This window comes from Herbaspirillum sp. BH-1 (assembly GCF_002870055.1).
Classification (GTDB): Bacteria; Pseudomonadota; Gammaproteobacteria; order Burkholderiales; family Burkholderiaceae_D; genus Herbaspirillum; species Herbaspirillum frisingense.
The window spans coordinates 1-55,993 of record NZ_PKOI01000022.1 but is presented as its reverse complement, the minus strand read 5'-3'; the positions used below and the strand labels follow the sequence as shown (position 1 = coordinate 55,993).

Annotated in this window: 54 protein-coding genes and 1 riboswitch (1 of these 55 cut by a window edge); of the genes, 26 read left to right on the top strand and 28 right to left on the bottom strand. The window is 63.6% G+C overall.

Annotated elements, in window-relative coordinates; genetic code table 11:
- Positions 1-181, top strand: partial view of a pantoate--beta-alanine ligase gene (panC, locus tag HBH1_RS21630; protein WP_102664318.1) — the 3' portion only. Its footprint begins 659 nt before the window's first position; only the last 181 of its 840 coding nucleotides appear in the window; the start codon falls outside the window, past its left edge; it ends in the stop codon at positions 179-181.
- Between the two features lie 3 nt (positions 182-184).
- Complete coding sequence (locus HBH1_RS21625) at positions 185-1,072, top strand: cobalamin-binding protein (RefSeq protein WP_102664317.1); 888 nt, start codon at positions 185-187, stop codon at positions 1,070-1,072.
- Between the two features lie 46 nt (positions 1,073-1,118).
- Here HBH1_RS21625 and HBH1_RS21620 read toward each other — a convergent pair whose 3' ends face one another.
- The 4 genes from HBH1_RS21620 to HBH1_RS21605 form a co-directional block, all read right to left on the bottom strand.
- The gene (locus HBH1_RS21620; protein ID WP_102664316.1) at positions 1,119-1,730 is read right to left on the bottom strand and encodes a porin family protein; all 612 of its coding nucleotides are present in this window, start codon (positions 1,728-1,730) and stop codon (positions 1,119-1,121) included.
- 248 nt (positions 1,731-1,978) lie between these two features.
- A complete protein-coding gene (locus HBH1_RS21615; protein WP_102664315.1) occupies positions 1,979-2,761 on the bottom strand; it encodes an ABC transporter ATP-binding protein in 783 nt (260 codons plus the stop codon).
- On the bottom strand, positions 2,758-3,741 hold the full coding sequence (locus tag HBH1_RS21610; RefSeq protein ID WP_199181635.1) for a FecCD family ABC transporter permease: 984 nt from the start codon (positions 3,739-3,741) through the stop codon (positions 2,758-2,760). Before HBH1_RS21610 ends, HBH1_RS21615 begins: the two co-directional genes overlap by 4 nt.
- A 40-nt stretch (positions 3,742-3,781) precedes the next feature.
- The gene (locus HBH1_RS21605; RefSeq protein WP_102664314.1) at positions 3,782-5,776 is read right to left on the bottom strand and encodes a TonB-dependent receptor family protein; all 1,995 of its coding nucleotides are present in this window, start codon (positions 5,774-5,776) and stop codon (positions 3,782-3,784) included.
- Positions 5,777-5,856: 80 nt separating this feature from the next.
- Positions 5,857-6,176: riboswitch (cobalamin riboswitch) on the bottom strand.
- Between the two features lie 541 nt (positions 6,177-6,717).
- Between HBH1_RS21605 and HBH1_RS21600 the strand changes: the two genes are divergently transcribed.
- The gene (locus tag HBH1_RS21600; RefSeq protein ID WP_102664313.1) at positions 6,718-7,473 is read left to right on the top strand and encodes a protein phosphatase CheZ; all 756 of its coding nucleotides are present in this window, start codon (positions 6,718-6,720) and stop codon (positions 7,471-7,473) included.
- Positions 7,473-9,374 (top strand): chemotaxis protein CheA, encoded by a 1,902-nt coding sequence (locus HBH1_RS21595; RefSeq protein ID WP_102664312.1) that lies wholly within the window; start codon positions 7,473-7,475, stop codon positions 9,372-9,374. Before HBH1_RS21600 ends, HBH1_RS21595 begins: the two co-directional genes overlap by 1 nt.
- Positions 9,375-9,458: 84 nt before the next feature.
- Here the strand turns inward: HBH1_RS21595 and HBH1_RS21590 are convergent, their stop codons facing one another.
- Positions 9,459-10,400, bottom strand: coding sequence for a CysB family HTH-type transcriptional regulator (locus tag HBH1_RS21590; RefSeq protein ID WP_006465657.1), 942 nt, complete (start codon positions 10,398-10,400; stop codon positions 9,459-9,461).
- 186 nt (positions 10,401-10,586) lie between these two features.
- Here HBH1_RS21590 and HBH1_RS21585 point away from each other — a divergent pair, with 186 nt between their 5' ends.
- From HBH1_RS21585 to HBH1_RS21550, 8 genes are all read left to right on the top strand, one after another.
- Entirely contained in the window at positions 10,587-11,360 is a 774-nt protein-coding gene (locus tag HBH1_RS21585) for a sulfite exporter TauE/SafE family protein (protein ID WP_102664311.1), read from the top strand.
- Positions 11,361-11,427: 67 nt separating this feature from the next.
- On the top strand, positions 11,428-13,125 hold the full coding sequence (locus HBH1_RS21580; protein WP_102664310.1) for a nitrite/sulfite reductase: 1,698 nt from the start codon (positions 11,428-11,430) through the stop codon (positions 13,123-13,125).
- Positions 13,118-13,645, top strand: coding sequence for a DUF934 domain-containing protein (locus HBH1_RS21575; RefSeq protein ID WP_102664309.1), 528 nt, complete (start codon positions 13,118-13,120; stop codon positions 13,643-13,645). Before HBH1_RS21580 ends, HBH1_RS21575 begins: the two co-directional genes overlap by 8 nt.
- Positions 13,646-13,675: 30 nt before the next feature.
- A complete protein-coding gene (locus HBH1_RS21570) occupies positions 13,676-14,407 on the top strand; it encodes a phosphoadenylyl-sulfate reductase (protein WP_102664308.1) in 732 nt (243 codons plus the stop codon).
- Positions 14,408-14,478: 71 nt separating this feature from the next.
- Positions 14,479-15,414 carry a sulfate adenylyltransferase subunit CysD gene (gene cysD, locus HBH1_RS21565; RefSeq protein WP_006465662.1) on the top strand — a complete coding sequence of 312 codons (936 nt, stop codon included), beginning with the start codon at positions 14,479-14,481 and terminating at the stop codon, positions 15,412-15,414.
- Positions 15,414-16,745 carry a sulfate adenylyltransferase subunit 1 gene (locus HBH1_RS21560; protein WP_102664307.1) on the top strand — a complete coding sequence of 444 codons (1,332 nt, stop codon included), beginning with the start codon at positions 15,414-15,416 and terminating at the stop codon, positions 16,743-16,745. The genes cysD and HBH1_RS21560 overlap by 1 nt, the downstream gene beginning before the upstream one ends.
- Before the next feature lie 38 nt (positions 16,746-16,783).
- Positions 16,784-17,545 carry a uroporphyrinogen-III C-methyltransferase gene (gene cobA, locus HBH1_RS21555; RefSeq protein WP_102664306.1) on the top strand — a complete coding sequence of 254 codons (762 nt, stop codon included), beginning with the start codon at positions 16,784-16,786 and terminating at the stop codon, positions 17,543-17,545.
- Between the two features lie 7 nt (positions 17,546-17,552).
- Positions 17,553-17,924: a tRNA-binding protein gene (locus HBH1_RS21550; protein ID WP_102664305.1), complete on the top strand. Its 372-nt coding sequence runs from the start codon at positions 17,553-17,555 to the stop codon at positions 17,922-17,924.
- A gap of 93 nt (positions 17,925-18,017) precedes the next feature.
- On the opposite strand, the gene HBH1_RS21545 is transcribed toward HBH1_RS21550, so the two are convergent.
- Genes HBH1_RS21545 through lptF form a run of 3 tightly spaced genes read right to left on the bottom strand, consistent with a single transcriptional unit; the run spans position 18,018 to position 20,700 of the window.
- On the bottom strand, positions 18,018-18,389 hold the full coding sequence (locus tag HBH1_RS21545) for a sirohydrochlorin chelatase (protein ID WP_102664304.1): 372 nt from the start codon (positions 18,387-18,389) through the stop codon (positions 18,018-18,020).
- A 48-nt stretch (positions 18,390-18,437) separates the two neighbouring features.
- Complete coding sequence (gene lptG, locus HBH1_RS21540; RefSeq protein ID WP_102664303.1) at positions 18,438-19,568, bottom strand: LPS export ABC transporter permease LptG; 1,131 nt, start codon at positions 19,566-19,568, stop codon at positions 18,438-18,440.
- Between the two features lies 1 nt (position 19,569).
- Entirely contained in the window at positions 19,570-20,700 is a 1,131-nt protein-coding gene (gene lptF / locus HBH1_RS21535; RefSeq protein WP_102664302.1) for an LPS export ABC transporter permease LptF, read from the bottom strand.
- Positions 20,701-20,854: 154 nt separating this feature from the next.
- On the opposite strand from lptF, the gene HBH1_RS21530 reads away from it, so the two are divergent.
- The 7 genes from HBH1_RS21530 (at position 20,855) to xth (ending at position 27,645) form a co-directional block, all read left to right on the top strand.
- Complete coding sequence (locus HBH1_RS21530) at positions 20,855-22,375, top strand: leucyl aminopeptidase (protein ID WP_102664301.1); 1,521 nt, start codon at positions 20,855-20,857, stop codon at positions 22,373-22,375.
- A 268-nt stretch (positions 22,376-22,643) separates the two neighbouring features.
- Complete coding sequence (locus HBH1_RS21525) at positions 22,644-23,768, top strand: alkene reductase (protein WP_102664300.1); 1,125 nt, start codon at positions 22,644-22,646, stop codon at positions 23,766-23,768.
- Positions 23,769-24,015: 247 nt separating this feature from the next.
- Complete coding sequence (locus HBH1_RS21520) at positions 24,016-24,783, top strand: MipA/OmpV family protein (protein WP_102664299.1); 768 nt, start codon at positions 24,016-24,018, stop codon at positions 24,781-24,783.
- A 468-nt stretch (positions 24,784-25,251) separates the two neighbouring features.
- Complete coding sequence (locus HBH1_RS21515; RefSeq protein WP_102664298.1) at positions 25,252-25,824, top strand: FxDxF family PEP-CTERM protein; 573 nt, start codon at positions 25,252-25,254, stop codon at positions 25,822-25,824.
- Between the two features lie 257 nt (positions 25,825-26,081).
- Positions 26,082-26,369, top strand: a complete 288-nt coding sequence (locus HBH1_RS21510) for a type II toxin-antitoxin system RelE/ParE family toxin (RefSeq protein WP_102664297.1) — start codon at positions 26,082-26,084, stop codon at positions 26,367-26,369.
- Positions 26,370-26,381: 12 nt separating this feature from the next.
- Positions 26,382-26,693: a HigA family addiction module antitoxin gene (locus HBH1_RS21505; protein WP_102664296.1), complete on the top strand. Its 312-nt coding sequence runs from the start codon at positions 26,382-26,384 to the stop codon at positions 26,691-26,693.
- Positions 26,694-26,877: 184 nt separating this feature from the next.
- Positions 26,878-27,645, top strand: coding sequence for an exodeoxyribonuclease III (gene xth / locus HBH1_RS21500; protein WP_102664295.1), 768 nt, complete (start codon positions 26,878-26,880; stop codon positions 27,643-27,645).
- A gap of 38 nt (positions 27,646-27,683) precedes the next feature.
- Here the strand turns inward: xth and HBH1_RS21495 are convergent, their stop codons facing one another.
- The 6 genes from HBH1_RS21495 to prpB all read right to left on the bottom strand — a co-directional run bounded on the left by HBH1_RS21495 (position 27,684) and on the right by prpB (position 33,560).
- Positions 27,684-27,956 carry a hypothetical protein gene (locus HBH1_RS21495; RefSeq protein WP_102664331.1) on the bottom strand — a complete coding sequence of 91 codons (273 nt, stop codon included), beginning with the start codon at positions 27,954-27,956 and terminating at the stop codon, positions 27,684-27,686.
- The gene (locus tag HBH1_RS21490; protein ID WP_006712791.1) at positions 27,956-28,459 is read right to left on the bottom strand and encodes an arsinothricin resistance N-acetyltransferase ArsN1 family B; all 504 of its coding nucleotides are present in this window, start codon (positions 28,457-28,459) and stop codon (positions 27,956-27,958) included. The genes HBH1_RS21495 and HBH1_RS21490 overlap by 1 nt, the downstream gene beginning before the upstream one ends.
- Positions 28,460-28,565: 106 nt before the next feature.
- On the bottom strand, positions 28,566-30,452 hold the full coding sequence (locus HBH1_RS21485; RefSeq protein WP_102664294.1) for a propionate--CoA ligase: 1,887 nt from the start codon (positions 30,450-30,452) through the stop codon (positions 28,566-28,568).
- A gap of 346 nt (positions 30,453-30,798) precedes the next feature.
- On the bottom strand, positions 30,799-31,227 hold the full coding sequence (locus tag HBH1_RS21480) for a hypothetical protein (protein ID WP_006712794.1): 429 nt from the start codon (positions 31,225-31,227) through the stop codon (positions 30,799-30,801).
- A gap of 238 nt (positions 31,228-31,465) precedes the next feature.
- A complete protein-coding gene (prpC, locus tag HBH1_RS21475) occupies positions 31,466-32,620 on the bottom strand; it encodes a bifunctional 2-methylcitrate synthase/citrate synthase (protein ID WP_102664293.1) in 1,155 nt (384 codons plus the stop codon).
- A 49-nt stretch (positions 32,621-32,669) separates the two neighbouring features.
- Positions 32,670-33,560: a methylisocitrate lyase gene (prpB, locus tag HBH1_RS21470; protein WP_006712799.1), complete on the bottom strand. Its 891-nt coding sequence runs from the start codon at positions 33,558-33,560 to the stop codon at positions 32,670-32,672.
- Between the two features lie 341 nt (positions 33,561-33,901).
- On the opposite strand from prpB, the gene prpR reads away from it, so the two are divergent.
- Entirely contained in the window at positions 33,902-35,560 is a 1,659-nt protein-coding gene (gene prpR, locus HBH1_RS21465) for a propionate catabolism operon regulatory protein PrpR (protein WP_102664292.1), read from the top strand.
- Positions 35,561-35,814: 254 nt separating this feature from the next.
- Positions 35,815-37,098 carry an MFS transporter gene (locus tag HBH1_RS21460; RefSeq protein WP_102664291.1) on the top strand — a complete coding sequence of 428 codons (1,284 nt, stop codon included), beginning with the start codon at positions 35,815-35,817 and terminating at the stop codon, positions 37,096-37,098.
- 205 nt (positions 37,099-37,303) lie between these two features.
- Here the strand turns inward: HBH1_RS21460 and ntrC are convergent, their stop codons facing one another.
- The 3 genes from ntrC to glnA all read right to left on the bottom strand — a co-directional run bounded on the left by ntrC (position 37,304) and on the right by glnA (position 41,594).
- Positions 37,304-38,803, bottom strand: a complete 1,500-nt coding sequence (gene ntrC / locus HBH1_RS21455; protein WP_102664290.1) for a nitrogen regulation protein NR(I) — start codon at positions 38,801-38,803, stop codon at positions 37,304-37,306.
- A 136-nt stretch (positions 38,804-38,939) separates the two neighbouring features.
- Positions 38,940-40,013, bottom strand: coding sequence for a nitrogen regulation protein NR(II) (gene glnL, locus HBH1_RS21450; protein ID WP_006712806.1), 1,074 nt, complete (start codon positions 40,011-40,013; stop codon positions 38,940-38,942).
- Positions 40,014-40,178: 165 nt separating this feature from the next.
- Positions 40,179-41,594, bottom strand: coding sequence for a type I glutamate--ammonia ligase (gene glnA, locus HBH1_RS21445; RefSeq protein WP_006712808.1), 1,416 nt, complete (start codon positions 41,592-41,594; stop codon positions 40,179-40,181).
- 488 nt (positions 41,595-42,082) lie between these two features.
- Between glnA and HBH1_RS21440 the strand changes: the two genes are divergently transcribed.
- Positions 42,083-42,544, top strand: coding sequence for a rhodanese-like domain-containing protein (locus HBH1_RS21440; RefSeq protein ID WP_102664289.1), 462 nt, complete (start codon positions 42,083-42,085; stop codon positions 42,542-42,544).
- A gap of 20 nt (positions 42,545-42,564) precedes the next feature.
- Here the strand turns inward: HBH1_RS21440 and HBH1_RS21435 are convergent, their stop codons facing one another.
- Positions 42,565-43,269: an Hpt domain-containing response regulator gene (locus HBH1_RS21435; protein WP_102664288.1), complete on the bottom strand. Its 705-nt coding sequence runs from the start codon at positions 43,267-43,269 to the stop codon at positions 42,565-42,567.
- A gap of 23 nt (positions 43,270-43,292) precedes the next feature.
- Entirely contained in the window at positions 43,293-44,015 is a 723-nt protein-coding gene (locus tag HBH1_RS21430) for a response regulator transcription factor (RefSeq protein WP_102664287.1), read from the bottom strand.
- A gap of 479 nt (positions 44,016-44,494) precedes the next feature.
- On the opposite strand from HBH1_RS21430, the gene HBH1_RS21425 reads away from it, so the two are divergent.
- The 3 genes from HBH1_RS21425 to HBH1_RS25510 all read left to right on the top strand — a co-directional run bounded on the left by HBH1_RS21425 (position 44,495) and on the right by HBH1_RS25510 (position 48,080).
- Positions 44,495-46,009, top strand: coding sequence for a DUF1800 domain-containing protein (locus HBH1_RS21425; RefSeq protein WP_102664286.1), 1,515 nt, complete (start codon positions 44,495-44,497; stop codon positions 46,007-46,009).
- A gap of 19 nt (positions 46,010-46,028) precedes the next feature.
- The gene (locus tag HBH1_RS21420; protein WP_102664285.1) at positions 46,029-47,348 is read left to right on the top strand and encodes a DUF1501 domain-containing protein; all 1,320 of its coding nucleotides are present in this window, start codon (positions 46,029-46,031) and stop codon (positions 47,346-47,348) included.
- 300 nt (positions 47,349-47,648) lie between these two features.
- On the top strand, positions 47,649-48,080 hold the full coding sequence (locus tag HBH1_RS25510) for a hypothetical protein (protein WP_233207670.1): 432 nt from the start codon (positions 47,649-47,651) through the stop codon (positions 48,078-48,080).
- Between the two features lie 226 nt (positions 48,081-48,306).
- Here HBH1_RS25510 and iscX read toward each other — a convergent pair whose 3' ends face one another.
- The 9 genes from iscX to iscR form a co-directional block, all read right to left on the bottom strand.
- Complete coding sequence (gene iscX, locus HBH1_RS21410) at positions 48,307-48,501, bottom strand: Fe-S cluster assembly protein IscX (RefSeq protein ID WP_077236448.1); 195 nt, start codon at positions 48,499-48,501, stop codon at positions 48,307-48,309.
- Positions 48,502-48,535: 34 nt separating this feature from the next.
- Positions 48,536-48,874, bottom strand: a complete 339-nt coding sequence (fdx, locus tag HBH1_RS21405; RefSeq protein WP_006712821.1) for an ISC system 2Fe-2S type ferredoxin — start codon at positions 48,872-48,874, stop codon at positions 48,536-48,538.
- 44 nt (positions 48,875-48,918) lie between these two features.
- Positions 48,919-50,784 carry a Fe-S protein assembly chaperone HscA gene (gene hscA, locus HBH1_RS21400; RefSeq protein WP_102664284.1) on the bottom strand — a complete coding sequence of 622 codons (1,866 nt, stop codon included), beginning with the start codon at positions 50,782-50,784 and terminating at the stop codon, positions 48,919-48,921.
- Between the two features lie 25 nt (positions 50,785-50,809).
- On the bottom strand, positions 50,810-51,436 hold the full coding sequence (locus HBH1_RS21395; protein ID WP_102664283.1) for a LysE family translocator: 627 nt from the start codon (positions 51,434-51,436) through the stop codon (positions 50,810-50,812).
- 16 nt (positions 51,437-51,452) lie between these two features.
- On the bottom strand, positions 51,453-51,968 hold the full coding sequence (gene hscB / locus HBH1_RS21390) for a Fe-S protein assembly co-chaperone HscB (RefSeq protein ID WP_102664282.1): 516 nt from the start codon (positions 51,966-51,968) through the stop codon (positions 51,453-51,455).
- A gap of 190 nt (positions 51,969-52,158) precedes the next feature.
- Positions 52,159-52,482, bottom strand: a complete 324-nt coding sequence (iscA, locus tag HBH1_RS21385) for an iron-sulfur cluster assembly protein IscA (protein WP_006712826.1) — start codon at positions 52,480-52,482, stop codon at positions 52,159-52,161.
- Positions 52,483-52,542: 60 nt separating this feature from the next.
- Complete coding sequence (gene iscU, locus HBH1_RS21380) at positions 52,543-52,941, bottom strand: Fe-S cluster assembly scaffold IscU (RefSeq protein ID WP_006712827.1); 399 nt, start codon at positions 52,939-52,941, stop codon at positions 52,543-52,545.
- 82 nt (positions 52,942-53,023) lie between these two features.
- Entirely contained in the window at positions 53,024-54,277 is a 1,254-nt protein-coding gene (locus tag HBH1_RS21375) for an IscS subfamily cysteine desulfurase (RefSeq protein ID WP_006712829.1), read from the bottom strand.
- A 16-nt stretch (positions 54,278-54,293) separates the two neighbouring features.
- Positions 54,294-54,788: a Fe-S cluster assembly transcriptional regulator IscR gene (gene iscR / locus HBH1_RS21370; protein WP_077236444.1), complete on the bottom strand. Its 495-nt coding sequence runs from the start codon at positions 54,786-54,788 to the stop codon at positions 54,294-54,296.
- Between the two features lie 340 nt (positions 54,789-55,128).
- Between iscR and HBH1_RS21365 the strand changes: the two genes are divergently transcribed.
- Complete coding sequence (locus HBH1_RS21365) at positions 55,129-55,899, top strand: FadR/GntR family transcriptional regulator (protein ID WP_006712834.1); 771 nt, start codon at positions 55,129-55,131, stop codon at positions 55,897-55,899.
- Positions 55,900-55,993 lie beyond the last annotated feature (94 nt).

Genomic DNA, 55,993 nt, shown 5'->3' with positions numbered 1-55,993 from the left:
GGAGCAACTGGCCATGGAACGCCTGGCCGGTCGCGGCTGGCAGCCTGACTACGTGGCCGTGCGCAAGCGCATCGACCTGCAACCGCCGACCGCTGCCGACATGGAACAGGGTACGCCGCTGGTGGTGTTGTCGGCCGCCAAGCTGGGCGCGACCCGTCTGATCGACAACCTCGAAGTCTGACGCATGCGGACGGCCGCGCCATTCGGACTGGCCGTCCTGGCCCTGCTCAGCAGCGCTGCCGCCCATGCGGCGATTACCGTGCAGGACGACCTGGGCCAGAGCGTGACCCTGGCGCAACCGGCGCAGCGCATCGTCAGCCTGGCACCGCACGTGACCGAACTGCTTTACGCGGCCGGTGCCGGCGCCAGACTGGTTGGCGTGAGCAACCATAGCGACTACCCCCCGCCAGCGACCAGCCTGCCCACCCTGGGCGGCTACAACGCGCTCGACATGGAGCGCATCCTCAGCCTGAAACCGGACCTGATCGTGGCCTGGCACAGCGGCAACAAGCCGCTCCAGATTGCGCGCCTGCGCAGCTTCGGCATCCCCGTCTATGAGAGCCAGCCGGCCGACTTCGGCATGGTGGCAAGCTCTCTGGAAAAGCTGGGTCACCTGGCGGGCAGCGATACCACCGCACAAGCCGCTGGGTCTGCCTTCCGCATCCGCTGGCAACAACTGGCCACGCACTACCAGGGCCGTGCGCCGGTGAGCGTGTTCTACCAGATCTGGAGCCAGCCGTTGATGACGCTCAACGGCCAGCACATGGCCTCGGCAGTGCTGCGCCTGTGCGGTGGCCGCAATCTCTTCGCCGACCTGCCGCAACTGGCGCCCACCATCAGCGTGGAAGCCGTGCTGGCAGCCGATCCCCAGGTCATCCTCACCCCCGGTGACGCTCGCGACCAACCGCTGGAACGCTGGAAGCAGTTCCCGCGCCTGCGCGCAGTGCGCGACGGACAGCTTTACACGATCAATGCGGACTGGATGAACCGGGCCGGGCCGAGAGTGCTGGAGGCCGCCGAAGAGGTCTGCGGGAAGCTGGAGCAGGCGCGCCGGATGACGCCTGCACCATAAAAAACATCCCTCGCCAGGAGGGATGTCGAGGATCAGGGAGTGATCTTCAGAAGCGGTATTTCAGGCCGGCTGCGAAAAAGTTCACGTCGGCATTGGAGTGGCCGGCCAGACCTTCATAACGGGTGTAGCCAGCGTTGATGCTGACGATCTCGCTGAGATCGTGTTCATAGCCCAGACCCAGCAGGTAACCGGTCCCCGACTTGGACGCCCGCTCGCTGACGCTGCCGGAAAATCCAAAACCACTATACTCATAGCGAACATCTTCGGTGAACTTGGCCTGGGTGATCCCCCCTTTGAAATAGACGCCCGGCAGGACGTTGGAGAATTTGTAGGCGGCCGTCAGATCGAAGCCGCTCACGCGTCCCTTGGCACTGTCTCGCGAGAAGCGGTCCGTCTTTTCCAAACTGGTTGCGCCGATGCGGAAGTAGCCCATCTCGACAGAGAAATTGGGCGTGAACTGATACCCGCCCCCAAAACGAATCATGCCAGCATCGTTTTTCTCGATGGTGCCTGGCGAATGCTCGACATCAATATCGTAGTGCGCTGCGCCGCCTTCTAGACCGACATAAAAGCCTGGCCCGGACTTCACGGCCTGTGCCGCCACGGTGGCACAGGCGACCGACAGCAAGCCGGCGGCCATTAGGTGCATTTTCTTCATCTGTTCCTCTTGTCATGATGTGAAAGAAACTTCCGGGCAGACTGGATGGACTGGCCGGGCGCGGCTACCGGAAACACGAAGTAGGTGGACCGGATAGCGGGCAGCGATGATAGAAGTGGGGCAATGCAGGGAAAAGCGCGAAGAAAAATGGCGACCAAAATCTCGCAGTTTCACGACATCACAATCGTTAGATCTTGAGATTGAAGTGAATGTTGTGACGTGGATGTAGCGCGCAAGCCACGTGGTTTTCAGGCGGTTGGCAAGGGCAGGAACTGCAGCATCCCGTCTGTCGCAACCTGCACGAAGCGGCAACCAAAGGCTGCCTCCAGCGCTGCAGGCCGGCATATCTCTTGTGCAGGCCCCGCCCAGCGCTGCCCCTCGGCCAGCAATAGCACATGGGTAGCAAAACGGCTGGCAAGGTTGATATCGTGGCAGCTTGCCACCACGCCCTTGCCCCCTGCGGCGAGGGTGCGCAGCAGGGTCATGAGCTGCAGTTGCGCGGCGACGTCCTGGTGCGAGGTCGGCTCATCCAGCAGATACAGGTCGGTGTCCTGCGCCAGCAAGGTCGCCAGTCCGACGCGCTGGCGCTCGCCACCGGAGAGCGTCAGCAGGTCCGCCGCAGCCAGCGACGACAGACCCACGCGCTCCAGCGCCTCCAGCGCCAGGGCCTCATCCTGCGTGCTGGGCTGCCAGCCGCCGTGATGCACGAAACGTCCGGCCAGCACCGCCTCGATCACCGGCATGGAAAAGGCGTCGTGCTGCTGTTGCAGCAGCAGGCCGCGATGGCGCGCCATCTCCGCCGGCGACAGGCCTTGCAGGGGCTGCCCCAGCAGTTGCCACTGCCCGGCATGGGTCGGCTGCAAGCCGGCGGCGGCGTGCAGCAATGTGCTCTTGCCGATGCCGTTGCGGCCCAGCACGCACCAGAATTCCCCGGGTCGCACCTGCCAGTCCAAACCTTCCAGCAGGATACGGGAGCCCACCTGCAGCGACACCTGCTGCGCCTGCAGTATGAAAGAAGCTGGCGCGCTCATGAACGCCCCCGCGCCTGCAACCACAGGAAGCAAGGTACCCCGATCAGCGCCGTGATCACGCCCACCGGCAACTGCACCGGGGCGACCACGGTGCGCGCCAGCAGGTCGGCCAGGGTCAGCGCCGCGCCGCCGCCCAGCATGGCACCGGGCAACAGCAGTCGCTGGTCGTTGCCGATCAACAGGCGCAGGCCATGCGGCACCACCAGTCCGACAAACCCGATGGTGCCGGCCATGGCCACCGCCATGGCGGTACAGGCCGCTGCCGTGCACAGCACCATCACCCGCAACCGCAGCACCGGTACGCCCAGCAACTGGGCAAAGGCATCGCCTCGCGCCAGCAGGTTCAACGCCGGTGCATAGCGCAAGGCCCACAGCAAGGCCAGTATCAATACCGCTGCCGTCACCGGCAGCAAGCGGGCATCGTCAAGATCGCCGATCAGCCAGAACACCATGCCTCGCAATTGCGCGTCAGGGGCCACCGACAAGGCCAGGGAAATCAGCGCACCGAAGCCAGCCGCCAGCATCACGCCGGTCAGCAATAGGCGCTGGCTGGACAGCAGCGGCGAAATGGCCAGATGCCGCAGCGACTGGCGCACCAGGCCGAACAACAGCAGCATGGCCACGGCCGCGCCCAGCAGCGCCCCCGGGGCGGTCGCCAACTGTACCGGCCAGCCCAGATGCAGCGCCGCCAACATGGCCAGCAGAGCACCCGCCGCCGAACCACCGGAGAGGCCCAATACATAAGGGTCAGCCAGAGGATTGCGCAACAGCACCTGCATCAATGCGCCCGACAAGGCCAGTGCCGCGCCCACCGCAAAGGCCGTGAGCGCGCGCGGCACGCGCAGGGACAGCAGCAGCGAGACCGTATCGGCCGAGGCCGAGGGACGCAGGCAACCCGTGCTGCCGCACAAGGCCGCTGCCGTCAGCGAAAGCAGGGACAGCAGCAGCAAGGTGCACAGCACGGGGAGGAAACGTCGCATCGGCGGCTAGGATCAGGAAGGAAAATTCATGCAGTCCGCATCAGAAGTCATAGCGGGCCGTGAATTTTACCGCCCGGCCGTCTTCCGGGTAGATGCCCGAGACCGAACCGCCACTGCAGTCATAGGCCTGGGAGTAATACTTGCGGTCGGCCAGGTTGGTTCCGGTCAGGGCAAATTCCCAGGCGCTCACGCGCAGGGCGTAGCGGGCGTCGAAGGTGGTGAAGGAAGGCATCTTGGCGCAGGTGTTGGCGAAATCGTTGCCCATGCGCTGGCGGTCCACCCAGCGCGCACCGACATCGGCGCTGTGCTGGCCGGACTTCCAGTTGAGCCGGGTGGTGAAGGTATTGGCCGGCACCAGCGCCAGTTGCTTGCCGCTGTTGGCCCCCTCCTCGAAGCGGGCGTCGATGTGCTGGTAAGTGGCGTTCACGCCCAGGGTTTCGGTCAGTTGCAGCCGCCCCTCCACTTCCACGCCCTGATGGCGGGTCGGCGCCAGGTTGCTGTTGGCACCGAAGCCGCCATTGGCGGTGGGATCGTAATAGAGCTCGTCACGCAGACGGTGGCGGAACCAGCGCAGCGTCAGTTGCTGCCCGGTCTTGCCCAGGGTGGCCCCCAGCTCCAGGTCGTGCGACACCTGGGGCTTGAGCACGGCACCGGTGGGCAGCGCGGTGTAGCCGTTTTCGTCCGGCGTGGCCAGGCGATAGCTCTGGCCGGTCTTGGCAAAGGCGCGCAGCAGCGGCAGCGGCGCATAGCTGGCCTGCAGGTCCCAGGCATTGACGGCGCTGTTGCGGTCGTACAAGCCGGAGTCGCTCTGCTGGTTGAACACTTCGCGCCGTACACCTGCGGCCAGGCGGGCATTGCGGGCGAATTCGATTTCGTCGCGCAGGTAGAGCGCCTTGGAGCGCTGGGCGGCGTCGCTGTTGCCATAGCTGGCGTTGTTATAGGCCGTCCATTCGCTCAGGTCGATGCCGGCGATGGCTTCGTTCTTCCACGCCCCCTGGTCGATCACATGACGCAGGCGCGGCGAAAATTGTGTGCCACGGATATTGACCTGGGCGCTCGAGGCGCTGCTGACATAGCTGGAGCGGGAAATCTTTTCGCGGTGGGCCAGCTCGGCGGCGACATCGAAGGCGCCGAAGCGGCGTTCCAGGAAGGCCGTCACGCTGTCGTTGTCGTAGGAGCCGCGATCCAGCGGCTTGCTGGTCTGGCGGGCATTGGCCTCGTACTGTGCCTGGGTCAGGCTGCCGGGCAGGCCGAAGTCGGCACGCGACAGGGTGGCGCGCAGGCCGAAGCGCCAGTCGCTGGCGAACCACTGCACGGTGGAGCTGAGGTTTTCCTGGCTGGACTGGGCGTTGTCGCGCCAGTTGTCGCTGCGCGACTTGGCATAGCTGGCGTCGATGGAGAAGTTGTCCCAGCCGCGCGAGACCAGCGCCCGTCCGCCGCGCAGCCCCTGGCTGCCGACCTCGCCCACCACGGTGCCGTGGCCGCTGTTGGCCTGCGGCCGGCGCGTGATGATCTGGATGGTACCGCCGGTGGCGCCGCTGCCATACAGCACGCTGCTGCCGCCACGCACGATCTCGATGCGTTCGATGTTTTCGATGGGGATGGAGGACAGCAGCGGCGTGCTCAGTTCGTTTTCGGAAATGCGCACGCCATCCAGCAGCACCACCATGTTCTGGTCGCCATTGGTGCCGAAACCGCGCAGGTCCAGCGGGAAGTCCCTGGGCCCGGCCAGACTCTGGCGGCCATACACCCCACCCAGCTTGCGGATGGCTTCATTGGCATTGTCGATGCCGGCTTCTCGGATCTGCTCGGCAGTGATGACGGTGGCCGCCACCGGCGGGAAGGTCGGGTCATTGGGAAAACGCGAGGCCGACACCACCACCGGCGCGAGTGCGGCCGCCGGGTCGGTGGCCGGGGTGCCGCTCGCGGCCAGGGATGTCTGCGCCAGGGCCGACAGGATCAGGGTGCTGCCCAGGCTGAGCGCAAAAAGGGGACGCTGGCCGCCGTGGCTGGCCGGGGAAATGACGTTATGCATGGAAAAGAGACTCGGTGAAGTGGTCCGGCCTGCTTCCCCGCGGGCCGGAATCAACGGAAGCCGCACCGGCATCGCCACGCGCAGTTTCCTCCCGTTCTGGCCGGTCTCCGGGCTGCAGGCACGACCATCGGCCTTCCCATGCAGCGCCGTGTACGTCAGCCGGCCAGCGCTGGCCGATTGAACCGGACACGGAACCTGCACAGTGGCATGGGGGATGGTGTTGCCGGCAACACGCGACGTCTCGTCACGGTGTCACTGTATCGCCGGCGCCTGGTTACCGTTGCGGGGGCAGCACACCTTGACCAGCCCCGCCCGCATGCTGCGAACCGAACTGGTGCGTGTTTCCCGTTTAACTGCCGGCAAGAACGCGCCGGCGGGCACCAAAACGGCGCCATTGTAGGCGTGCCGGGCGGGCATCACAAGTCGCGACAGGCCGGCGCCCGCCAAATACAAGGCAAAAAGCGGCCAAATGCAAGACCACGGGCCATCCTGATGTAAATCAGCACAAGCCCGGCATGCGTATTGCTTTCAAGAAAAAGCCAGATAGAATTCGAACTTATATCGAAAAAATTCGATTTTTTACGAATTTATTTCGGAGAGACGCCCCGAGCCGGCTTGCCACAAGGGGCGAAAAAACGAAACAAATGGGGGGATTTCACTCGCTGTTTGGCCGATGAGATGGCTGTACCCGGCCCTATACTCGGCGCCATGGCATCGTCGACCCGCTGACCGTCTGGTCCGCTGGCCTCACCTGTCATCCCTGAATCGTTGTCGTGGTCTGCGAGCCTTCAGACTCCGCCCTTGCCTGCCGATATCTATTGGATATCCCGGATGGGACGGTTGCTGTGCCTCCCGGAACGACGCATTTGATCCGCCTACGGGCAACTTTGCATAGCAGTGCGCCGCCGAGCGCACCACATTTGTTGGGAGAATCAGTAATCATGAGCGACGACGTTGATCTGGAAGCATTGTTTGACGAAATTTCCTCACAGACCTTACCGGGCATGACCGCCGGCGAGGCTGGCGCGGCCGACGGTGCCGCTGGTGGGGCAGCCGGCGCGGGCGACGATGCCCAGCAGGCGCAGGAAGATCAGAGCGACAAGCCCATGTATGAACGCCTGGGCGGCATCGTCCGTCTGCTGCATGATTCGATGCGCGAACTGGGCTACGACCGCTCCCTGACCGACGTGGCCGAGCAGATCGGCGACGCCCAGAACCGCCTGGAACACATCGCCACCCTGACCGAGCAGGCCGCCAACAAGGTGCTCAATGCGCTGGACTCCGGCATGCCCGCGCAGGACCGACTGCAGGAGCAGGCCAAGGACATCAACGACCGCTGGGCCAAGCTCTATGCCGGCCAGCTGAACATCGAAGAATTCAAGAAACTGGCGGGCGACTCGCAGAAGTTCTCGACCTCGGTGATCGAATCGACCGAAGCGGAAAAGGCCCGCATGCTGGAAATCATGATGGCCCAGGACTTCCAGGACATCACCGGCCAGCTGATCAAGAAGATCGTGGGCATCACTGCCACCGCCGAACGCGAACTGGCGCAATTGCTGCGCGACAATGCGCCGGCTGAAGTGCGCGCCCAGATCGAGGCAGAAAAGCCGGTTACCCTGATGAACGGCCCCGCCTCGCCGGGTACCGCCATGGGCCAGACCGATGTGGACGACTTACTCGACAGCCTGGGGTTCTAATGGATGACGAAATGCTCAAGGATTTTGTCGTTGAAGCGTTGGAGCTGGCGACCAACGTGGAAGAGCATCTGCTGACGCTCGAACGACATCCTGATGACCTTGAAATCCTCAATGCGGTCTTCCGCGCCTTCCACACCATCAAGGGCGGCGCCGGGTTCGTGAACCTGCCGGCCATGGTGTCGGCCTGCCACCTGACCGAAAACCTGTTCGACGCCCTGCGTACCGGCAAGGCGCCGGTGACGCCGCTGGCGATCGAAGCAGCGCTGCAGGCCAGCGGCTTCGTGGCCGACCAGTTGAACGAACTGTCCAATGGCGCCGCGCCCGACAGCCTGGCATCGATGCCGGCCGAACTGAAGGACATCCTGACCCAGGCCATCGAAGGCAAGAGTGATGCGGCTCCGGCCGCCGCCCCTGCTGCAGCGGCACCGGTTGCGGCCGCGCCGGTGGCTGCGGCAGCCGCCAGCGCCCCGGCGGCCAGCGTCGATGGCAGCGCCAGCGTGATGAAGAATGGCGAGCTGGACTGGCCCGCGCTGTACCGGGCCCTGGTGCCAGGCGCCGCAGTGGCCGCACCTGCGGCTGAGGCTGCGACCGACACCGCGCCGGCAGCAGCCCCTGTGGCTGCAGCGGCAGCTCCGGCCGCCACCCCGGCTGCCGATGGCGAACCGAAGGCTGCAGCACCCGCCCAGCACAACCGTCGTGCCAGTGACTCGGGCGGCGGCGCCAAGGAAGAAAGCATCCGTATCGATGCCGGCAAGCTCGACGCCCTGCTGGAAGTGGCCGGCGAATCGGTGCAAGCCGCCAACCAGGCCGCCGTGCTGCTGGAAAAGCTGCAACAGTTCAAGTTCGAAGGCACGGCCGCCGCGCTGATGTCGACCCTGGCCGAAACCCTGGGCCGCGCCTCGCGTTATTCCAGCGAACTGCAACGTGCCACCCTGTCCACCCGCATGCAGCCGGTGGGCCGACTGTTCCAGAAATTCCCGCGACTGGTGCGCGAACTGGCCAAGGACCTGGGCAAGGACGTGGACCTGGTCATCACCGGTGCCGATACCGAAGTCGACCGCGTGGTGGTGGACAGCCTCTACGACCCGCTGGTGCACATGCTGCGCAACTCGCTGGACCACGGCATCGAAGTGGACCGCGCCGCCGCCGGCAAGTCCAACAAGGCGACCATCTCGCTGCACGCCTGGCAGGCCGGCAGCAGCGTCATGATCGAAGTGTTCGACGACGGCAAGGGCATGGACCCGGACATGCTGCGCAACAAGGCGCTGGCCAAGGGCCTGATCACCGAACACCAGGCGCTGACCTCGGACGAGGCGCTGCAACTGGTGTTCCTGCCCGGTTTCTCGACCAAGGAAGTGGCCTCCAGCGTCTCCGGACGCGGCGTGGGCATGGACGTGGTCAAGACCGCCGTGGAAAAGCATCGCGGCACCATCCGCATCGACTCCACCATCGGCAAGGGGACCAAGTTCTCGATCCGCCTGCCGATCGAACTGTCGATCATCCCGACCATGCTGGTGCGCTGCGCCGGCGCCCCACTGGCCCTGCCGATGGCGGTGGTCGAACGCGTGGTGGAACTGCCGGAGACCTTCGACGAGGTCGGCGGTGCGCCGGTGCTGCGCGACCAGGGCCGTCCGCTGCCGGTCAATTCGCTGGCCGGGGTCCTGGGCTACGAGCCGGGCAATGAGCGCGTGGGCATCGTCATGGCGGTACCGCATCCCTACATCCTGGGGGTGGAATCGGTGGAAGGCACGGCCGACCTGGTGATCAAGCCGCTGACCGCGATCCACACGGCCGGCATCACCGGTACGGCCCGCTCGGCCGAGGGCGAACTGGTGCTGGTGGTGGGCCTGTCCTTCCTGCTGGACGGCTGCCGCGACATGGAGCGCACTGCCGTGGCATAAGCCGCACTGCAGTACGGACAAGGCAAAACGGCCGGATCGTCATCGATCCGGCCGTTTTGTCTTGTCCTCAACCCCTTGGCGGGCTCAGAGCTCGTACATGTCCTTCTCTCCCTCCATCACCTGGGCGATCAGCTTGCGGTTCAGGGTCGGTGCCAGCAATTCGATGAAGGTATAGACATAGCCGCGCAGGTAGGCGCCCTGCTTCAAGGCCACGCGCGAGACATTGGTACCGAACAGGTGGCCCGCCGGAATCGCCCGCAGGCCCCGGTCGCGCTCGGCATCGAAGGCGATGCCGGCGATGATGCCCACGCCCATGCCCAGTTCCACATAGGTCTTGATGACGTCGGCATCGATGGCTTCCAGCACCACGTCGGGCTTCAACTGGCGCAACGAGAAGGCGTGATCGATCTTGCTGCGGCCGCTGAAGGCCGAGTCATAGGTGATCAGCGGATTGGTCGCGATCTCTTCCAGGGTCAGGCTCCTGGACTGCAGCAGCGGGTGCTCGGGTGGCACTACCACCACGTGCTCCCATTGATAGCAGGGCAGCGACACCAGCCCCTCGCCCGAGGCCAGGGCTTCGGTGGCAATGGCGATGTCGGCCTGGTCGTTGCGGACCATCTCGGTGATCTGCTTGGGATTGCCCTGCAGCAATGAAAGATGCACTTTCGGATACTTCTGGGTGAAGGCCTGCACCACCTTGGGCAAGGCATAACGCGCCTGGGTGTGGGTGGTGGCGATGGTAAAACTGCCGCTGTCATGCGCGGCGAACTCCTTGCCGATGCGTTTCAGGCCATCCACCTCCTGCATGATCAGCTCCACCGAGCGCAATACCGCCCGGCCCGGCTCGGTCAGGCCACGGATGCGCTTGCCGTGGCGGGTAAAGATATCCACACCCAGCTCTTCTTCCAGCTCGATGATGGCCTTGGAGACACCTGGCTGCGAGGTGTAGAGCGCCTTGGCGGCCTCGGTGAGGTTGAAGTTCTGCCTTACCGCTTCACGTACGAAACGGAACTGATGAAGATTCATGTGGAAATTCCTTCGCTTCTACCTTGCGCGGCGTCCGCATGTGCGTTTGCGTTTGTATTTGCGACGTCCGCCTGCCTCATTTGCCGCATTTCCATATGCCAAAGGCGTATATAAGCAAATAAATACTATGTAGTTTGGTTTGAAACATAAGTTTATTACGATTCGCAGACTAATGGGCGAGGTGTTATGACTGTTTCTTATGTAGTAAGCGGATTTGCCGTAGGACTGCTGGTCGGCCTGACCGGGGTCGGCGGCGGCTCGCTCATGACGCCCCTGTTGACCTTGCTGTTCGGCATCCACCCTTCCGTGGCGGTCGGTACCGACCTGGCCTTTGCCTCGGCCACCAAGACCGCCGGCACGCTGGCCCACCGTTTCAAGGGGACGGTGCGCTGGGACGTGGTACGTCGCCTGTCCTATGGCGCCCTGCCGGCCGCGCTGGTGACTACGCTGCTGCTGAAGCATTTCGGCGCCGTCAGCGACGGCATCGCCCTGACCATCCGTTATTCGATCGCCATCTCGGTGTTCCTGACCGTGATCGCACTGCTGTTCCGTTCGCGCATGCAGGCCTGGCTCAATGCCCATCCGCAACGTCAGCTGCAAGGCGCCACCCTGGCCAATGCCACCATTGCCGCCGGCGTCCTGCTGGGCACGCTGGTGACCATTTCCTCCATCGGCGCCGGTGCGGTGGGCGCGACCTTGCTGGTCTTGCTGTATCCTCGCCTGACGCCGGCCGAGATCGCCGGCACCGACATCGCCTATGCCGTCCCGCTGACCGCCATTGCCGCACTGGGTCACTGGTGGCTGGGGTCGATCAACTGGGAATTGCTGGCCACCCTGCTGCTGGGGTCGGTACCGGGCATCACCATCGGCTCGCTCGCGGCGCGGGCTGTGCCGGAGAAATTCTTGCGTGGCCTGCTGGCCATTACGCTGACGAGCGTTGCAGTCAAGCTGATTTGGTAGGCTGATTTTCAATCGGGCGCACCTCGCTTCACGGGTCGCCCATCAAGACGTTAACAGGGAAAACAAGATGTACCGCTATGACCAATACGATCACCTGATCGTCAAAGAGCGAGTCGCACAATACCGGGACCAGGTGCGTCGGCGCCTGTCGGATGAGCTGGCCGAAGACGAATTCCGCATTCTGCGCCTGCAAAATGGCCTATACCTGCAACGCCATGCCTACATGCTGCGCATCGCCATCCCCTACGGCATGCTGGCCTCCAACCAACTGCGCAAGTTCGCCGAGATCGCCGTCAAGTACGACCGCGGCTATGGCCACTTCACCACCCGCCAGAACATCCAGTTCAACTGGATCAAGCTGGAAGAATCCCCGGAAATCCTGGAACAGCTGGCCAGCGTGGAAATGCACGCCATCCAGACCTCCGGCAACTGCATCCGCAACACCACCTCGGACGAGCTGGCCGGCGTGGCCGCCGACGAGATCGTGGACCCGCGCCCGTACGCCGAACTGATCCGCGAGTGGAGCACCTTCCACCCCGAGTTCGCCTACCTGCCGCGCAAGTTCAAGATCGCCATCAGCGGCGCGGCCGAAGACCGTGCCGCCACCGCCGTGCATGACATCGGCCTGCACGTGATCAGGAACGAGGCCGGCGAAGTGGGCTTCCGCGTGCTGGTCGGCGGCGGCATGGGTCGTACCCCCATCCTGGGCAGCGTCATCCGCGACTTCCTGCCCTGGAAGCACGCCATGTCCTACCTGGAAGCCATCCTGCGCGTCTACAACCAGCATGGCCGCCGCGACAACATGTACAAGGCCCGCATCAAGATCCTGGTCAAGGCCATCGGCCCCGAGGAATTTGCGCGCCAGGTCGAGGCCGAATGGGCCGACATCAAGGACGGCCCCTCCACCCTGACCGAGGAAGAACTGCAGCGCGTGGCCAAGTTCTTCACCGACCCGGCCTACGAAAACCTTCCTGCCGTGGATGCGGAATATGAACGTCTGAAGGCAGAAGACCGTGGCTTTGCCAACTGGATCAAGCGCAACGTCAAGGCGCACAAGAAGCCCGGCTATGCCGCCGTGCTGCTGTCGCTGAAGAAGCCGGGCGTGCCCCCGGGCGACATCACCGCCGACCAGATGAACTTCGCCGCCGACCTGGCCGACCAGTACAGCTTCGGTGAACTGCGCGTGACCCACGAACAGAACCTGGTGCTGGCCGACGTCAAGCAGTCCGAACTGTACGCGCTGTGGAAAGCCGCCAAGTCGCACGGCCTGGCCACGCCCAACATTGGCCTGTTGACCGACATCATCTGCTGCCCCGGTGGCGATTTCTGCTCGCTGGCCAATGCCAAGTCGATCCCGATTGCCCAGGCCATCGCCGAGAAGTTCGAGAACATCGATTTCCAGCACGACATCGGCGACATCGAGCTCAACATCTCCGGCTGCATCAACGCCTGCGGTCACCATCACGTGGGCAACATCGGTATCCTGGGCGTGGACAAGGACGGTTCCGAGTGGTACCAGGTCTCGCTGGGCGGTGCCCAGGGCAACGAGTCCTCGATCGGCAAGATCATCGGCCCCTCGTTCTCGGCCACCCAGATGCCCACCGTCATCGACCGCCTGCTGCAGGTCTACGTGCAGCAGCGCAATGAGGAAGAACGCTTCATCGATACGGTGCGCCGCATCGGTGTGACCCCGTTCAAGGAATTCGTATACGCAACGCCGATCCGTTCGGCCGACTATGTCGCAGGAGAAGACGCCAATGCCTGAAATCATCAAGAACAAGACCGTCGTCAGTGACGACTGGAGCGTGCTGCGCCTGGCTGAAGGCGAGAGCGCAGAGAGCGTGACCATCCCCGAAGGCCGCGTGATCGTGCCGCTGAAGGTCTGGCAGGCACAGGGCGAGGCACTCAAGTCGCGCCCCGAGATCGGCGTCTGGCTGGCCAGCGACGAGCGCGCCGAAGAGCTGAAGGGCCAGCTGGAGAATTTCCGGGTGGTCGCCGTGGACTTCCCCAAGTTCGCCGACGGCCGCGGCTATTCCATCGCCTACAACCTGCGCGCCCGCCTGGGCTATGCCGGCGAGCTGCGCGCCATCGGCGACGTGCTGCGCGACCAGCTGTTCTACATGCAGCGCGTGGGCTTCGATGCCTTTGCCGTGCGCGCCGACAAGAACATCCATGACGCCGTCAAGGGCCTGACCGACTTCTCCGAGAAGTACCAGACCTCCTGGGACGAGAAGAACCCGTTGTTCCGCCGCGTCAAGCGCGAAGCGGCGCAAGCCGCCGACTGAACGGCCCTATTGGACAAGGAAGGACAGCCCATGGCTAACCCAGGCTTGCAAGAACTGATCGCCAAGACCCAGGCCACGCTGGAACGCATCGCCGCCGAGTACGCTCCGGCGGCGCTGGCCTCCAGCCTGGCGGCCGAAGACATGGTGCTGACCGACCTGATCCTGCGCGGCAAGCTGCAGGACAAGATCAGCATCTTCACCCTGGAAACCGGCCGCCTGCACAAGGAAACCGTGGGCATGCTGGACCGCATCCGCGAGACCTACGATTACCAGGTCGCGCCCTACCGTCCGCAGCCCGAGGCGGTCGAGGCCTATGTGCAGAAGAACGGCGCCAACGCCTTCTACGACAGCGTGGAACTGCGCAAGGAGTGCTGCCACATCCGCAAGATGGAGCCGCTGAACCGCGCCCTGACCGGCAAGGCCTCCTGGGTGACCGGACAGCGCCGCGCACAATCGGTCACGCGTGCCGAACTGCACGTGCAGGAACGCGACGAAGCCCACGGCATGGAGAAATTCAATCCCCTGGCGGACTGGTCGGAACAGGACGTCTGGGACTACATCCGCGCCAATGACGTGCCCTACAACCCGCTGCACGACCAGGGTTACCCGTCCATCGGCTGCGAGCCCTGTACCCGCGCCATCCAGCCGGGCGAGGACATCCGCGCCGGCCGCTGGTGGTGGGAGAACCCGGACTCCAAGGAATGCGGCCTGCACGTGGTCGATGGCAAGCTGGTGCGCATCAAGGCGCACGCGGCAGGCTGAACCAGAATTCAAGCAGCGCCACAAACAGAAACAATCAAAGCCACAACAAGCAAAGCATCGGAAGGCCCGGCATGAACACTGCGGTAGACAAACTCTTTTTGGACAACGCCAGCAACCGTCACCTCGACTGGCTGGAATCGGAAGCCATCCACATCATGCGCGAGGTCGCGGCCGAGTGCAGCAACCCGGCGCTGCTGTTCTCCGGCGGCAAGGACTCGGTGGTGCTGCTGCGCATCGCCGAGAAGGCCTTCCGCCCGGGCAAGTTCCCCTTCCCGCTGGTCCACATCGACACCGGTCATAACTTCCCGGAAGTCATCGAATTTCGCGACCGCCGCGCCGCTGAACTGGGCGAGCGCCTGGTGGTGCGTTCGGTGGAAGATTCGATCAAGCGCGGCACCGTGCGCCTGCGCAACCCGCTGACCGATTCGCGCAATGCGGCCCAGGCGGTGACGCTGCTGGAAACCATCGAGGAATTCAAGTTCGACGCCTGTATCGGCGGCGCGCGCCGCGACGAGGAAAAGGCGCGCGCCAAGGAACGCATCTTCTCCTTCCGCGACGAATTCGGCCAATGGAACCCCAAGGCGCAGCGCCCCGAGCTGTGGGACCTGTATAACACCCGCGTGCATCCGGGCGAGAACATGCGCGTCTTCCCCATCTCCAACTGGACCGAGCTGGACGTGTGGCAATACATCGCCCGCGAGAAGCTGGCCCTGCCCTCGATCTACTTCGCCCACGAGCGTGAAGTGATCCCGCGCAATGGCCTGCTGGTACCGCTGACCGACCTGACCCCGGCCCGCGAAGGCGAGACCGTGGAAAAACAGGTGGTGCGCTTCCGTACCGTGGGCGACATCTCCTGCACCTGCCCGGTCTCCTCTGACGCCGCATCCGTGGAAGCCATCATCGCCGAGACTGCAGTGACCCAGATTACCGAGCGCGGCGCCACCCGCATGGACGACCAGACGTCGGAAGCCTCGATGGAAAAACGCAAGAAGGAAGGATATTTCTGATGAACGCCGCCGCAACCCAAGAACAACTGGCCAACGCCTCCGCGCCCGCGCACGAACGTGGCCTGCTGCGCTTCATCACCGCCGGTTCCGTGGACGATGGCAAGAGCACCCTGATCGGCCGCCTGCTGTTCGACAGCAAGGGCATCTTCGCCGACCAGCTCGATGCCATCTCGCGCGCCAAGCACAAGCGCACCGTGGGTGACACGGTGGACCTGTCGCTGCTCACCGATGGCCTGGAAGCCGAGCGCGAGCAAGGCATCACCATCGACGTGGCCTACCGCTACTTCGCCACGCCCAAGCGCAAGTTCATCATCGCCGACACCCCGGGCCACGAGCAGTACACCCGTAACATGGTCACCGGCGCCTCCACGGCGGATGCGGTCATCATCCTGGTGGACGTGTCCAAGGTGAAGCTGGGCGACGATGGCAGCGTGGAATTGCTGACCCAGACCAAGCGCCACTCCACCATCGCCCACCTGCTGCAGATCCAGCACGTGATCGTGGCCGTCAACAAGATGGACCTGGTGGATTACGACCAGACCGTCTACGACCGCATCGTCGCTGCCTACCAGCAGTTCGCCCAGCAACTGGGCCTGAAGGATGTGCATGCCATTCCGCTATCGGCCCTGGCCGGCGACAACGTGGTCACCGCCAGCGAGCGCCTGTCCTGGTACCAGGGCCCGACCCTGATCACCCTGCTGGAATCGCTCTCGGTCTACGAAGATGCGCACGAAGAAGCCTTCCGCTTCCCGGTGCAGCTGGTGGCGCGCCACAACGGTCACGAAGCCAATGATTTCCGTGGCTACATGGGCCGCATCGAAGCCGGCAAGGTCGCCAAGGGTGACAAGCTGGTGGTGCTGCCCAGCGGCCAGAGCGCGACCGTCAAGGACATCCAGACCCTGGATGGCTCCCTGGAGTCGGCCACGGCCGGCCAGTCGGTGACCATCCTGCTGGACGAATACCTGGACATCTCGCGCGGCGACCTGCTGGCCGCCGCCGCCCAGCCCTCGACCATTCTCAAGACCGTCAACGCCGACGTCTGCTGGCTCTCCGAGGAACCGCTGGACCTGCGCCGCAAGTACTGGCTCAAGCACACCACCAAGCAGGTGGCGGCACGGGTGGCCAAGGTCGATACGCTGCTGGACATCAACACCCAGGAACGCCGCCCGGCCGAGACCCTGAAGCTCAACGACATCGCCCGCATCAGCGTCAACGTGCAGCAGCCCATCGCCGCCGATGCCTATCAGGATATCCGCGCCACTGGCGCCTTCATCCTGATCGACGAAGTAAGCCACCAGACGGTCGCCGCTGGTATGATTCGGATCGACTGATTTTCCTTCGATCCGCAATCGTACCTTGTAGCAAGGCCATGGCCACCGAACAGGCAGCAAACCCATCCTCTTCCGACTCACCCGCACCCAGCCCGGACCATCCGGGCCAGGTGTGGCTGATCGGCTCCGGCCCCGGCGCGGCTGACCTCTTGACGGTGCGCGCCGCGCGCCTGCTGGCGCAGGCCGACATCGTGCTGCACGACGCCCTGGTCACCGAAGAAATCCTGGCCCTGTGTCCGCAGGCGGTACAGGTGTCGGTGGGCAAGCGCAGCGGCCAGCGCTCCACCGCCCAGCCGGTCATCAACCAGAAACTGGTGGAAGCCGCCCAGCAATACTGCCGCGTGGTGCGTCTCAAGGGTGGGGACCCCATGCTCTTCGGCCGCGCCGACGAGGAAATGCGGGCCCTGGAAGAACACCATATCCCCTACGAGATCGTCCCCGGCATCACCGCCGCCCTGGCCGCCGCCTCGGCCGCCAAGCGCCCGCTGACCCGGCGCGGCATCGCACGCAGCGTGTCGCTGTTCACCTCCAGCACGGGCGTGGACGAACCGGACGAAGTGCGCATGCCCAATGGCGATACGCTGGTGCAATACATGGGCGGGCGTGAAGCCACGGCCACCGCGCAGCGCCTGCTGGCGCTGGGTCATGCGCCCGATACCCCGGTGGTAGTGGTGGAAAACTGCAGCCGCCCCGACCAGCACATCTACCACCTGCAGCTGGCCGGCCTGGAAGCCGGGCTGCAAGCCTGTAGCGGCCCGGTGCTGGTGATGATCGGTCCGGCCCTGGCCGACCGCCAATGAGAACGCCATGCACCTCCTGCACGACACCAACGCCCCCGCCGCCGACGCCATCGATTTCGATGCTTTCCTGAAGGTCGATATCCGCATCGGCACCATCGTCTCGGCCGAGGCCTTCCCCGAAGCCCGCAAGCCGGCCTTCAAGCTGAAGATCGACTTCGGCCCCGGCATCGGCGTGCGCCAGAGCAGCGCCCAGATCACCATGCATTACACGCTGGACCAGTTGGTGGGCCGGCAGGTGGCAGCGGTGGTGAATTTCCCGCCGCGCCAGATCGGCAAGTTCATGTCCGAAGTATTGACGCTGGGCTTCCCCGATGCCCAGGGCGAGGTCGTCCTCTTCAAGCCCGACCAGGCAGTGCCGAACGGCGCGCGCCTGTTCTGATCCAGCCACCGCCAAATCAGCTGCCCCAAAAGAAGATGGCCCGTTCATTCAGGACGGGCCATCTTCTTTTGTACTGCCAGGGGCGCGAACTGCTCAGCTCTGCAAGGTCCCGATGCAATAGGCGGCAATCGCCTGCAACACGGCCTCATCCTCACCCACGGCCGGCACGGTGCGGATTTCCACCTCCGGATGCGCCTGGCGCAACTGCTCCAGCAATTGCGGCAGGTCGCGCCTTACATGGCCACCCTGCCCCAGGAATACCGGGATCACCGTGATGCGCCGGCTGCCGGCGGCCACCTGCTGCGCCACCACGCTGGGCAGGTCGGGCTGCATCAGTTCCAGGAAGGCCAGCTCCACGCCGACGGCCGGCATGGCGGCGCGGGTCAGCGCGCGCAGACGTTCGAAGGGTGCGGCCCAGGCCGGGTCGCGGGCGCCATGGGCGAAGAGGATCAGGCTTTGTTGCATAAGGACGTCGCTTCAGGTTGGGACAGGATCAGCGGAGATCGACTGAGCTCAGGTGCGTTCCACCCACCACAGGGCGCCGATCGCCAGCGCCATGAACAGCAGGCTGGGGAGCGCCGCCGTGACAAAGGCCGGCCAGGTATTGAGCAGGCCCAGGTGCGAAAAGAGGCTGTTGATCAACTGGAAGCACACCCCGATCATGATGCCGGTAAAGATCTTCAGGCTCACGCCACCGGCGCGGAAATGCAGATAAGCGAAGGGCAGCGCCAGCGCCATCATCACGAAGATGGACAGCGGGTAGACGATCTTCTTCCAGAAGGCGATTTCATAGCGGTCGGTGCGCTGGTTGTTGGCTTCCAGGTGCTTGGTGTAGGCCAGCAGGTCATAGGCCGACATGCGGTCCGGGTCGGCGAACAGTACCGACAGGATTTCCGGCGTCACCTCCGAGACCAGCTTCATCTGCGCCGTCTTCACGGTCTTGACCGGCTCGGTGATCTTGCGGTCCTGGCCGCCGGTGAAATCGGATTGCACCACCTCATTGAGCACCCACTGGTGATTGCCCTCGTACAGGCCGGACTTGGCGGTGATCATGCGGGCCATGTGGAAGTCGGTATCGAGCTCGTAGAGCTTGACGCCCTCGATGCGGCCATCCGGCTGCACGGTCTGGATGTTGATGAAGCGGCTGCCGGTCACATTGCCTTCCAGGCCCTTGTCCTTGATCACGTCCTTGGCCCACATGCCCGAGCGGAACTGCGAGGACAGCGATGCTCCCTGGGCCTGCAGCTTGAGCTTCTCGGCCCACTCGCTGGCCTTGGGGGCGATCAGTTCACCGAAGACGATGGTCAGCACGGCGAAACCGACACCGATGCGCAGCAGCACCTTGGCCGCCATGCCGGTGGACATGCTGGAGACCCGCATGATGGTGAATTCGGAGCGCGCCGCCAGTTGCGACAGGGTGTAGATGGTGCCGATCAGCACGGCCGTGGGCATCAGTTCATAGACGTTGCCGGGCAAGCCCATGAGCACGTAGAACACCGCCTCCTGCAGCTTGTAGCCATTGCGGCCGACCTGCTCCAGCTGGCCCATCATTTCGAAGAAGGCGAACAGCGCCAGGAAGGCCGCCAGGGCGAACAGCACCGAGCGCGTGATCTCGGAGGTGAAGTAACGTTGGATGACTCTCATCTCAGGCCTCGCGCTGGAACGTCATGGCGCGGCGCATACGGCTCCACAACCGGGATGGATGATAGGGATGGTTGATGTTGAGTCGCAGCACGAACATGCCCACGATCAGGGCGGCCACGATCACGTGCACCGGCCACCAGGCCATCATGAAACTGGTGCGCTGTTGCGCCACCGAGGCCTGGAACACGCTCACCGTATTGCTGTACACCACGAACAGCAGCAACGCCACCAGCAGCCCCAGCGAACGGCCGGCACGCGGGTTCACGAAGGACAGCGGAATGGCCAGCAGCATCAGGGCCAGTGCCATCAGCGGCAAGGCGATGCGCCACAGCAGTTCGCCGCGCGCATAGCCGTCGCTCTTGGCCACCAGCTCCCCCATCTGCAGCGCCCGCGCCGAACGCTCACCGGCAGCTGCCTGCGACTGGTTGCCGATCAGCAGGCCATAGCGTTCGAAGTCGACGATCTGGAAATCCGGCAGGCTGGGCGAACCGTCATAGCGGCGGCCCTTGTTCATGACCACGAACTTCTCGCCATCGGGATCGATGACGGTCTCGCCTTCCCTGGCCACCACCACGCTGTTCTTGCCGTCGGCATTGATGGTGTTGACGAAGATGTTGCGCACCTTGGAGGCGTCGCCGGAAATGCCTTCGACGAAGAAGATGCGGTTGGCCGCGGCCGATTCCTGGAACTTGCCGGGGGAGACGCGGGCGATGTCCTCGCGCTGCTCGAAGCGGCTGCGGTATTCGCTGCTCTGTTCATTGGCCCAGGGCGTGACCACGAAGGACAGCGCCGCCACCAGGGCCACGATGGGCCAGCCGAAGCGCAGTACCGGCGCGATCCAGCGCGTCAGCGACAGGCCGCAGGCGAACCAGACCACGATCTCGGAATCCTGGTAGCTGCGCGTCATCACCAGCAAGACCGAGATGAAGCCGGTCAGGATCAGGATGATGGGCATGTAATTCAAGGACTGGAAGCCGATCAGGGCGATCACGTCCTGCGAAGCCACCTGGCCGCCGGCCGCCTGGCCGAGGATCTTGATCAGCATCACGGTCAGCGTGATGGTAAACAGCGTCGTGAAGACCCCACCTGCGGTGCTGGTCAGTTCGCGACGCAGAGCGCGCTGGAAAATCATGGGAATGCTGGAATTGTCTCTGGTATCGGGGTCAATGAATCGGTGGCCTGGCCCTGCGACGCATCCGGCACTGGCCGGGCTGGCGCGAACTCACGCGCGCGTGGCGTCGAAATGGGCTCTATAATCGCCAGGTAATTCATACAAAGGACGAACGATGGACTTTAGCACAAAAACATTGGACGCAAAAACCGCCGTGACCGCCGTCAAGACCGGCGCGCTGGTCGTTGGCATCTATGAAAACCGCAAGCTGTCCAAGGCAGCCGGGGCGCTGGACAAGCTGGGTGCGATCAGCGCCGCGCTGAAGTCGGGCGACATTTCCGGCAAGCCGGGCTCGACCCTGCTGCTGCGCGGCGTCACCGGCATCGCCGCCGAACGCATCGTGCTGCTGGGCCTGGGCGCCGAGGAAGAGATCGCCGACAAGAGCTTTGCCGCTGCCAGCGCCGGCCTGGTGCGCTGCCTGGCCACCCTGGGCTGCGACGACGCCGCCCTGGCCCTGCCTTTTGATGGCATCAAGGGCCGCGACCTGGCCTGGGCCATCCGCAACGTGGTGCTGGCCGGCCGCGATGCGATCTATCGTTCCGACACCCTGAAGAGCAAGAAGGACCCCGCTCCCACCGGCGTCAGGAAGATCACCCTGCTGGTGAACGCCGCCGACGGCGTGGCCGCCAAGGCCGCCCTGGGCGAAGCCGTGGCCCTGGCCAACGGCATGGCGCTGACCAAGGAACTGGGCAACCTGCCCGGCAACGTCTGCACCCCGACCTACCTGGCCAATACCGCCAAGAAGCTGGCCAAGGAATTCAAGCTGGGCGTGGAAGTGCTGGACCGCAAGCAGCTGGAAGCCCTCAAGATGGGCAGCTTCCTGTCGGTCACCAACGGCAGCGACCAGCCGCCCAAGTTCATCGTGCTGAAGCACCTGGGCGGCAAGTCCAAGGACGCCCCGGTGGTGCTGGTGGGCAAGGGCATCACCTTCGACACCGGCGGCATCTCGCTCAAGCCGGGCCTGAACATGGACGAGATGAAGTACGACATGTGCGGCGCCGCCTCCGTGCTGGGCACCTTCCGCACCATCGCCGAACTGGGCCTGAAGCTCAATGTCATCGGCGTCATCCCGACCTGCGAAAACATGCCCTCCGGCCGCGCCACCAAGCCGGGCGACATCGTCACCTCGATGTCCGGCCAGACCATCGAAGTGCTCAACACCGACGCCGAAGGCCGCCTGATCCTGTGCGACGCCCTGACCTACGTGGAACGCTTCAAGCCGGCCGCCGTGATCGACATCGCCACCCTGACCGGCGCCTGCGTGGTCGCCCTGGGCCATCACAACACCGGCCTGTTCACCCGTGAAGACGAGGCCCACGACCAGCTGGCCAACGGCCTGCTGGCCGCCGGCCGCGACAGTGGCGACACCGCCTGGCGCATGCCGATCCAGGATGTCTACCAGGAGCAGTTGAAGTCCAACTTCGCCGATATCGCCAACATCGGCGGCCAGCCCGCCGGCAGCGTCACCGCCGCCTGCTTCCTGGAGCGCTTCACCCGCAAGTACACCTGGGCGCACCTGGACATCGCCGGCACCGCCTGGAAGAGCGGCGCCGCCAAGGGCGCCACCGGCCGCCCGGTGCCGCTGCTGACCACCTGGCTGCTCGGCCAGGCGCGCGCCCGCTCGGCACGCGGCTGAGGCACAGCGCTCAGGCAGGGCCAAGGCAGGAGCTGGCCCCAGCCCGCGCAGCAACCGCAGTACCCGCCACCGCGCAAGCGGTGGTTTTTTTTCGTCCTCGCATCGCGAATTGCCACCCAGCAAGATCCAGATAGGTGCCCGACCGCCAGCAAGCAAAGCGCTTCCCGTCTAGACTGTTGATCCATTTCCGGAACGCTGCCGATCCGCCGTGGTCGGTAACAGGGTCGACCACTGTCGCCCCCTTCAATGCCAACAAGAAAGGAACAGCATGACCAACGCCAATACCAGTGCCAATGCCAACGTCCACGCCAGCAGTGACCTCTTCAAGCCCATGCAGCTGGGCGCGGTGCAACTACAGAACCGCATCGTCATGGCCCCGCTCACACGCAGCCGCGCCCAAGCTGGCGATGTCCCCACGCCACTGGCGGCCGAATACTACGCCCAGCGCGCCAGCGCCGGCCTGATCATCGCCGAGGCCACACAGATCTCGCCGCAGGGCAAGGGCTACGCCTGGACCCCTGGCATCTACGACCAGGCCCAGGTAGCCGGCTGGAAGAAGATCACCGATGCCGTGCACGCCAAGGGCGGCCGCATCTTCCTGCAGCTGTGGCACGTGGGTCGCATCTCCCACCCCGACCTGCAACCAGGCCATGCCCTGCCGGTAGCCCCCTCGGCCGTCAAGCCCGAAGGCAATGCCTTCACCGAAACCGGCTTCAAGCCCTTCGTCGAACCGCGCGCGCTGGAGCTCTCCGAACTGCCCGCCCTCGTCGAGCAATACAAGACCGCCGCCCAGCTCGCCATCCAGGCCGGCTTCGACGGCGTGGAAATCCACGCGGCCAACGGCTACCTGCTGGACCAGTTCCTGCGCGACAAGACCAACCAGCGCACCGACGCCTATGGCGGCAGCATCGAAAACCGCGCCCGCCTGCTGCTGGAAGTGGTGGCCGCCGTCACCTCGGTGGTGCCCAGCGAACGCGTGGGCATCCGCCTGTCCCCGATCAGCCCGGCCAACGACATTGCCGACAGCGATCCCAAGGCCCTCTTCAGCTACGTGGTGCAGCAGCTGAACCGCTACAAGCTGGTCTACCTGCACGTGGTGGAGGGCGCGACCGGCGGCCCGCGCGAAGTGGCCGGCGGCTTCGACCTGCAGGTACTGCGTGACCTCTTCCAGGGCATCTACATCGCCAACAACGGCTATGACCTGGAAATGGCCGCCAAGGCACGCCAGGGCAACCGGGCCGACCTGGTGGCCTTCGGCCGCCCCTTCATCGCCAACCCCGACCTGGTGGAACGCTTCAAGGCCGGTGCCGCACTGGCCGACTTCAACCAGGCCACGCTGTACGGTGGCGGCGCCGAAGGCTATACGGACTACCCGACCTTGCAAGCGTCCTGAGGCTTCGTCGCCGACGAAGGCTGATCAAGGCTGAAGAAGGCTGACAAAGGCTGAAGAAGGCTCAACACGCGCCGACAATGGCCTGCCGCAATGGCAGGCCATTGTTCGTCGTTGTTCATCGTTGTTCATTGCCACGTTGCCCCGGCTGTGGCTGAGCGGCCGCATCCGGCCAGCGCCACGGCATACAAGCCGGCGCAGCGCCCTGGCGACCGCTACAATGCGATCTGCCCCACCACCACTGCCCATCATGAAAACAATATTCGCCACCCTGACCCTGGCCTGCTGCGCCCTGCCCGCCCTGGCCCAGCAAGCCGATGCCGGCAACGGCAACGCCGATCCACTGCAACTGCACGACCGCATCACCGGTGACCTCGGTGCCGGCGGCTACCGGCTCGAACGCAACGGCCTCGACCGCAGTGCCCGCAACACGGTCCTGCCCTACGCCTACTTCGACTATGGGCGCTTCTTCGCCCGGCTCGATACCTTCGGCATCAAGACCGCGCGCATGGGCTACGGCTACCTGGAACTGGCCGGACGCGTCGACCTGCAAGGCTTCGATGCCGACCGCGGCCTGCAACGTCGTTCCGATCCCATCCCGCTGGGCCTGGGCACCTACCAGGAAACCCCGTTCGGGGCCTTCTTCCTCAACGTCTTCCGTGACTTCAACAAGTCCCATGGCACCCTGGCAGAAGCCATCTATGCCGCCCAGTTCGATATCGGACCGGTGAGCATCTACCCGCAGCTCGGCGTCGAATATCGTAGCGCCAGCTACAACGATTACTTCTTCGGCGTCTCCGCCAGCGAATCTGCCGCCAGCGGCGTACGTCAGTACCGCGCCGGCGCCTCCACCAGTCCCACCCTGGGACTGGCAGCCGATGTACCGCTCACCGGCGACTGGCACCTGAACCTGCACTGGCGTCGCAAGTGGCTCGACAACAGCGTCAGCGACAGCCCGCTGGTACGCCGCCACACCGACGACACTGCCATCGTGGCGGTGAGCTACCGCTTCAAGTAATTCAAGTAATCCCTCCTCCTCTGGCTCTGCAGGATCGCGACGACCACTGCAGAGCTTGCCTCAACGGATGAGCTTCATCGAGCTCATCCGCATCGACAAGTCAGATTTCCTGACGCATTTCCACCATCAATTTCCAGCCCGCGGGAATGCCTGAGCGCTCGGAAAAAACTTAGTTTCCGCAACCAAACAAATCCGTACGGAAATTTAAGCTCATCGTCGGAAACCCTTTACCAGTGCGACTTCCAGGAATCCTACAGCGCAACACCTGTTACCGGTAAAACGTAATAATCAGTTGTAAAAGTTAGTATTTTTCTATTATTCTCTGCACGTCCCGTCGAACAAAAATCACAAACAGGGACGCCTCGCGTCGACCTCGCCAACATCAACAACAAAACCCGTCGACGTAAAAATCCCCCTTGCAGTGCTTTCAAAATCAACCAATCAATCGAACCCGAAAGAGGTATCCCAATGAAAAAGCTGTTGAGCAGTTTCCTGATCGCGTCCGCCTTCGTCGCCATGGCATCCTCGGCCAGCGCCGCCGATCTGGAACGCACGCGCGAACTGGTCTGGACCGACGCCACGTCGACCTTCGGCGCCCGCTATGGCGATGGCACCACCGGCCAGACCTTCCTGGAAAACTTCACCTTCAACGTCGGCGGTGCCGGTGCTTCGGTGTCGTCGGCCCTGGTCTCGATCGCGCTCGATGGTCTCTCCCGCGTGGGCATCAGCAGCTTCACGCTCAGCGGCAATGGCCAGACCTACACCGGCACCCAGCTCTCCAGCGGTGACCTGCAGACCTTCAGCCTGCGCACCAACGGCCTGACCAGCGGCCTGTACACCCTGTCGGTGGCCGGCACCGTGCTGGGTTCGGCTGGCGGCAGCTTCGCCGGCAACATCAGCGTGGCACCGGTGCCGGAAGCCTCCACCACCGCCATGATGATCGGCGGCCTGGGTCTGGTCGGCTTCGCCGCCTATCGTCGCCGCCGCAAAGCCGGTGATGACGGCGCGCAGATGACCAGCGCACAGATGATGCCGGCTTGATCGTCGCCGCACTCTGATCGTTGACAAGCGCGAGGGGAACGGCCGCGAGGTCGTTCCCCTTGTCATATCTATCGTCGGTGGGACGCTATGCCACTTGTCTGCTGGTACATCTACCAAGCACGGAATATTAAATAAATCTATCGAAATCACATAAATCGATAGCATTAATCCCAGATGCCTGCGAAACTTTTCTCGTACGGCCACACCTAAGCTTCGTAACGCTTGACGTATAACGTCCAACGCTATACGGTGTCTTCATGATACTTAGCTTCCGATGCCAAGACACCGAGGCGCTGTTTCAAGGGCGCGCCGTCGCAAGGTTTTCAAACTTCCGTAAAGTCGCAGAACGCAAGCTCCAGATGCTTGATTCCGCCGCGACGCTGGACTACCTGCGCTCGCCCCCGGGAAACCGCCTGGAAGCGCTCTCCGGCAACCGCGCCGGCCAGCACAGTATCCGAATCAACAGCCAATACCGCATTTGCTTCGTCTGGCACGACCAAGGGGCTGTCGGCGCTGCAAACGTGGAGATTGTTGATTACCACTGAGAGGGAAACATCATGAATGCACCAGCCAACGGAATGCGCCCCATCCATCCGGGCGAAATACTGCGGGAAGAATATTTAGCTGAACTGAACATGAGCGGCAACGCGCTGGCCAAGGCACTGCGCGTTGACGCGCCTCGCATTTCGGCGATCCTGCGGGAAGAACGCGCTGTGACTATTGATACGGCATTGCGACTGGCCCGTTTTTTTGGCGGCGACGCCCAGTCCTGGCTCAATCTGCAATTGGCTTACGATCTCAAGATGGCTGAAATCGAGCTTGCGGGACGTATCGCCGAAGAGGTGCAGCCATTGGCTCGCGCCGCGTGAGGGACGCCCCGATATCGCTCCACCCGCAGAACAGGGCCAGCTGCTGATGCTATAGTGGCGCCCCAGCAATACTTTGCGCGCACGTCCAAGCCTTCCAGGGTGAGTAGCCAGGTGGGTAGCCAGGCAGATCTTCCAGCTACCCATACCGCGCAAAGCCGCGCCACAAAAGGAATTTGCAACCACCATGAAAATCGCCACCTGGAACGTCAACTCCCTCAAGGTCCGCCTGCCGCAGGTCCTGAAATGGCTGGAAGAAAATCCGGTCGACGTGCTCTGCCTGCAGGAAACCAAGCTCACCGACGACAAGTTTCCCGCCGCCGAGATCGCTGCCGCCGGTTATCTGGTCGAATTCTCGGGCCAGAAGACCTATAACGGCGTGGCCATCCTGTCGCGCCATCCGATGAGTGACGTGGTCAAGAACAACCCGCTGTTCCCCGATGAGCAGCAGCGCATCATCGCCGCCACCATCGAAGGTGTGCGCTATGTCTGCGCCTATATTCCCAACGGGCAGTCGCTGGAGTCCGAAAAGTATCCCTACAAGCTGAACTGGCTGGCGGCGCTGCACGAATGGCTGGCACAGGAGAAGGTGAAGAACCCGCGACTGGCGCTGCTGGGCGACTACAACATCGCACCCGAAGACCGCGATGTGCACGATCCGGTGGCCTGGCAAGGTCAGGTGCTGGTGTCGGAGCCGGAGCGCGAGGCCTTCCGCAAGCTGCAGGCGCTGGGCCTGACCGACTCCTACCGGTTGTTCGAACAGCCGGAGAAGATGTATAGCTGGTGGGATTACCGGCAGATGGGTTTCCGCCTCAATCGGGGCCTGCGGATCGACCACATCCTGCTGTCCGAAGAACTGCTGCCGCGTTGTACCGCCTGCGTCATCGACAAGGTGCCGCGCAAGTGGGAGCAGCCTTCCGACCACGCGCCGGTGATTGCAACGCTGGCCGACTGACGCCGCCCAGGGGCAAGCCGGTATCGACGGACGCCACCTCAGGGTGGCGTTTGTTCTTTCTTGTTGCGCATGTTCTTTTCGAACTGCACATCGAGCTTGCTGACACGCTTGGCCTTCTGCGGTCCCTGGGCGTTGACGAAGCTGACGAAGTCGTCCAGTTCCATTGCTTCATTGAGCTTTTCCAGCGGCTGGCCGGCCACGCGGCGGGTCAGGATGAAACGCTCATCGGAGGTGCGCAGCATGGAATACTCGCGCGATTCGGTGCGGGTGTTCAGACGCTCGATGGCGCTGGCGGCGCGGGTCGATCTCATCATTGGGCCTCTTGCAATTTGAGCTGCCAGTAACCGACGTCGATCCAGCGTCCCATCTTGTAGCCGACCTCGCTGAAGACGCCGCATTTCACGAAGCCCAGGCTCTCGTGCAGGGCCACGCTGGCCGCATTGGGCTGGGCGATGCCACCGATGACCAGATGCACGCCCAGGGGTTTCAGCTGCGCGAACAGCTCACCGTACAGCAGCTTGCCGATGCCGCGTCCGCCGGCGTCGTGACGCAGGTAGACCGAGCTTTCCACAGAGCGCTGGTAGGCCGCGCGCGGCTTCCATTTGCTGGCGTAGGCATAGCCCAGCACCTCGCCCTCCTGTTCGAACACCAGCCAGGGGAACTGCGCCTGCACATCCGCAATGCGGGCGGCCATGCCCTCGACAGTCACCGCTTCGGTCTCGAAACTGATGACGGTGGTGTCGACGTAGTGGTTGTAGATGCCACAGATGGCAGCGGCGTCGGCGGCAGTGGCCGGGCGGATTGAGGGATGCATGACCGGAAGCTTTGAAGAGGGACGATGGGATGAAGTTGCCAGTGTAACCAAATTACGGCATCAGCGGCGGCCAGGTCCGGTGTAGGCCGCCGCCTGCTGGCAGGGATCAGTCGCGCAGCGCCAGTCGCACCTGCTCCAGCGCTGCCGGGTCCTCGATGGTGGGCAGGTCGCCCGGATCACGACCTTCGCAGATCGACTGGATGGCTCGCCGCAACAGCTTGCCGGAGCGCGTCTTGGGCAGGCCGGTGACGAAGAACACCCGTGCCGGGCGGCCGACCGCGCCGATCTGCTTGTCGACCACACCCATGATCTCGGCTTCCAGCGCCTTCCTCTGCTCCGTGGTGGCAATCGCGTCGGCCTGTTTGGCGATGGCGAAGGCAATCGCCACCTGCCCCTTCAACTTGTCTTCCACGCCGACCACGGCCACTTCGGAGACGTTGGGATGGCTGGAGATGCTCTCCTCGATCTCGCGGGTCCCCAGGCGGTGGCCGGCGACGTTGATGACGTCGTCGGTGCGACCGAGGATGAAGTAGTAGCCATCCTGGTCCTGGATGCCCCAGTCGAAGGTGGAATAGACCTCCCGCGGCAGGCTGCGCCAGTAGGTGTTGACGAAGCGCGCATCGTCGCCGTACACGGTCTGCATGCAGCCCGGCGGCAGCGGGCCTTCGATGGCGACCACGCCCTTCTGGCCGGCCGCACAGGGCTCGCCACTGGCCTCGTCGAGGATGGCCAGGCGGTAGCCCGGCATGGGCACGCCGGGACTGCCAAGGCGGGTCGGCTTGTCGCTGATGCCCTTGGCGATCGAGATGATGGGCCAGCCCGATTCGGTCTGCCAGTAGTTGTCGATCACCGGTACCTTCAGCGCTGCCGAGATCCAGTTGGAGGTGGTCTCGTCCAGCGGTTCACCGGCCAGGTAGAGCGCCTTGAGCGAAGAGGTGTCGTAGCGCTCCATGCATTCGGCCGGCTGTTTCTTGAGCACGCGGATGGCCGTCGGTGCGGAGAACATGCGCGTCACCTGGTACTTCTCGACGATGCTCCACCAGATGCCGGCGTCAGGCCGGATCGGCAGGCCTTCGTAGAGCACGGTGGCCATGCCGGCGATCAGCGGGCCATAGACGATGTAGGAGTGACCCACCACCCAGCCGATGTCGGAGGTGCAGAAATAGGTCTCGCCCGGCTTGCCGCAGAAGATGTGCTGCATGGACGACGCCAGCGCCACCGCATAGCCGCCCACGTCGCGCTGCACGCCCTTGGGCTTGCCGGTAGTGCCGGAGGTGTAGAGCACGTAGCTGGTTTCATTGGACTCCAGCCAGGTCACCGGCACCGGCCGGTCCAGGTGCTGTGCGCGCAGGGCGGCGTAGTCGACGTCGCGTTCCGGCGTGCGCGCCATCGGCGCCAGGCCGCGATCGACCAGCAGCACACGCTGCGGCTTGTGCTGCGCCAACTGGATAGCATCGTCCAGCAGGCCCTTGTAGGGAATCACCTTGCCACCGCGCGAGCCGGCATCGGCCGAGACGATCAGGCGCGGCTGCGCGTCATCGATACGCGAGGCCAGGCTGTTGGACGCAAAGCCGCCGAACACCACCGAATGCACCGCCCCGATGCGGGCGCAGGCCAGCATGGCGAACACCGCCTCGGCGATCATGGGCATGTAGATCAGCACCCGGTCGCCGCGCTGCACACCCAGGGCCAGCATGGTGGCGGCCATGGCCTGGACTTCGCGATGCAGTTCGGCGAAGTCGTAGACGCGTTCGCTGTTGGTCTCGGTGGAGATGGCGATCAGCGCTGCCTGCGAGGCGCGTTCGGCCAGGTGACGATCGACGGCGTTGTAGCAGAGATTGGTCTTGCCGCCGATGAACCAGCGCGCAAAGGGCGCGCGCGAATAATCCAGGGTGCGGGTGAAGGGTTCTTCCCAGTGGATGCGCTGTGCTTCTTCGGCCCAATAGGTGTCGGGATGCTCGATGGAGCGGCGATAGAAATCCTCGTATTGCATGACGTCTCCTCATGTCTTTCGTATTGGAAAACTGTGTTCGCCCTGGACATGCGTGGTCTGCGGGTCGATCGTCGACGGCTTGATACCGGGTGCCGGCTTGCAGCACCCCCTGTCCGGCCTTCATGCGACGTTTGATCCAGTCTTGCACCTGAAGCTTACGGGTGGCTGAATTCGCCCAGCCGGCGCCGCTTTGCGGCTGATGCGGATCAAGCGCGACGACGAAAAAAACGGATGCGATGTCACCGGTGCGAGACCGGCGACATGCCAGAAGAAGAGGAAACGAAGGAGGAGGGAGAAACGCGCCGCGGTCAGCTCATCGCCACGGCACGCTGCACAGAGGATGCAATCAGCGCGTGCGGCAATCGTTGGCGAGCTGCTGCCCGATCTTGGAATTGAGCAGCATGGACTTCGACGGAATCTGGATCCACACCAGGCCTTCGCCCTTGTTCTCCAGTCGCACTGCACCGGTCGAGGTGCTGACCGGGTTCATCATGTAGCTGCTGCCCTTCCACACCAGCGTGACGCCGTCGGTCACCCGGCCATCCATACGGATCTCGACCTTGTTGCCCATCTCGCAGCTGAAGGCGCCGGTCTTGAGCTGGGTCGCCCAGCTGGGCTGGGTGGCCGCCGGGGCCTGCAGCAGTTGTGGCAAGACCGGCTTGGTGTCGCTCACCGGTACCGGGGTGTTGGAAGAACAGGCGGCCAGCACGGAACTGGCGGCCGCGCACAGGCAGACCTGCTTGAAAAAACGACGGGAAGCGATGGCAGCAATCATCGGATGATCCATGGAGAGTCGGGGGCGGAGATGGGCCGGAAGCGGGCCAAAAAACGGCCCGACCGCATCTTAGCAAGTAATTACACCGGACTCGACCACATGTAACGCTTGTTACAAATCCGGAAGGCGACGGCCGCTCCTGCGGGCCGTCGCTTCCATCGCTGCACTGCTTCATCACTATTGCACTGCGGCGCTACTGCTCCCCTTGCTCCCTTCCCTACCCTGCTACCCGCTCGCCTTACTTGCGCTTGGCGATGGGCACGAACTTCAGATCTTCCGGGCCGACATAGTTGGCCGACGGGCGGATGATCTTGTTGTCGATGCGCTGCTCGATGATGTGCGCCGCCCAGCCCGAGGTGCGGGCAATGACGAACAGCGGCGTGAACATCGCGGTGGGTACGCCCATCATGTGGTACGACACGGCCGAGAACCAGTCCAGGTTGGGGAACATCTTCTTGATGTCCCACATGACCGTTTCCAGGCGTTCGGCGATGTCGAACATCTTGGTCGAGCCGGCTTCCTTGGAGAGCTTGCGCGCCACTTCCTTGATGACCTTGTTGCGCGGGTCGGAGATGGTGTAGACCGGGTGACCGAAACCGATCACCACTTCCTTGTCCTCGACGCGGCGACGGATGTCGGCTTCGGCTTCGTCCGGGTTGTCGTAGCGCTTCTGGATCTCGAAGGCCACCTCGTTGGCGCCACCGTGCTTGGGGCCGCGCAGCGCGCCGATGGCGCCGGTGATGGCCGAGTGCATGTCCGAGCCGGTGCCGGCGATGACGCGACCGGTGAAGGTGGAGGCGTTGAACTCGTGCTCCGCGTACAGGATCAGCGAGGTGTGCATGGCCTTTTCCCAGGACTCGGAGGGCTTCTCGCCGTGCAGCAGGTGCAGGAAGTGGGCGCCGATGGAATCATCATCGGTTTCCACTTCGATGCGGTTGCCGTTGTGGCTGTAGTGGTACCAGTACAGCAGCATGGAACCGAGCGAGGCCATCAGGCGGTCGGCGATATCACGCGCGCCGGGGGTGTTGTGGTCATCCTTCTCCGGCAGCACGCAACCCAGGGCCGAGACGCCGGTACGCATCACATCCATCGGATGCGAAGCCGCAGGCAGCCACTCCAGCGCCGCCTTGACGTTGGCCGGCAGGCCGCGCAGGGCCTTGAGCTTGGCCTTGTAGGCCCGCAGTTCGGCGGCGGTGGGCAGCTTGCCATGCACCAGCAGGTGGGCGATCTCTTCGAACTCGCAGCTGTCGGCCACGTCCAGGATGTCGTAGCCGCGATAGTGCAGGTCATTGCCGGTCTTGCCGACGGTACACAGGGCGGTGTTGCCGGCGGTGACGCCGGAGAGGGCAACGGACTTCTTGGGCTTGAAACCTGCGGCTTGTTGTTCGCTCATCGTGTTCTCCTCGTAGCGTGTTCGGTGAAAACTGAATTATCGGAAGGGATTACTTGTTCTTCTGCTGGGCAAACAGCGCATCCAGGCGCTGCTCGTAGCTGTGGTAGTCGATGCGGTCGTACAGTTCCATGCGGGTCTGCATGGTATCGACCACGTTCTTCTGGGTGCCGTCGCGGCGGATCGCCTGATAGACGTTTTCGGCCGCCTTGTTCATGGCGCGGAAGGCCGACAGCGGATAGAGCACCAGGCCGACGTCGGCGCCCTTGAGTTCGTCCACGGTGAACAGCGGGGTCGAGCCGAACTCGGTGATGTTGGCCAGGATCGGCACCTTCACCGCATTGGCGAACTGCTTGTACATGCCCAGGTCGGTGATGGCTTCCGGGAAGATCATGTCGGCACCGGCTTCGACGCAGGCCACGGCGCGCTCCACGGCAGCCTCCAGGCCTTCCACGGCCAGTGCATCGGTGCGCGCCATGATGACGAAATTCTCATCGGTACGGGCATCCACGGCGGCCTTGATGCGGTCCACCATTTCCTGCTTGCTGACGATTTCCTTGCCGGGACGGTGACCGCAGCGCTTGGCGCCGACCTGATCTTCGATGTGCATGGCGGCGGCGCCGAACTTGATCATCGACTTCACGGTGCGGGCCACGTTGAAGGCCGAGGCGCCGAAGCCGGTATCGACATCCACCAGCAGCGGCAGATCGCACACGTCGGTGATGCGGCGCACGTCGGTGAGCACGTCGTCCAGGTTGGAAATGCCGAGGTCGGGCAAGCCCAGGGAACCGGCCGCGACCCCGCCGCCGGACAGGTAGATCGCACGGAAGCCGGCGCGCTTGGCCAGCAGGGCGTGATTGGCGTTGATCGCGCCGATGACTTGCAAGGGGGATTCTTCCTGGACGGCCTGGCGGAACGCTGCGCCTGCGGAGTGGAGAGCCATGATGGACACCTTCTGTAAGGGTTGCTGGAGGTAGCGGACTATGGAGGGCCTTATTGCAACGGCCGTGCCATCGCACTGCAGCATCCTGCGAAACCTGGCGGACCTCTTTTGGGCCGATATGAAACTTCCTTCCAGATCAATGACTTGCGGACGAAACCTGGCTCCCCTGCCACGCCAGCAGGCAGACCCGACGGGCGCTCCGGAGGCATGCCACCCTGTTTCATCAGTGTTACACTAACGTTTCACTGAAACATGGTGAACGTTTCTTCCTGGCTGGCTTTTAGGCCTTCCAGCCACCCTGAGTCGTCGTCAATCACCCTCAGCCACCCAGCGCCCCGCCCATGAAACGCCCTGCCCCCACCGACCGCCACGCCGACAAACCCGTGATCTGGACCGCTTCGGTATCGCGCCTGTCGGAGCTGTTCCGTGACATCACGCTGGAGTTCGACGCCCTGGCCGACATCGAGCCCATCCACCTGGGGTTCGACGAGGCCGTGCGCGAGATCCGCGAGCGCCTGGCCACGCAGCGCTGCGACGTGGTCATCTCGGCCGGCTCCAACGGCGCCTATCTCAAGAGCCGGTTGCCGGTGCCGGTGGTGGTGGCGCGTGCCAGCGGCTTCGACGTGATGCAGGCGCTGGCACGGGCGCGCCAGATCACCACCCGCATCGGCCTGGTCAGCTATCAGGAAGAGATGCCGGCACTGGCCGAGTTCCAGCAGATGTTCGGACTGGACATCGCCCAGCGCACCTATGCCACCGAAGAAGATGCGCGGGCCGTGGTCAACGAACTGAAGGCCGGTGGCATCGAGGCCGTGGTGGGTGCCGGCCTCATCACCGACCTGGCCGAAGAGGCGGGCATGCACGGTATCTTCCTGTATTCCTCGGCCACGGTGCGTCAGGCCTTCGAGGATGCACTGGAACTGGCGCGCCTGACGCAACTGGAGAGCACGCGTGGCCCCCTCCTGCCGGTGGCCGACAGCCTGCGCGCACGCCATCACCTGAAGGACCTGCGGGGCGATTCGACTGCCATGGAAGCGGTACGGCAATCGATCACGCTGTTTGCCCGTTCACCGGCCAGCGTACTGATCCAGGGCGAGACCGGCACCGGCAAGGAGCTGGCGGCGCAAGCCATCCATCGCGCCCATCCGCTGATGCAGGGCAAGACCCAGGCAAGCCATCCCTTCGTGGCCATCAACTGCGGCGCGCTGGCGGAGTCGCTGCTGGAGTCCGAACTGTTCGGCTATGAAGAAGGTGCCTTCACCGGTTCGCGCCGGGGTGGACGTGCCGGCGTGTTCGAGGCGGCCCATCGCGGCACGCTGCTATTGGATGAAATCGGCGAGATGCCGCTGCCCCTGCAGACACGCCTGCTGCGCGTGCTGGAAGAGCGCGAGGTGGTGCGCGTCGGTGGCACGCGGCCGATTCCGGTGCAGGTGCGCATCATCAGCGCTACCCATTGCGACCTGGAGGCCAAGGTGCGCGAGGGCCGTTTCCGGGCCGACCTGTATTACCGGCTCAGCGTGCTGCGCCTGCCCCTGCCGCCGCTGCGTGCGCGCAGCGAGGACGTGCCGGCACTGGCCGAGTGGCATCTCAAGCATGCACTGGCAGCGCTGGATGCCCGCCCGCATGCCAACCTGGGTGCGGAAATCCTGCGCTGCTCGCCGCTGCTGTGCGCCTACGCCTGGCCGGGCAATGTGCGTGAACTGCGCAACCTGATGGAACGGCTGGCCCTGTTCCTGGCGGCCGAACCGCTGCAGGCGCTGACGCCGGCCCTGATCCTGCGGGTCGCACCGGAACTGGGGCAGCACGCCAGCATGGCCAGCGCGACCGCGCAGGAGCCAGATGTCGTCACGGCCGCGCCTGACGATGCGCAGATCCAGGCCGTGCTGCGCCGCTATCGCGGCAATCGCGCTGCCGCCGCACGCCATCTGGGGATGAGCCGGACCACCCTGTGGCGCCGCTTGAAGCAGCTAGCGGATGAGGTCGATGAAGGCCAGCAATGAGCCATCGTGTGTCAATCATTTACCCGATGCGACAGCCTTCCTGCGTCCTGATAATCCACCGCAGCGCGCCTTGACAGCCCCGCACTGCGGCGCCTATCCTCGCCCGCTGTAACGCCCACGGCCGATCGCATTTGCCCCGTGAGCGCGACAGGGAGCCCATAACCATCATTCAACCAGCCAGGCAGTCGTCCGCCCCGCCCGGGCGAGACCGGCGCGCAGCTCCTCCATCCACAGTCATCCATCAGGGAGTCTCCATGACCAGCAACACCACGGCGCCTGGCGCCGCCACCACGCACCCGCAGGCGCGGCGCGCGATCATCTCGTCTTCCATCGGCAATGCGCTCGAATGGTTCGACATCCTGATCTACGGCGCCTTCGCCGTGGTCATCGCCAAGCAGTTCTTCCCCACCGGGGACGACAGCGTTTCGCTGCTGCTGACCTTCGCCACCTTCGGCGTGTCCTTCTTCATGCGTCCGCTGGGCGCGGTGGTGCTGGGTGCCTATTCCGACCGCGCCGGCCGCAAGGCGGCACTGATGCTGTCCATCATGCTCATGACCATCGGCACCGCCATGATCGCCTTCATGCCCAGCTATGCCAGCATCGGCCTGCTGGCACCGGCCGGCATTGCACTTGGCAAGATGATCCAGGGCTTCTCGGCCGGTGGCGAGTTCGGTAGCTCCACCGCCTTCCTGGTGGAACACGCACCGCATCGCCGTGGTTACTTCTCCAGCTGGCAGGTGGCCAGCCAGGGCATCAGCCTGTTGCTGGCGGCGATCTTCGGCGCCGTGCTCAACAACATGCTCACGCCCGAGCAACTGGCTTCCTGGGGCTGGCGCGTGCCGTTCTTCTTCGGCCTGCTGATCGCACCGGCCGGCATCTACATCCGTCGTCACCTGGATGAAGCACCGGAATTCAAGGAGTCCAGCGAAAAGACCAATGCGCCCCTGCGCGATACCTTCACCAGCCAGAAGCTGCGCCTCCTGATCGGTTCGGGCAGCGTCATCATGGCTACCGTCTCGGTCTACCTGTCGCTGTACATCCCGACCTACGCGGTCAAGCAGCTGGGCCTGCCGGCATGGTCGTCGTTCGCCGCGATGTCGGTGGCCGGCCTGATCATGTTCATCGGCTCGCCGCTGGTGGGCGCAGCCTCCGACAAGATCGGTCGCACGCCCTTCATGATCGTCAGCAGCGCCCTGTACATCGTGCTGACCTATCCGATGTTCGTGTTCCTGACCAATTCGCCGGGCTTCCTGCAGCTGCTGTTGCTGCAGACCGTGATCGGCGTGCTCATGACCATGTACTTCGCCGCCATGCCGGCCCTGCTGGCGGACATCTTCCCGGTGGCCACGCGCGGCACCGGCATGTCGCTGGCCTATAACATCGCGGTGACCATCTTCGGCGGCTTCGCTGGCCTGATCATCACCTGGCTGATCGACTTCACCGGCAACAAGCTGTCGGTGAGCTACTTCGTCATCTTCGGCGCGGTGCTGAGCCTGATCGCTTCGGTGGCAGCGCGTTATGTGCTGAAGCTGCGCTAAGCAGCGATCGCGTAAATGATATAAATCATTTCCCCGTCACTGCGACGGGAGCAAATAAAAATGGCCTGGATCGCGAGATCCAGGCCATTTCCTTTTTTGTTTGCCGCCGCCTCTTCCCCTTGTTGCTCCTGCCCACGCGGCGGCACGCGGGCAGGCCTCCCCTGCTTGACTCGAGTTGGATCAGATGTGATCCGGCACTAGCCGATCAATCGTCCTCGGCACCGCCAATACCCAGCTCCTGGATCTTGCGGGTGATGGTGTTGCGGCCGATGCCCAGGCGCACGGCGGCGTCGTTCTTGCGGCCGTGGGTGTGCTTGAGGGCGATCTTGATCAGCGCGGCTTCGAACTGGCGGCCGAGGATATCCATCACCTCCGGCTGCTCCGAGGCCAGCATCTGCGCGGCTTCGTTTTCCAGCAGCGAGATCCAGTTGCCGGCGACGGCTTCAGCCGGTACCGCGCCTGCCGACAGCTCGGGCTGGGCCAGCGGTGCAGGCGCTCCGGCAGCCGAGGCCGGTGCCGACACGATCTGCGCCGGTTGCGGTGCATGCACGCGTTCTTCCACCAGGTCCTGCGGCAGGTCCTTGATTTCCACGGTCTGGCCCGGGGCCATGACGGTGATCCAGTTGCACAGGTTTTCCAGCTGGCGCACGTTGCCGGGGAATTCCAGTTGCGACAGGAACTGCATGGCCTGCGGTGACAGGCGCTTGGCTTCCACGCCCAGCTGGCGGGCGCTCTGGGTGAGGAAGTAGCGCGCCAGGATGGGAATGTCTTCGCTGCGCTCGCGCAGGCTGGGCAGGCGCAGGCGGATGACGTTGAGGCGGTGGTACAAGTCCTCGCGGAACAGGCCTTCGCGCACCCGGTGTTCCAGGTTCTGGTGAGTGGCGGCGATGACGCGCACGTTGGCCTTGAGCGATTGATGGCCGCCGACGCGATAGAAGTGGCCGTCGGAGAGCACGCGCAACAGCCGCGTCTGCAGGTCCAGCGGCATGTCGCCGATTTCATCGAGGAACAGGGTGCCGCCCTCGGCCTGCTCGAAGCGGCCACGGCGCATGGCTTGCGCGCCGGTGAAGGCGCCGCGTTCATGGCCGAAGAGTTCGGACTCCAGCAGGTCCTTCGGGATAGCGGCCGTGTTCAATGCCACGAAGGGCTGGCTGGCGCGCGGGCTGTGCTTGTGCAGGGCGCGTGCCACCAGCTCCTTGCCGGAGCCGGATTCGCCGGTGATCAACACCGTCACGTTCGATTGCGACAGGCGGCCGATGGCGCGGAACACGTCCTGCATCGCGGGCGCCTGGCCGAGGATTTCGGGGGTCTGTGCGGCACCTTGCTCGATATCGGTTTCGCGCAGGCTTTCATCCAGGGCGCGGCGAATCAGTTCGACCGCCTTGTCGACGTCGAAGGGCTTGGCCAGATATTCGAAGGCGCCGCCCTGGAAGGCCGAGACGGCCGAGTCCAGGTCAGAGAAGGCGGTGATGATGATCACCGGAATCCCGGGGTGCTTGGCCTTGACGGTCTGCAGCAGTTCCAGCCCGGAGGCACCGGGCATGCGGATGTCGGAAACCAGCACTTGCGGCGTGCCGTTCTGCAGGGCCGCCATGGCATCGCGTGCGCTGGAAAAACTCTGCGTGGCGAGATTTTCTCGGGCCAGTGCTTTCTCAAGCACCCAGCGTATCGATTCGTCGTCGTCAACAATCCAGATCGGTTTCATAAATAGCTTTTTCCTGCGTTGGTCATGCTGTTAATGCTCCCGCGGCCACGACGCTTCTGGCGCCGTGCCACAGCCCCCATGATGACGGGATGCCTTCCGTCATTCCGGCTTTGGCGCGCCGCCTGCGGCCATGGGCTCACGGCAGCGGTATAAGTATTCTGAAATCGGTACAACCCGGCCGGCTGTCGCATTCGATCACGCCCATGTGCTGATGCACGAAGGTCTGCGCCAGGGTCAGCCCCAGTCCGCTACCACCCTCCCGACCCGACACCAGGGGATAGAAGATTCTTTCCTGGATGTCTGGCGGAATACCCGGACCGTTATCGATGATATGCAAGTCTAGTGCCAGCCGGTATCTGACCTTGGATAGCGTCACCTGGCGGGACACGCGGGTACGCAGGATCAGCTCGGCGTCACCCGCACGGATGCGGTCGGCCAGGGCCTGGGCCGCGTTGTGGACGATGTTCAATACCGCCTGGATCAGCTGTTCCTTGTCGCCCCGGAATTCGGGGATGGAAAGATCATAGTCGCGCTTGATGGTCAGCCCCTGCGGGAACTCGGCCATCACCAGGCTGCGCACGCGCTCGCACACTTCGTGGATGTTGACGTCGCCCACGATGTGGGGATGGCGGTGCGGTGCCAGCAGGCGATCGACCAGGGTCTGCAGGCGGTCGGCTTCCTTGATGATGACCTGGGTGTATTCGCGCAATTCCTTGAGGTGGCGCTCGGGCAGTTCCAGCTCCAGCAACTGGGCCGCGCCACGGATGCCGCCCAGCGGGTTCTTGATCTCGTGGGCCAGGTTGCGGATCAGTTCCTTGTTGGCCTGGCTCTGGTCGAACATGCGCTCTTCACGGTCCAGCTTCAGTTGCTGGACGTTCTCGCGCAGCTCCAGCAGGACCGGCATGTCGGTGCTGTCCAGGGGCGTAACGATGGTGTGCACCTGCAACGGCTCGCGGTTGGCGCGTTCCAGCACCAGGTCCAGGCGCTTGTCGGCAAACTGGTGTTCGATGGCCTGGTAGAACAGCGCGGTCAGCTCCTTGCCATTGAGGAAGAGCTCCGACAGCTTCTGCTGCGAGAGCACCTTGAAGGAACTCTCCAGCAGGTTCTCGGCGGCGGCATTGGCATAGACGATGCCACCGGCAGCGTCCAGGATGATGACGGCCGAGGCCAGCAGGTCTAGACCATCGAGGGAAGGAAGAGGTGTCTTCATGGGAGGATTCGTGATGCCAGGGGTCATGTCGTCTTGCTCGGGCTAGTGCAGTCATTGACCAGTCTGTCTAGCAATTTTCGGGCGCACTTCCCTGCCATGGGCCGCGCCGCTGCGCATAAAAAAAGGGGAAGCAAGCTTCCCCTTTTTCTCCGGATGCGGATTCGATTACAGCGAGTAGTACATGTCGAATTCGATCGGGTGCGTGGTCATGCGGAAGCGTTGGACTTCCTGCATCTTCAGCTCGATGTAGGCATCGATCATGCTGTCGGTGAACACGCCACCACGGGTCAGGAACTCGCGGTCCTTGTCCAGGTGATCCAGGGCTTCGTCCAGCGAGGCACAGACGGTCGGGATCAGCTTGTCTTCTTCCGGCGGCAGGTGGTACAGGTCCTTGGTCGCAGCTTCGCCCGGGTGGATCTTGTTCTGCACGCCATCCAGACCGGCCATCAGCAGAGCCGAGAAGCACAGGTACGGGTTGGCCAGGGGATCCGGGAAGCGGGTTTCGATACGACGGCCCTTCGGGTTGGCGACGTGGGGGATACGGATCGAGGCCGAACGGTTACGGGCCGAGTAGGCCAGCTTGACCGGGGCTTCGAAGCCGGGGACCAGACGCTTGTACGAGTTGGTGCCGGGGTTGGTGATGGCGTTCAGTGCCTTGGCGTGCTTGATGATGCCGCCGATGTAGTACAGCGCGAATTCCGACAGACCGGCGTAGCCGTCGCCTGCGAACAGGTTCTTGCCATCCTTCCAGACGGATTGGTGCACGTGCATGCCGGAGCCGTTGTCGCCGACCAGGGGCTTGGGCATGAAGGTAGCGGTCTTGCCGTAGGTGTGGGCGACGTTCCAGATCACGTACTTCAGGGTCTGGGTCCAGTCAGCGCGCTCGACCAGGGTCGAGAACTTGGTGCCCAGTTCGTTCTGGCCAGCGCCAGCCACTTCGTGGTGGTGCACTTCGACGGGGATGCCCAGGGATTCCAGGATCAGGGACATTTCCGAACGCATGTCCTGGAAGCTGTCGACCGGAGGAACCGGGAAGTAGCCGCCCTTGACGGTCGGACGGTGGCCGGAGTTGCCGCCTTCGATCTTGGCGCCGGTGCTCCAGGAAGCTTCTTCGGAGTCGATCTTGACGAAGGAGCCGGACATGTCAGCACCCCAACGCACGCCGTCGAAGATGAAGAATTCGGGTTCCGGACCGAAGTAGGCGGTGTCGCCCAGGCCGGAGGACTTCAGGTAGGCTTCAGCGCGCTTGGCGATAGAGCGCGGATCACGGTCGTAGCCCTTGCCGTCGGACGGCTCGATCACGTCACATTGCATGAAGAGGGTGGTCTCTTCCATGAACGGGTCGATGTTGGCGGTGTTCGGGTCCGGGATCAGCAGCATGTCGGAGGCTTCGATACCCTTCCAGCCGGCGATCGACGAACCGTCGAAGGCGTGACCGGATTCGAACTTGTCGATGTCGAAATGCGAAACAGGCACGGAAACGTGCTGTTCCTTGCCACGGGTGTCAGCGAAACGGAAGTCAACAAACTTGACTTCGTTGTCCTTCACCATCTTCAAAACCTCTGCGGCCGTCCTTGCCATGCGAATCTCCTAAAACGAGGAAGTAGTATAAATTGGGGTGTGAGCCGTTTTCTGCGACTGGATCTTTGCATTTGATACAACGGTCTTGCGCCGAACTCAGTCGCGGATGATAGCAGATTCCATGCCATCGACCTTTGGGGTAGCCCGATAATGGAATATTTTAGGGAGGACGCGGCCTTCGGGCCGTTCCCCACGGTGCAGGAATCAGCATACCAAGCCTTGTTTTGGTGCATTTTTCTTATTTTGCACCAACTTATTTCATTTTTGAGTCGAGCCAGCCAATTTGCACGCTAATGGTGCGTGCTCCGAACTGGGGCATCCTGTAACTTCGGCTGCGCGATGCACCGACTTGGAAATTGCCGAAATGTTTATATTGTTTAGAATCAAGTCTTTCAGCGGGCTGCGCGGCTGATCCTGCCATCGTCGGCCTCACCCATGTTGACCCGTTCCGAGAATTCCACGCCCCCTTCTTCCCGAGATCAAATGCCATGAGCCCCCAAGACATCCTCTCCAAAGCCCAGCAACGCGGCACCGATGGCCAGTTACCCTATGCCGGCGCAGTCACCCCACAGGAAGCGCTGGCCCTGATCCAGGCCGACACTAGCGTGAAGCTGGTGGACGTGCGCACGCGCGCCGAACGCGACTGGATCGGGACCGTGCAGATTCCGGCGGCGCAGCACCTGGCAGTGCAATGGAATCTCTACCCCGAGGGCAAGCCCAATCCGGAATTCCTGCCGCAATTGAAGGAAGTCACCCTGCCCGATGAAGTGCTGCTGTTCCTGTGCCGCTCCGGCGTGCGTTCCAAGCATGCGGCCAAGCTGGCCACGGAACATGGCTACGCCCGCTGCTTCGACATCCTGGAAGGTTTCGAAGGCAACAAGGACGCGGCCGGACATCGCAAGACGGTGGAAGGCTGGTGCTTCGGCGGGCTGCCCTGGGTGGGCGCCTGAAGCCAACCCGGCAACGCTGATCAGGATTGCAGGCTGCGCGCCTGCAGTGCATTGCCCAATGACTGCAGCAGCAGGCTGATCGCATCGGCAGCGCCAGGGCCGCCGAGCAGGGCCTCGTCCACGCATTCCAGCAAGGCCACGATCTCGGCCCGACCCATGGTCAGCGCCGCGCCCCGCATACGGTGGGTGAGCCGGCTCATGCGGGCGGCATCGCCCTCCTCCCGTGCCTGCTGCAGGGCCTGCAGATCATGCAGGGAGGTCGTCAGGAACAGCCGGGCCAGGTCCTGGTCGTGTTCTTCCTCGGGACTGGCGGCCTCGCCGTCCTCCCCCAGTTCGTGATCGCACCACAGCGCCAGCAGGCGGCGGATGGCCAGGGTCTGCAAGGGCTTGTCGAGCATCCCATCCATGCCGCTGTCCAGGCAGCGCTGTACGTGCGCAGGATCGGCCTCGGCCGAGATGCCGATCAGCGGCGTGTAGGGCCGCTCGGGCTGTGCCTGCTCCAGCTGGCGGACCTGGCGTGCCACGTCCTGGCCCAGGATGTCCGGCAGGAAGCAATCCAGCAGCACCAGCCCATAGGAGCGGGCCTGGATCGCTGCCAGCGCGGCGCTGCCGTCGGCGACGCTGTCGACCTCGCAACCCAGCAACTGCAGCCGGCTTTGCATCGCATACCGGATGGTGGCCGAGTCATCAACGAGCAGCACCCGCGGCCCACTGTCCTTCATCATTGCAACTCCCTATGTGGTGCGCTTTACAGGTCCTTGATCTGGTATTCGATCTTGAACAGTTCATTGTCGCTGCGCACGCCCAGCTTGCGGAAGGCCGATTGCTTCTGCCCGCTGATGGTCTTGACGCTGCGGGCAAACTTGTCGGCGATGTCAGTCACCGACAGGCCATCCAGGCAGCAGCGCAAGACTTCGCGCTCGCGTGGCGACAGGTTGGGCATGTCCGACAGCGAATCGGAGGAAGGCGGTGTCGCGCGCGCACGGCGCGCCGGACGCGCTTCGGACTTGCCGCCGGATACCGGTTCGGACACCTGCATGGCCGCCAGTTCGCGGGTCAGCGCCGCATTGTGGTACTCCCGCCCCAGCCCGATGGTGCGGATGGCCTGGATCAGTTCGCCCAGCTCCTGCGACTTGCCCACGAAGCCCCGTGCCCCCGCCTTCATGGCCATGGCCACGGTGGCCGCATTGTGATGCGCCGAGGTGACCAGGATCTTGCTGCGAGGGAAGCGCACGCGCAACGCCCGGATCAGGTTCAGACCATCGATGTCATTGCTGCCCAGCGAATAATCGATCAGCAGCAGGTCCGCTGGCGAGGCGCGCAGCGCGGTCATCAACTCCTTGCTGGTGGCGAAGGCGCCGACGACTTCGAAGTCCGGCTCCTCGGCCAGTCGCTTCGCCAATCCGTATCGAACCACGGCGTGGTCGTCAAGCAAGGCGATGCGCATCGCCGAAGCCAGTGTCCATGTCATCCTTGCCCTTTGCTCTCTGTCGTTATTCGGTTCTTGTCCGTTTTATGTCCGTTTTATTCCGCTCTCCCCGAATCCGGCGCGGCGGCGGGGCGCCATTGTGAGGCGCCGGCCCCGCGCCGGCAAGCTAAATCCGGCTCCGGTTTTCGAAGGCGCTATTGTGGTGGAGCCCAGGCTCAGGGCGCATAAGAATCGTCTGAAAAATACCGCTGTCTCGCAAAACTTCTGCCGTTTTGGGGCAGCTCGGCTCCCGCGTGACAAGAGACTGACAAACAGTCACAGGAAGCGTGTGCGAACGACAAGCATCCCTGCTCCGATGGACGGGCTGCTCATCTGCTGCTCAATAGCTGCTCAGCGAGATGTCAGCTGACCGGCCTATGATCGGCGCTGCTTGAATTACACTTTTTTACAGCCATCAAGTGAAGCATTGCGCATACTCGGCAAGAATTTCTCAACAAATTTCGAGACCACAAGGCTCATCCATGCGTCCGCTGCGCCCAGCCCCGGTGTTGTTGTTGGCCTTGCTGATCTGCAGCCTGGCACGTGCCGCCACGCCGGTCGACGAGGTCCCGCTGTCGCCCTCGGAGCGCGCCCTGCACGTGCTCAACCGCCTCGGCTACGGACCCCGCCCCGGCGCGCTGGAAGAGGTCGAGCAGATGGGCGTTGCGCGCTACATCGACCAGCAACTGCACCCCGAACGCATTCCCCTGCCAGCCGACCTGCAGGCTCGACTGGAGGCTCTGCCGGCACTGGAGATGACAACCTCGCAACTGTTCGTCGATTACGGTCCGCCCTCCTTCAACCCGAAGGCCAGCAAGGAAGAACAGCAGGTCGCCCGCCAGCGCGCGCCACGCGAACTGACCCCGCAATTCCACATGGCGCGCCTGCTGCAGGCCACCGAAAGTCCACGTCAGCTGGAAGAAGTGATGACCGAATTCTGGGCCAATCACTTCAACCTCTTCGAGGGCAAGGATTGGGTGCGCTACTGGGTGGGCGACTACGAAAAGAACGCCATCCGTCCCTATGCCCTGGGCCACTTCCGCGACCTGCTGGGCGCAGTGGCGCATCACCCGGCGATGCTGTACTACCTCGACAACTGGCTCTCCAGTGGTGTCGGCACGCCCGGTGCGCGGGGCCGCTTCAAGGGACTCAACGAAAACTACGCCCGCGAACTAATGGAGTTGCACACCCTTGGCGTGGATGTCGGCTACCAGCAGGCCGACGTCATCACCCTGGCGCGCATCCTCTCGGGCTGGACCATCGACGTCGACGCCATGAAGGCCGGCGCGGCGCCCTTCAGCTTCAACGCCCAGCGTCATGACGCCGCCCCCAAGGTCTTCCTCGGCAAGCCACTGGCGACCAGCGGCTACCAGGAGGGTGAAGCAGCGCTGGACATCCTGGCCAGCCATCCTTCGACGGCGCGCTTCATCTCCACGCAACTGGTGCAGTATTTCGTCTCCGACCAGCCCGATCCGGCGCTGGTGCAAAAGCTGGCGCAGAGCTTCCTGTCCACGCGCGGCGACATCCGCGCCGTCCTCAAGACCTTGTTCGACAGCCCGCAGTTCTGGGCGCGCAGCAATTACCAGACACAGTTCAAGACGCCGTATCAATTCGTGGTCTCGTCCCTGCGCGCAAGCGATACGACGGTGCGTAACGGCAAGCCGGTCAGCGGCGCGCTGGCACAGTTCGGCATGCCGCTGTATGGCTGGCTCACACCGGAAGGCTACAAGTATTCCCAGGCGGCCTGGCTCAATCCGGACGCCCTGCTGCGACGGATCAACTTCGCTGGTGGCCTGGCCGGCGGCAAGTCGCCGATCGCGCGCCTGGAAGGCGCGCCGCAACCCACCGATAGCGAGGCCCGTCCACCCGATCCGCAACAGCTGCTGCGCACGCTGGGCCCGGCCATCACGCCCCAGGCCGTCGCCCGTATCGATACCGCACCCGCGAATCAGCGCACCGCCCTGATCCTGGGCAGCCCCGATTTCATGAAACGCTGATCCACCGTCGAGGACTTCCATGAACCGTCGCGATTTCATCCGTTACCTGGGCGCCGCCGGCAGTGGCGCCGTGCTGGTGCCGATCGGACTGTCGGGTTGCGCCGTCGTCCCCGCTGGCGACCACGGCATCAGCCGCGCCGGCCAAACGCCGGGCCAGGTGGCCTACGGCTCTCCTGCCCCGCGTGCGCGTGCCAGCGGTGACGGTGCCCCGCGCATGGTGGTGGTGTTCCTGCGCGGCGCGGTGGATGGTCTGAACGTCGTGGTGCCCCATGGCGATCCGCTGTATTACCAGGCCCGCCCGAGCATCGCCGTGGCGCGTCCCGGGCAGGCCAATGGCGTGCTGGACCTGACCGGCTACTTCGGTCTGCATCCATCGTTGCAGGCGCTGCTGCCGTACTGGGAGAGTGGCCGGCTGGCCTTCGTGCAGGCATCCGGTTCGCCCGACGGCTCGCGCTCACACTTCGAGGCACAGGACATGATGGAAACCGGGACACCCGGCCAGCACAACACACGCGACGGCTGGCTCAACCGGGTCATGGACTACCTGCCGCCGGCCGAATCACCGCTGCAGGCCATCAACGTCGGCGGCGCCACGCCACGCATTCTGAGCGGCCGCAATGTGGTGGCCAACCTGCAGAGCGGACGCGAAGCCACCCGCCCCGGCATGATCGACCAGCCGCGCTGGAGCCAACTCTTCGACCCGCTCTATGGCGCCGACGATGCCCTGGGCAAGGCCTATCGCGATGGCATGGCAGCGCGCAAGCAACTCATTGCCGAGATCAATAGCCAGGAACAGCAGATGGCCAACAACGGCGCGCCGCTGCCCAACGGTCTGTCGCTGGACACCGCCCGCCTGGGTCGCCTGATGCGCCACGACCCGCGCATCCGCCTGGCTTTCCTGGCCGTCGGCGGATGGGATACCCACATCAACCAGGGCAATGGCACCGGACAATTGGCCGGCCGCCTTTCGCCGCTGGCCGGTGGGTTGGCGACGCTGGCGCAGGAACTGGGGCCGGCCTTCAACGACACGGTGATCGTGGTGATGTCCGAATTCGGCCGCACCTTCCGCGAGAACGGCAACGGCGGTACCGATCACGGTCATGGGAATGCAATGTGGCTGATGGGCGGCAACCTGCGCGGCGGCAAGATCTATGGACAATGGCCGGGCTTGAACCAGGCGGCCTTGAATGAAGGGCGCGACCTGGCCATCACGACGGATTACCGGGCCGTGCTGTGCGCATTGGCCGAGCGGCATATGCGCATCCCGGATCGGGCGCTGGACAAGGTTTTTCCGCAATATGCTTCCGGCAGCAAAGACCTGCCGCCCCTCTTCATCTGAAACGACGCAGCCATTCTTCCCCGCAACGATCCCTGACGGGCATCCCTTACTTGAAATCGACTGAATCGATATCGGTGGCTGCACCCACGGCCGTGGGCTCGCTCCACATCAAATGCGATACTGAATCGAATGTCATAGCGCCGGCCCGTTGGCGATTTTCCAGGCCAGTTTCGAAAATTTACGCCGCGACACAGTGTTAGCCTTCCGCCTTCCTCCAAGTTTTCGAACCTGATGGCGTTCGATATCCACTGGTGCGAATCACATGCCGCCGCTCTCAATCGACCTCAAAATTGGTGAGATATGCCGATTAGAACCTTTAAATTACTTGGCGTAATTTCTCTGATCTTCCTTGGGGTCGGTTTACTCGTTCATTTATCGCGGCCCCACTACGCACGCTGTGATTTCTACGATAGTCCGGATACGCTGGATGGTGGAGTCAAGCTGTTGAACGGCGTCTCATACCGGTTCCAGCTGTGCGGCTCCGGTGGTCACGATCAAGATGGCACGGACGATGAAATTGAACTGAAGGTTTTCAACGACAAGGAAACACTTCTTGCCAGGCGCTATTTTTCAGTCAATTGGTATGCAGGGCGAAGCTTTCACGCGCCATTGCGCTACGAAGCCGATGCTGTTCGGTACATTGATGTGACCGAAAATTCTGAATTCGATAAACGCCTGAGCATGCCACCGACAAAGTGGGACTGGATTCAAGCCAGGCTGCCGTTATTCTGAGCCAGGCCTCGGCGAGATTTTCTAGCGTGATGGAAGAGCGATAGCCGAGAAGCACCACAACAATCATTCGCGGCAATCTAGAGCGTGCTCACACCAAATCTGTGAGTGCAGATTTAGTAAGAACAGGCGCTAGACAAACGACAAAGCCTTGGCGCGAGCCAAGGCTTTGTTTCTTGATCAACCGGCGGACGCTTTCCTTGCGTGACAAGTGCCGCTGTGCCGCCGCTCACTCCGCCTCGGCAATCCAGGCCGCCTGGATCGCTTCGAGGATGCGCTCTCCCGAGCGGTTGGGATCGTCCTCGAATCCATCAAGCTCCATCACCCAGCGATGCAGGTCGGTGAAGCGGATGGTCTTGGGATCAGTATCCGGGAACTTGTCATAGAGTTCCTCGGCGATCTGCTGGGTGTCGGTCCATTTCATGTCGATCTCCCGGCACGGCCGATGCCGCGCCTGCTCAATGGTTTTCGGAGGCGTGGTTGATGGTGTACTTGGGGATTTCGACGGTCAGGTCTTCTTCGCCCAGCACCACCTGGCAGGACAGGCGGGAGGTGGCCTCCAGGCCCCAGGCCATGTCCAGCAGGTCTTCTTCCTTGTCGGTGGGGTCGTCCAGCGAATTGAAGCCTTCGCGGATGACCACGTGGCAAGTGGTACAGGCGCAGGATTTTTCGCAGGCGTGCTCGATGTCGATGTCGCTGTCCAGCAGCGCGTCGCACAGGGTCTTGCCGGCCGGGGCGTCGATCACCGAGCCTTCGGGGCAGAGGACCGGATGGGGGAGGATAACGATCTGGGGCATGGTGGCTCTCGGGTCTTTCTACAGTGTTCGGGTCAGGACGTCGCTCAGGCGACTTCATCCAGCTTCTTGCCGGCCAGTGCGGCATGGACGCTGCGGTCCATGCGGCGGGCGGCGAATTCTTCGGTGCCATGGGCCAGGGCGTCAACCGCGGCCTTGATGGCGAGGTGATCGTTGCCCTGGGCAGCGGCGGTGACGGCTGCCATCTGTGCTTCGATGTCAGCACGCTCCTGTTCGGACAGCAATGCGGCATCGGCCTGCAGCGCCGAGCGGGTGGCCAGGACGATGCGTTCGGCTTCGACCTGCTCTTCCCGCAAGGCACGACGTTGCATGTCCTCATCGGCAGAACTGAAGGACTCTTGCAGCATGCGGGCGATCTCGTCGTCCGCCAGGCCATAGGACGGCTTGACGGTGATGGAGGCTTCCACGCCGGAGGTCATCTCGCGGGCCGACACGGCCAGCAGGCCGTCGGCGTCGACCTGGTAGGTCACGCGGATGCGCGCCGCACCGGCGGCCATGGGGGGAATGCCCCGCAGTTCGAAACGCGCCAGCGAACGGCAGTCGGCCACCAGTTCACGCTCGCCTTGCACCACATGGATGGCCATGGCGGTCTGGCCGTCCTTGAAGGTGGTGAATTCCTGGGCACGCGCACAGGGGATGGTGGAGTTGCGCGGAATGACCTTCTCGGCCAGGCCGCCCATGGTCTCGATGCCCAGCGACAGCGGGATCACGTCCAGCAGCAGCCAGTCGTCGCCCGGCGCACGGTTGCCGGCCAGCAGGTTGGCCTGCACGGCCGCACCCAGCGCCACCACCTTGTCGGGGTCGATATTGGACAGCGGATTGGTCTTGAAGAATTCGCCCACGGCGCGGCGGATGTGCGGCATGCGTGTGGCACCGCCGACCAGCACCACGCCGTCCACATCTTCCACGGTCAGGCTGGCGTCGCGCAAGGCCTTGCGCACCGGCGCCATGGTCTTGGCCACCAGGTGCTGGGTGATCTCGTTGAATTGCGCGGCGGTGATGGAGAGATGCACTTCCTCGCCGGAGCGGAGCACGGCGTCGATCTGCACTTCGTCCTTGGTGGAGAGCAGTTCCTTGACCTCGCGTGCCTTGACCATCAGGAGACGGGTGTCTTCGTCCGACAGCGGCTGCAGCTGGGCTTCGTGGCTGATCCAGCAGAACAGGCGGTGGTCGAAGTCGTCGCCACCCAGGGCCGAATCGCCACCGGTGGCCAGTACTTCGAACACGCCACGGGTGAGCTTGAGGATGGAAATATCAAAAGTGCCGCCACCCAGGTCATAGACCGCGAAGATGCCTTCGGAGGAATTGTCCAGGCCGTAGGCGATGGCTGCTGCCGTCGGTTCGTTCAGCAGGCGCAGCACGTTGATGCCGGCCAGTTGCGCGGCATCCTTGGTGGCCTGGCGCTGGGCATCGTCGAAGTAGGCCGGCACGGTGATGACGGCACCCACCAGGTCGTCGCCCAGGGCGTCTTCGGCGGTCTGGCGCAGCGTGGCCAGGATCTGCGCCGAGATTTCCACCGGGCTCTTCACGCCGGCCACGGTCTTGATCTGCACCATGCCGGGCTGGTCCTGGAAGTCATAGGGCATGTTCTCGGCGTGGGCGATGTCCTTCAGGCCACGGCCCATGAAGCGCTTGACCGAGATGATGGTATTGCGCGGATCGGTGGTCTGCGCGGCCTGTGCCTTGTAGCCGATGTTGGCGTGGCCGTTGGGCAGGTAGCGCACCACCGAGGGCAGCAGCACGCGGCCGTCGTCGTCGGCCAGCACTTCGGGGATGCTGTTGCGCACGGTGGCCACCAGCGAATTGGTGGTGCCCAGGTCGATGCCGATGGCCAGGCGACGCTGGTGCGGCGCGGTGGACATGCCCGGTTCGGAAATCTGCAGTAAAGCCATAGGTGATGTGACTCGTCGTGATGCGTTATTCAGGTAAGGCCATCCGGATGCCGAGGCCGATGAAGGCACAACCTGCAAGGCGGTTCAGATGGACGGAGGCGTTGGCGCGGCGACGGAACCAGGCGCCGACCGTGCCGGAAAACAATGCGATGGCGCTGAAGATGAGGAAGGCCTGGGCAATGAACACCAGGGCCAGCACCAGCATCTGCAGGGCTTCGTGACCGGCTTCGCGCTGCACGAACTGCGGCAGGAAGGCGATGAAGAACAGGGTCACCTTGGGATTGAGCATGTTGGCCAGGACGCTCTGCCAGTAGATGCGACGCAGCGGCACGGCGGCCGCGCCCTGCCCTTCGCCGGCCAGCGCGATACCGGCCGAGGCCGAGCGCAAGGTGCGATAACCGAGGTAAGCGAGATAAGCCGCACCTGCGTATTGCAGGGCGTGATAGGCGGGAGGATAGGCCTTGATCACGGCAGCGAAGCCCAGCACCGCCAGCAGGGTATGGAAGATCAGTCCCGAGCTGAAGCCGGCAGCGGCCACCAGACCCGCCTTGCGGCCCTGGGCGATACCGCGCGTGAGCACGTAGATGTTGTCCGGGCCGGGGGCCAGGGTCAGCGTCATCGCGGCCAGCAGGAAGAGGAACAGGTTGGGCATGGTGGCGGCTCCGCGATCAGCCTTCGATCAGGGCGAAGGCGTCGCCGATCTCGGCGCCGAACTTGTCCAGGAACATCAGCTGGCGCACCAGCTGGCCGGCGCCGGCGTAGTCGCCCGCGTCCAGCAGCGCTTCGATGCGGCTGATCTCGGCCTTCTTCTCGCTCAGCAGTGCGGTGTTGAGCTGTTCCAGCGCATCGAGGTCCTTGCCGGACTTGGCGTCGTCCAGGGTTTCGCGCCATTCCATCTGCTGCATCAGGAAGGCCGGTGCCATGGCGGTGTTGGATTCGGTCTGCAGGTCCACGCCGTGCAGTTCGCACAGGTAGCGCGCGCGCTTCAAGGGATTCTTAAGGGTCTGGTAGGCCTCGTTGGCGCGGGTGGCCCACTGCATGGCCACGCGCTTTTCGGCATCGCTGGCATGGGCGAACTTGTCCGGGTGGGCCTGGCTCTGCACCTGGTGGTAAGCCTGCTCCAGCGCCTTCTGGTCGATGGCGAAGCGCTGCGGCAACTGGAACAGGTCGTAGTGGTTTTGCATGGCTGAAAAATAAAAAGCCTGTCGGACTGCAACAGGCTTGGCACATCAGGGACGGCAAACGGTGACCGGGTCAGCTCCGCAGGGAGCGATCACGAGGCTGTCACGGTATCGGCTAAGCACTGACCGCCTCGCGGCAGGGCCGGCGCGACGGCTTGGTTCAGGATCAGAAATTCAGAATCAGATGCAGCGATCAGATGCGGAAGCTTTCGCCACAGCCGCACTCATCCTTCACGTTCGGGTTCTGGAACTTGAAACCTTCGTTCAGGCCTTCGCGCGCGAAGTCCAGTTCGGTACCGTCGATGTAGGGCAGGCTCTTGGGATCGACGAAGACACGCACGCCATGCGACTCGAAGACGGTGTCTTCGGACGATTGCTCATCCACGTACTCCAGCTTGTACGCCAGGCCGGAGCAGCCGGTGGTACGTACGCCCAGGCGCAGGCCGATGCCCTTGCCACGACGTTCCATGTACCGGCTGATGTGTTTTGCTGCCTTCTCTGTCAACGTGATTGCCATGATGCTTGCCTTACGAAATCGAAAACCGCGGAGCGGGTAGCTGCTGTCGCAAAAGGCCGATCAGGCTGCCTTCTGTTCCGCGCCGTGCTTGGCCTTGTAGTCCTGCACCGCTGCCTTGATGGCGTCTTCGGCCAGGATCGAGCAGTGGATCTTCACCGGCGGCAGCGCCAGCTCTTCGGCGATCTGGGTGTTCTTGATGGACAGCGCTTCGTCCAGGGTCTTGCCCTTGACCCACTCGGTCACCAGCGACGAGGAGGCGATGGCCGAACCGCAGCCGTAGGTCTTGAACTTGGCGTCCTGGATCACGCCATCGGCGCCGACCTTGATCTGCAGCTTCATCACGTCGCCGCAGGCCGGGGCGCCGACCATGCCGGTGCCGACCGTGTCGTCGCCCTTTTCGAAGGCACCGACGTTGCGGGGATTTTCATAGTGATCGAGTACTTTTTCCGAATAAGACATGTTCTTGCTCCCTAGATGATGGTATCGACCATCGCCCCTGCACTGTGCTGTGGTTGCTGGCGATGGCTGGCAGAATCCGTGTTTAGTGGGCCGCCCACTGGATGGTGGACAGGTCCACGCCGTCCTTGTACATGTCCCACAGCGGGGACAGTTCGCGCAGCTTGCCGACCTTGCTCTTGATCAGATCGATGGTGAAATCGATGTCTTCCTCGGTGGTGAAGCGACCGATGGTGAAGCGGATCGAGCTGTGTGCCAATTCATCGCTGCGGCCCAGTGCGCGCAGCACGTAGGACGGTTCCAGGCTGGCCGAGGTGCATGCCGAACCGGAAGAGACGGCGATATCCTTGATGGCCATGATCAGCGATTCCCCTTCCACGTAGTTGAAGCTCACGTTCAGGTTGTGCGGCACGCGGTGTTCCATGTCGCCGTTGATATAGGTCTCTTCGATTTCCTGCAGGCCCTTGGCCAGGCGATCGCGCATGGCGCGGATGTGGGCCAGTTCGCTGTCCATTTCTTCACGGGCGATGCGGAAGGCTTCACCCATGCCCACGATCTGGTGCGTGGCCAGGGTACCGGAGCGCAGGCCACGCTCGTGACCGCCGCCATGCATCTGCGCTTCGATGCGCACACGCGGCTTGCGGCGCACGTACAGGGCACCGATGCCCTTGGGGCCGTAGCTCTTGTGGGCCGAGAAGCTCATCAGGTCGACCTTCCAGTTTTCCAGGTCGATCTTGACCTTGCCGGTAGCCTGGGCGGCATCGCTGTGGAAGATGATGCCCTTGGAGCGGCAGAACTCGCCGATTTCCGGCACCGGCTGGATCACGCCGATTTCGTTGTTGACCAGCATGACCGAGACCAGGATGGTGTCCGGACGCACGGCCGCGGCGATCTGCTCGACGGTGACCAGACCGTTGTCCTGCGGCTGCAGGTAGGTCGCTTCGAAGCCCACGCGTTCCAGTTCCCGGAAGGTATCCAGCACCGCCTTGTGCTCGGTCTTGACGGTGATGATGTGCTTGCCCTTGGACTTGTAGAACTGCGCCGCGCCCTTGATGGCAAGGTTGTTGCTCTCGGTGGCGCCGGAGGTCCAGATGATCTCGCGGGAATCGGCATTGACCAGCTTGGCCACTTCTTCACGCGCCTCTTCCACGGCCTTTTCGGCGGTCCAGCCATACATGTGGCTGCGCGAAGCGGGATTACCGAACTGCTCGCGCAGGTAGGGAATCATCTTGTCGGCCACGCGCGGATCGACCGGGGTGGTCGCCGAGTAGTCCATGTAGATCGGGAAGTGCGGAGCCTTGATGGTCTCCAGCAGGCTTTTTTCCAGGGGTGCGTTCATAGGTCCTTGCTCCAAATCAGGCTGCGGCTTGCGGGCGGTGCATCACCACCACGCTCTGCGAGTCGGCGGCACGATGCTCCGTCGGCTTGGGTTCTTTTTGCTGGTCGACCAGATCCTGGAGCGATACCGAATCCAGGTACTCGACCATCTTTTCGTTCAGGGTAGACCAGAGGTCATGCGTCATGCAGCGCGTGCCGCCCGGGTGCGCCGCGCTGTGGCAGTTTTCCTTGCCGCCGCACTGGGTCGCATCCAGCGGTTCGTCCACCGCGATGATGATGTCGGCCACCGAAACATCGGCGGCCTTGCGTGCCAGGTTGTAACCACCGCCGGGCCCTCTCACGGACTCGACGATCTGGTGTCGTCGCAACTTGCCGAACAACTGCTCCAGATATGATAGAGAAATTTCCTGGCGCTCGCTGATGGCCGACAACGTGACGGGGCCCTTGCCCTGGCGCAAGGCCAGATCAATCATCGCCGTCACGGCAAAACGACCTTTGGTGGTAAGACGCATGGAGTTCACTCCAGAAACAAATGAACCGGCGGTGCCGGTTGCCCTGAATTCCCGAATATTTGAGTCAAGTATATCAAACCCGAGTAATTCTGTCAGGTACCGTGCATGCGCAATGTCGGAGCATCCAAGCGACCAGATCAAATTTCCTGCAATTGGGACGGAAACTTGTCTGACCTCTTGTCGAAATTGGGCTACTCTCTGGGCTACGGCTGGCATCGGCGTCGACCCTCTTGATCCATCTGGTAAGATGGCGCGACAATTTTCTTCTGGCCAGATGCGGACCGCCCACTAAAACACAAGCCGGGTCCGCCAGCGCCGCCCTCCCAAGAAACAGAACGATATGGATGTGAGCGATACCCCCAATCCGCTGCTGCGCCCGCGCCGCAAGCCCCAGAGCCTGTCGCAGGAGGTCGTGGCAGCGCTGTCGGCAATGATCGACAACGGCAGCCTCAAACCCGGCGACAAGCTGCCAACGGAGTCCGAAATCATGCAGACCCAGGGTGTCTCCCGCACCGTGGTGCGCGAAGCCATCTCGCGCCTGCAGGCGGCCGGCCAGGTGGAGACCCGGCACGGCATCGGTACCTTCGTACTGGAAGCGCGCAAGGGCTCCAACATCAACATCGACCCGGCCACCATCACCACCATGCGCGACCTGCTGGCGCTGCTGGAGCTGCGCATCAGCCTGGAAACCGAAACCGCCGGGCTGGCAGCCGCCCGCCGCAGCGAAGAACAGTTGCAGGAAATCCGCGAGGCGCTGGACCTGTTCCGCGCCAACCAGCAAGCTGGCGGCGATACGGTGGGACCGGACTTCCGCTTCCACTTCGCCATCGCCAATGCCACCGGCAACCGCTATTTCATCGAGATCATCAGCCACCTGGGCATGGGCGTGATCCCGCGCAAGCGCATCAACACCGCTGAACTGGCGCACGACCAGCAGGCCAGCTACCTGGACCGCGTGCAGCGCGAGCATGAAGACATCTTTGAGGCCATCGCCCGTGGCGACGCCGAGGCCGCCCGCGCCGCCATGCGCAATCACCTGACCAACAGCCGCGAGCGCCTGCGCCGGGCACAGCAGGAAGCGGAATCGGGCGCAGCCGGCAACGCCAGCTGAGCGCCGCGTAGTTCATCCCATCGCACGTCCCCACCGCTGGCAACCCAAGCCCTGCCAGCGGTGGGGACGTGCGATGGGATGAACTACGCGGCGC

What these genes read in the sequence shown, in the direction of transcription:
- HBH1_RS21575 (WP_102664309.1), top strand. Translation starts at nt 13,118, where the DNA reads ATGCCTGAAATCATCAAGAACAAGACCGTCGTCAGTGACGACTGGAGC.
- prpR (WP_102664292.1), top strand. Translation starts at nt 33,902, where the DNA reads ATGAAACGCCCTGCCCCCACCGACCGCCACGCCGACAAACCCGTGATC.
- iscR (WP_077236444.1), bottom strand. Translation starts at nt 54,788, where the DNA reads ATGCGTCTTACCACCAAAGGTCGTTTTGCCGTGACGGCGATGATTGAT.
- HBH1_RS21375 (WP_006712829.1), bottom strand. Translation starts at nt 54,277, where the DNA reads ATGAACGCACCCCTGGAAAAAAGCCTGCTGGAGACCATCAAGGCTCCG.
- HBH1_RS21595 (WP_102664312.1), top strand. Translation starts at nt 7,473, where the DNA reads ATGGATGACGAAATGCTCAAGGATTTTGTCGTTGAAGCGTTGGAGCTG.
- HBH1_RS21560 (WP_102664307.1), top strand. Translation starts at nt 15,414, where the DNA reads ATGAACGCCGCCGCAACCCAAGAACAACTGGCCAACGCCTCCGCGCCC.
- hscB (WP_102664282.1), bottom strand. Translation starts at nt 51,968, where the DNA reads ATGCAAAACCACTACGACCTGTTCCAGTTGCCGCAGCGCTTCGCCATC.
- HBH1_RS21625 (WP_102664317.1), top strand. Translation starts at nt 185, where the DNA reads ATGCGGACGGCCGCGCCATTCGGACTGGCCGTCCTGGCCCTGCTCAGC.
- iscX (WP_077236448.1), bottom strand. Translation starts at nt 48,501, where the DNA reads ATGAAATGGACCGACACCCAGCAGATCGCCGAGGAACTCTATGACAAG.
- HBH1_RS21425 (WP_102664286.1), top strand. Translation starts at nt 44,495, where the DNA reads ATGCGTCCGCTGCGCCCAGCCCCGGTGTTGTTGTTGGCCTTGCTGATC.
- HBH1_RS21600 (WP_102664313.1), top strand. Translation starts at nt 6,718, where the DNA reads ATGAGCGACGACGTTGATCTGGAAGCATTGTTTGACGAAATTTCCTCA.
- HBH1_RS21395 (WP_102664283.1), bottom strand. Translation starts at nt 51,436, where the DNA reads ATGCCCAACCTGTTCCTCTTCCTGCTGGCCGCGATGACGCTGACCCTG.
- HBH1_RS21490 (WP_006712791.1), bottom strand. Translation starts at nt 28,459, where the DNA reads ATGCATCCCTCAATCCGCCCGGCCACTGCCGCCGACGCCGCTGCCATC.
- HBH1_RS25510 (WP_233207670.1), top strand. Translation starts at nt 47,649, where the DNA reads ATGCCGATTAGAACCTTTAAATTACTTGGCGTAATTTCTCTGATCTTC.
- cysD (WP_006465662.1), top strand. Translation starts at nt 14,479, where the DNA reads ATGAACACTGCGGTAGACAAACTCTTTTTGGACAACGCCAGCAACCGT.
- HBH1_RS21610 (WP_199181635.1), bottom strand. Translation starts at nt 3,741, where the DNA reads ATGCGACGTTTCCTCCCCGTGCTGTGCACCTTGCTGCTGCTGTCCCTG.
- HBH1_RS21480 (WP_006712794.1), bottom strand. Translation starts at nt 31,227, where the DNA reads ATGATTGCTGCCATCGCTTCCCGTCGTTTTTTCAAGCAGGTCTGCCTG.
- iscA (WP_006712826.1), bottom strand. Translation starts at nt 52,482, where the DNA reads ATGGCAATCACGTTGACAGAGAAGGCAGCAAAACACATCAGCCGGTAC.
- HBH1_RS21550 (WP_102664305.1), top strand. Translation starts at nt 17,553, where the DNA reads ATGCACCTCCTGCACGACACCAACGCCCCCGCCGCCGACGCCATCGAT.
- HBH1_RS21510 (WP_102664297.1), top strand. Translation starts at nt 26,082, where the DNA reads ATGATACTTAGCTTCCGATGCCAAGACACCGAGGCGCTGTTTCAAGGG.
- HBH1_RS21430 (WP_102664287.1), bottom strand. Translation starts at nt 44,015, where the DNA reads ATGACATGGACACTGGCTTCGGCGATGCGCATCGCCTTGCTTGACGAC.
- prpB (WP_006712799.1), bottom strand. Translation starts at nt 33,560, where the DNA reads ATGGCTCTCCACTCCGCAGGCGCAGCGTTCCGCCAGGCCGTCCAGGAA.
- HBH1_RS21435 (WP_102664288.1), bottom strand. Translation starts at nt 43,269, where the DNA reads ATGATGAAGGACAGTGGGCCGCGGGTGCTGCTCGTTGATGACTCGGCC.
- HBH1_RS21615 (WP_102664315.1), bottom strand. Translation starts at nt 2,761, where the DNA reads ATGAGCGCGCCAGCTTCTTTCATACTGCAGGCGCAGCAGGTGTCGCTG.
- HBH1_RS21365 (WP_006712834.1), top strand. Translation starts at nt 55,129, where the DNA reads ATGGATGTGAGCGATACCCCCAATCCGCTGCTGCGCCCGCGCCGCAAG.
- HBH1_RS21605 (WP_102664314.1), bottom strand. Translation starts at nt 5,776, where the DNA reads ATGCATAACGTCATTTCCCCGGCCAGCCACGGCGGCCAGCGTCCCCTT.
- HBH1_RS21545 (WP_102664304.1), bottom strand. Translation starts at nt 18,389, where the DNA reads ATGCAACAAAGCCTGATCCTCTTCGCCCATGGCGCCCGCGACCCGGCC.
- HBH1_RS21580 (WP_102664310.1), top strand. Translation starts at nt 11,428, where the DNA reads ATGTACCGCTATGACCAATACGATCACCTGATCGTCAAAGAGCGAGTC.
- HBH1_RS21585 (WP_102664311.1), top strand. Translation starts at nt 10,587, where the DNA reads ATGACTGTTTCTTATGTAGTAAGCGGATTTGCCGTAGGACTGCTGGTC.
- HBH1_RS21495 (WP_102664331.1), bottom strand. Translation starts at nt 27,956, where the DNA reads ATGAGATCGACCCGCGCCGCCAGCGCCATCGAGCGTCTGAACACCCGC.
- cobA (WP_102664306.1), top strand. Translation starts at nt 16,784, where the DNA reads ATGGCCACCGAACAGGCAGCAAACCCATCCTCTTCCGACTCACCCGCA.
- HBH1_RS21440 (WP_102664289.1), top strand. Translation starts at nt 42,083, where the DNA reads ATGAGCCCCCAAGACATCCTCTCCAAAGCCCAGCAACGCGGCACCGAT.
- HBH1_RS21525 (WP_102664300.1), top strand. Translation starts at nt 22,644, where the DNA reads ATGACCAACGCCAATACCAGTGCCAATGCCAACGTCCACGCCAGCAGT.
- HBH1_RS21520 (WP_102664299.1), top strand. Translation starts at nt 24,016, where the DNA reads ATGAAAACAATATTCGCCACCCTGACCCTGGCCTGCTGCGCCCTGCCC.
- HBH1_RS21515 (WP_102664298.1), top strand. Translation starts at nt 25,252, where the DNA reads ATGAAAAAGCTGTTGAGCAGTTTCCTGATCGCGTCCGCCTTCGTCGCC.
- HBH1_RS21530 (WP_102664301.1), top strand. Translation starts at nt 20,855, where the DNA reads ATGGACTTTAGCACAAAAACATTGGACGCAAAAACCGCCGTGACCGCC.
- ntrC (WP_102664290.1), bottom strand. Translation starts at nt 38,803, where the DNA reads ATGAAACCGATCTGGATTGTTGACGACGACGAATCGATACGCTGGGTG.
- prpC (WP_102664293.1), bottom strand. Translation starts at nt 32,620, where the DNA reads ATGAGCGAACAACAAGCCGCAGGTTTCAAGCCCAAGAAGTCCGTTGCC.
- iscU (WP_006712827.1), bottom strand. Translation starts at nt 52,941, where the DNA reads ATGTCTTATTCGGAAAAAGTACTCGATCACTATGAAAATCCCCGCAAC.
- HBH1_RS21620 (WP_102664316.1), bottom strand. Translation starts at nt 1,730, where the DNA reads ATGAAGAAAATGCACCTAATGGCCGCCGGCTTGCTGTCGGTCGCCTGT.
- HBH1_RS21505 (WP_102664296.1), top strand. Translation starts at nt 26,382, where the DNA reads ATGAATGCACCAGCCAACGGAATGCGCCCCATCCATCCGGGCGAAATA.
- hscA (WP_102664284.1), bottom strand. Translation starts at nt 50,784, where the DNA reads ATGGCTTTACTGCAGATTTCCGAACCGGGCATGTCCACCGCGCCGCAC.
- lptG (WP_102664303.1), bottom strand. Translation starts at nt 19,568, where the DNA reads ATGAGAGTCATCCAACGTTACTTCACCTCCGAGATCACGCGCTCGGTG.
- glnL (WP_006712806.1), bottom strand. Translation starts at nt 40,013, where the DNA reads ATGAAGACACCTCTTCCTTCCCTCGATGGTCTAGACCTGCTGGCCTCG.
- xth (WP_102664295.1), top strand. Translation starts at nt 26,878, where the DNA reads ATGAAAATCGCCACCTGGAACGTCAACTCCCTCAAGGTCCGCCTGCCG.
- HBH1_RS21460 (WP_102664291.1), top strand. Translation starts at nt 35,815, where the DNA reads ATGACCAGCAACACCACGGCGCCTGGCGCCGCCACCACGCACCCGCAG.
- glnA (WP_006712808.1), bottom strand. Translation starts at nt 41,594, where the DNA reads ATGGCAAGGACGGCCGCAGAGGTTTTGAAGATGGTGAAGGACAACGAA.
- fdx (WP_006712821.1), bottom strand. Translation starts at nt 48,874, where the DNA reads ATGCCCCAGATCGTTATCCTCCCCCATCCGGTCCTCTGCCCCGAAGGC.
- HBH1_RS21420 (WP_102664285.1), top strand. Translation starts at nt 46,029, where the DNA reads ATGAACCGTCGCGATTTCATCCGTTACCTGGGCGCCGCCGGCAGTGGC.
- lptF (WP_102664302.1), bottom strand. Translation starts at nt 20,700, where the DNA reads ATGATTTTCCAGCGCGCTCTGCGTCGCGAACTGACCAGCACCGCAGGT.
- HBH1_RS21485 (WP_102664294.1), bottom strand. Translation starts at nt 30,452, where the DNA reads ATGCAATACGAGGATTTCTATCGCCGCTCCATCGAGCATCCCGACACC.
- HBH1_RS21590 (WP_006465657.1), bottom strand. Translation starts at nt 10,400, where the DNA reads ATGAATCTTCATCAGTTCCGTTTCGTACGTGAAGCGGTAAGGCAGAAC.
- HBH1_RS21570 (WP_102664308.1), top strand. Translation starts at nt 13,676, where the DNA reads ATGGCTAACCCAGGCTTGCAAGAACTGATCGCCAAGACCCAGGCCACG.